The organism is Acinetobacter rudis (assembly GCF_000829675.1).
GTDB classification, from domain to species: Bacteria; Pseudomonadota; Gammaproteobacteria; order Pseudomonadales; family Moraxellaceae; genus Acinetobacter; species Acinetobacter rudis.
The window spans coordinates 1-57,671 of sequence record NZ_BBRX01000033.1 but is presented as its reverse complement, the minus strand read 5'-3'; the positions used below and the strand labels follow the sequence as shown (position 1 = coordinate 57,671).

Here is a 57,671-nt window from a genome sequence, read left to right as displayed (position 1 = left end):
CAATTTTGTTCATTATAACTCCTTAACGTGAACTTATTACTGTTGTGATGATTTCCCATTATAAAGATTGCAATCACATAAGCAATTGTATTGATTTTACTCTATGGTAATTTTACTCCATGATTCATACATTTTTACTGCTGCTGAAAAATCACTATTTGCTTCAGATGTTGCATAAGCTGCTTGAATTAAGCTTTGAGTAACGGCAGTGACTGGAGCAGAAAGTTTAGCTTCATGAACCAAATCAATGGCTATACCAGTATCTTTGGCAAGCAAACCCAGAGCAAAGGTCAGTGGAAAGCTACGGTTTAAAATGCGATCGGGTAAAGCGGACTCGGTTACACCGCTTTTTCCACTCGATGCATTAATACAATCAAGCGCCTGCTGTAAATTTACGCCATGTGCTTTTAATGTGGTAAATCCTTCTGCTGCTGCACATAGATGTACAGCCATCATCATATTATTCACTGCCTTTACAGCAAAGCCTGAACCAGATTGACCGACATGACGAATTAGATGACCCATCGCTTGCATGGCAGGTACAGCACGTTCGAAGGCATCAGCTTCACCACCCACCATAAATGTTAGACTGGCTTTTTCAGCACCAATTGTCTGGCCACTGACAGGAGCATCTAAAAAAGAAACTCCTTGTTGTTTGAGTAATGCAGCTTGACGCTGTGCTGCTTCAGGCACACCACTGGTGCAGTCAATCCATATACTGCCTGCTTGACATTGAACTTGGGCTAAGATGGTATCGATATCTGCACTGGTGGGTAGGCATGAAAAAATTAAGTCTGCTTGAGCAGCTTGCTGTAGTTCAACAGCAAGTGTTGCGTATTGAGCTGCATGCTGTTGCGCTTTGGCAAAGTTTCGATTCCACACCATAACTGTATCAAAGTGCTGTGGAAGATGTGCTGCCATGCGATAACCCATAGCGCCTAAGCCAATAAAGGCAACAGTTGGTTTCATGATATTTCCCGTAAAGTAGATCTAAAGCTGAGCCTGATCCTGTACAGGCTCAAGTCGAGTTGAGCGTTGCGATAGCCAAATGTATAACTTAGGCCAAAATATTTCAGCGCTTTTTTGACTAGACATTAGCCCTAAATGTCCTCCAGGAATCATCTGAAAACTGACATCTTGGCTGCTGGTTAATTTTGTGAGAGGCTTAATGGCATTCTCAGTGACGATCTGGTCGCGTTCACCAGCACCAACAAGTAAAGAACAATCAATATTCTTAAGCTCGATATGTTGTTGGTGTAAGGTGATTTCACCTAAAGCTAATGGGTTACGTAGCCAAATATGAAATAACATGTCTTGGTTAATACCGCCGGGGTAGTCAATCATATTATTTAAGAAACGACCTAAGGTGGCATGTTCTTGTAGGGCCTGTTGATTATGTAGATTAAGCAGCAACTGTTTATGACCTTCATACCAGCCTTTAGGATCTAAAATTTTAAATCCTAAACTATTAAGTATGCCAGGTGAATGAATAAGGCTTTTAGGTAACTTGGCTTGATACAGCAATTGTTCAATTCGATCACTACGTTGAACCAACTGATTTATTTTTTTGTAGAGTTGTCCAATTGCTCCTGAGGCATAACTATCTATTGGGCTTCCCAATACAATTAAGTTTTTTACAGCATTCGGTTGTTGTGAAGCGGTATAGAGGGCAACAAAAAGTCCAGCCATACTCCAGCCATGTAGGGAAATCTGTTTACACTGAGCATGTTGTTGAATTTGTGCAATGCAATTGGGAATAAAACGATGAGTGAAATCAATAAAATTAAGGTGTCGATGTTGAAAGTGTAGTTTACCCCAGTCGATCAGATAAACATCGAATCCTTGATTTACAAAATAACCAATAAGCGAACGGTAGGGATAGAGGTCATAAATAGACATATCTATTGCAAGTGGTGCGACAAAGACTAAAGGTTCCTGATATTTTTTTTCAACAGCAGCATAGTAACGGATTTGGCTTGGGCCAAATTTAAAGATACTTTCATAGTTCATTTGTTCAGAGATGACTAGGCTAGACGTATTGAAAATACGCTGAGATAGATTCTGTAATTGTAAGCTGGTGTGCTTTAATTTGTGTTTGAGATCCATCATCGCTTGCTAAAGTCCTTTCGCATGAATTAAGTCGCATAGTCTAAGCGATATTTTTTTGATTTGCCTTGACCTGAATTACCCTAGACGCTCACAATGTTGCCTACCTTATACCAATAAATGGCTTGGACGGTACATTTCAATGAGTCAATTCGACGATAAACAATATCAACTTGAAACACTTGCCTTACGTACAGGGCATACACGTAGTTTCGAAGGGGAACATGCAGAACCTATTTTTCTCACGTCCTCTTTTGTGTATGCCAATGCTGCTGAAGCTGCAGCAAAGTTTTCTGGACAAGAAGACGGCAATATTTATTCAAGATTCACCAACCCAACAGTTGCTACTTTTGAGAAGCGTATTGCTGCACTTGAAGGTGCAGACCGTGCAGTAGCAACCGGTTCTGGGATGGCTGCGATAATGTCTATCGTAATGACCTTTTTAAAAGCTGGTGACCATGTCCTATGCTCACGCTCTGTATTTGGTTCAACAGTAGCTTTATTTGAAAAGTATGTCAGTAAGTTTGGTATAGATGTTGAATTTGTAGATTTAACAGATGTTGGTGCATGGGAAGCTGCGATACGCCCTGAAACGAAGCTTCTCTTTGTTGAGTCGCCATCAAATCCTTTAGGTGATGTTGCTGATATTCGTGCCTTGTCTGATTTGGCGCATCGTCATGCTGCATTATTAGCCGTGGACAACACTATTTGTACACCAATTTTACAAAAACCTCTGAGCTTAGGTGCTGACCTTGTTGTGTATTCTGCAACTAAGTTTATTGATGGGCAGGGGCGTACTTTAGGTGGAGTAGTTCTTGGAAATCAACAGTTGATGGAAGAACTACATGTTTATGTACGTACCTCTGGTCCTTCACTGAGCCCGTTTAATGCATGGGTACTATTAAAAGGATTAGAAACGCTTAAATTACGTATGCGTGAGCATAGCGCCAATGCACAAAAATTGGCAGAGTGGTTGCAAAAACACCCTAAAGTAAAACAAGTTTATTATCCAGGCCTGACTGATCATCCAAGTCATGCGATGGCTGTTCAGCAGCAACAAGGGTTTAGTGGTATTGTCTCATTTGAGGTTGTTGGAGAACGTGAACAGGCATGGACAGTGATCGATAAAACACAATTTATTTCGATTACAGGTAATCTTGGTGATGCAAAAACCACCATTACTCATCCTGCAACAACCACGCACGGTAAATTATCGCCTGAAGCCAAAGAAAAAGTGGGTATTAGTGAAGGATTAATACGAATTTCAGTAGGTTTAGAAGATATTGATGATATTATTTGCGACCTTGCTCGTGGTTTAGATTTGATTTAATACTCGCTTATTTGGAGAAAATTATGAATATCAATATGTTGATGCAACAAGCACAACGCATGCAAAAAGACATGGAAGTAAATGTCAAAAAAGCTAAAGAAGAGCTTGCTCAAACTGAGGTGCATGCAGAAGCTGGCGGTGGTCTGGTTAAAGTAACTATGACTTGTCGTCATGTAGTTAAACGCATTGAAATCAATCCAGAGCTTTTGCAAGATGATGCAGACATGATCGAAGATTTGATTGCTGCTGCAATGAATGATGCATCGCGTCAAGCTGAAGCGGTGAGTGAAGAGAGAATGAAGTCTGCAAACTCTGGTATGGGCTTACCACCAGGTCTTTCTGGTTTGTTCTAAGGAATAATAGCGTGTTTAGTGATCGTTTTGATCAACTGGTACAAGCGCTAAGAATACTTCCAAGTGTTGGGCCGAAATCGGCTCAACGCATGGCCTTACACCTGATCATGAAAAATCGTGAAGGTGCTAATGCCTTATCGGTAGCCTTAAGTGAAGCAACCAGTTATATCCATCAATGCCAAATATGTAACTCACTGACTGAAGATGAAGTCTGTGAAATTTGTTTATCTACAGAGCGAGATTCAGCATTACTATGTGTGGTGGAGTCTCCAGCAGATGTATTAGCAATTGAGCATAGTGGCAGTTTTCGCGGTAAATATCATGTATTAGGTGGGCATTTGTCTCCTTTAGATGGTGTTGGACCAGAAGAAATTGGCATTCCTTATTTAGTACAACGACTCACAGATCAACAGATTAAAGAAGTTATTCTTGCTACAAATGCTACAGTTGAAGGTCAGGCCACAGCGCATTATCTTGTGGAAGTGACGAAACATTTACCCCTACAAATGACACGTATTGCACAAGGTGTACCTCAAGGCGGGGAACTTGAATATGTGGACAGTCATACCTTGAGCCAAGCGGTTCATAATCGATTGACAATGAAATAAGCACGAGTGCTGCTTATTTCTACTAATATCGTGAATCCCTTTACAATTATTCTATAAATCCTTTTATTTGAATCGCTTATTTTGTGACACTATGATTTGAATATCGTATTCATTGGATGACGAATTGAAATCTGTGTTGCATCTTATAGATTTTATTGAAGCATCCTTTGTGAATTTCATAGAAATGGGTCTCTAGGCAGACCTGATACTTTTCAGACATTTAAAATGGGTTTTATGCTAAAAGCTTGAAATTAATGTAAAATGTCGTTTAATTCCAATATATTAATTTGACCCAAACTCACATGTTTCAATTTATCCAACAACAAGCTGAACTTGAAAATGTACTTCATCTCATGAATCAGCATTCAATATACGGTTTGGACACTGAATTTATTAAAGTCGATACGTTTTGGCCAAAATTAGGTGTTTTTCAAATCAATATCGATCGACAAGTTTTTCTTTTAGATGGAACTACACTCGATCTCAGTTTATTTTGGGACAGAATCTTCCAAGCGCAACAAAATATTTTTCATGCATGTAGTGAAGATATCGATCTGATTTATCATTATTCTCAGAAAAAGAGTTTAAAAAATGTCTTTGATACACAGGTGGCGATGTCATTTTTAGGGCATGGTCTACAGTTAAGTTATCAAAATGCATTAAAACAACAGCTTGATATTGATATAGATAAAGATCAAACCCGCTCAGATTGGTTAGCAAGACCTTTAAGTCCACAGCAAATGCAATATGCTGCCAATGATGTTTGTTATATTGTGCAGTTGGCTGAGACAATTCAACAGCAATTACAGCAAAAGCGGCTATATGATTTTGTCCTTGAAGACTGTCAGCATCTTTGTCTAGAGATTGCACAAGAAACAGCAAAAGATAAGTTGTTTAGTGAGGTTGGTAATTATCGTCATTCCAGCAAACAATTAATGCAACTACAACAGCTTTGTGTTTGGCGTGAGGAAATGGTTAAGGCCTTAAATCAGCCTAAAAGTTTTGTTTTAAAAAATTCTACACTGAATGATCTTGTTGAAAAAAATCCTAAGAACACATTAGAACTTTCTAAGTGTAAAGATATTCGTGCATCAGTGGTACGTGAGCATGGCAAGATTATTTTAGATTTACTTAGATTTTTACCAGATCCTTCACAGTGGCCACTGCGAATGTCTCGGCCTATTAAACACTCTTCGAAGGGGATTACCCAAGTCGTAGATCAGTTAATTGAGCGTGTGGCTGAAGAGACACAGGTGCCTAAAGAAGTATTGATGCGTAAAAAATGGCTGAATATGCTTTATCAGCATGTGGTATTTCATGGCGATGAGCAAGATTTACCCGCGTATCTGCTTGGGTGGCGTTATGACCTTATGACCCGTCCTTTGATTGAGTTGCTCAAAAAAGATATTGATTATTTGACAACGCAGATGAAAGTTAACCCTTAGATTCTATTGTTAAGGGGGGATTGAGAAAATTGCGACTAATCCGACTAAAATCGCTAATGTATCAAAAGCACTTTTAATGTATGCTGTTGCTTAAGTTGATTTTAAGCTATATGAACACGCATGTTTTGTGATATTTATAAATCGAGCAAGAAAGACGAAATGTATCTTTACGTTGCTCGTACTCGCCAGTCTACCGAAGATGATCAGCAAGATCCGCTTGAAGTGATTCCTGAAACGATTCGTCAAGCCTTTGGTCGGGCGACCTTTGTAATGAATTTGGAGTTGAGTCAATCGCGTAAGTTGGCCCGTGTAAATGTGTTACACGTGATTGATTCATTGCAAACCAAAGGATTTTTCCTACAAATGCCGCCAGAGGGATTGATTAACCCGAATGCGGTAGAACCAGAGGGATTACGTGGTGCCTGAGCAATTAACGGTATTTTGGAATAATTTTTTAGATCTATTTGATGTTCTGCCAGAAGATAGTCTTGCAATCACAGTGTATATAGTGGGTGCGATTATTATCATGTGGTGTTGGACCTCAATCATGCGTAGATTGCCTGCAACTCTAGGCTGTATTCTATGGATGGTTGTGTTTGCTTTAATTGCAACACCGACGATCTCTGAAGGTCCAAATTCTGAACTTGCTCCTGCAACATTTGGTTTGCTATTTGGTGTACTGACCAAGGATTCGGTATTAATTTGGTCTAATTTATCGCTGATATTATTTGTGATTGGCTTGGGTTTAATCATTAGTCATTGGGCGAATAAATATAGAGCAATCAGGAAGAAAGCTACAGTGGTGGAAGGCACAGAGCAGTCACCACTTTAAAGAATTAAAAAGGTTAAAAGATTATGTCTGTTGATCATCAACAATTTATAGGCACAGATCAGTATATTGCAACAGATAGTCTAAAATTGGCTGTCAAAGCTGCTCGTGCATTGCAAAAACCACTTTTAGTCAAAGGTGAACCTGGTACAGGTAAAACTTTGTTGGCTGAACAAGTTGCTGAAAGTCTGGGAATGAAGTTGATTACTTGGCATATCAAGTCAACAACAAAGGCTCAGCAAGGTCTCTACGAATATGACGCCGTGTCACGTTTACGTGATAGTCAATTGGGCGATGACCGTGTTTATGATATTAAAAACTATATTAAACCTGGTAAATTATGGGAAGCTTTTCATAGTGAAGAGCGCTGTGTTTTGTTAATCGATGAGATTGACAAAGCAGATATCGAGTTTCCAAATGACCTGTTGCATGAACTTGATAAGATGTCATTCTTTGTTTATGAAACAGGTGAAACGATTACTGCGACACAACGTCCTATCGTGATTATCACTTCCAATAATGAAAAAGAACTCCCTGATGCATTTTTGCGTCGTTGCTTCTTTCATTATATTGACTTTCCAAATGAAGAAACCATGCGCGATATCATTGCCGTGCATTTTCCAAAAATTTCAGTGCGTTTAGTCAATGAAGCTTTAGAAGTATTTTTTAAACTGCGTAAAGTACCGGGCTTGAAAAAACCACCTTCAACTTCAGAGTTGATTGATTGGTTAAGTCTGTTAATGGCTGATGATATCCCTGAAGATATTTTATCGCAGCAAGATAAGTCTAAAGCGATCCCACCATTATATGGGGCACTCATTAAAAATGAGCAAGATGTTCAGCTACTTGAACGCTTAGCATTTATGTCTCGTCGTTAATCGTTGAAGCCTCATGTTTGTACGTCTGTTTTATTTGCTTAGAAAGTATGGCATTCCGGTCAGTACGCGAGAGCTGATTGACCTGAACCGTGCTGTTGATCAATCCATCGTTTTTGCGGATTTGGATGAGTTCTATCATTTGGTCAAAATTATAATGATCAAAGATGAGCGATATTTCGACAAGTTTGATCGTGCGATGAAAGCCTATTTTGATGGCATACAGAGCGTTGATTTAGATGAGGTCTTTGAAAAAATCCAACAGATTCCTAAAGAGTGGTTGGATTTGGAATTGCTGGAAAAGCATCTCAGTGCAGAACAAAGAGCAGAGCTGAGTAAGGCTGGATCTCTAGAAGAACTGATGAAAATGTTGGAAGAACGTTTACGTGAACAACATAAAAAACATCAGGGTGGTAACCGTATGATTGGTACGGGTGGAACGTCACCATTTGGTGCATTTGGTGATCATCCAGAAGGTGTGCGTATTGGTGGACCAGGACGAAAGCGTTCTGCTGTGAAAGTGTGGGAGCAAAGACAATATCAAAATCTTGATGATGAGCAGATTTTAGGAACTCGTCATATGCAGATGGTGATGCGCCGTTTACGTAAGTTTGCTCGTCAAGGTGCAGCAGAGGAGCTAGATATTCAAGGGACGATCAGTGAGACAGCCAAGCAAGGGATCTTGAATGTCCAATTGGTTCCTGAACGTCGTAATAGAGTAAAAGTGTTGATGTTGTTTGATGTTGGTGGCTCAATGGACGCCCATATCGCACAATGTGAAAAATTATTTAGTGCTGCTAAAAGCGAATTTAAAACGCTAGAATATTTTTACTTTCATAATTGTCTTTATGATTATGTCTGGAAGGACAACTATCGGCGTTCTGCAACACGTATGAGTACTTTTGATTTGTTTAACACCTATGCAAAAGATTATCGTGTGATTGTGGTGGGTGATGCTAGCATGGCACCTTATGAGTTAATGTCTGTAGGTGGTTCTGTTGAATACATGAATGATGAATCTGGTGAAGTGTGGTTAAGACGCTTACGTCAGCACTTCGATAAGACCGCATGGCTCAACCCTGAGCAAGTGAACTATTGGCAATATACTCAAACCATTACTGCGATTCAGCAGATCTTTGAGCAGCATATGTATCCAATGACTTTAAAAGGCTTGGAAGATATGATTAATTATTTAGCAAGATAGCTTTAATGCACATTGCAAAAAAGCACCGGTATGGTGCTTTTTTTAGATTGCTGAGTTAGCCTGAGATATATTGTTGCAATTGCTGAATAAGCACTTTTTGATCTTCCATCGTTGCTTTTACCAAGTCACCAATTGAAATTAAGCCTTTGAGTTGGCTGTTTTCAACGACTGGAAGGTGGCGTAAATGCTTATCGGTCATAAGCTCAAGACACTGTTCAACAGTGTAACTCCCTGGAACGGTAATGACCTTGGATGTCATGATTTCAGCAACAGTAGTGTCATCTGAGCGACGCTCAAGTAGCGCAATTTTGCGTGTATAGTCACGTTCTGAAATTATGCCCACTACATTTTGATCTTCAACGACAACAACTGCACCGATCCCTTTATTGGCCATTAATGAAATTGCGGCCAATACAGTTTCATATGGGCTAATAGTCGCTACTTCGTTGCTACCTTTATTTTTTAAGACTTGATTTACTGTTGTCATTTCTTTGCTACCTTGTTTGTTATGAATGTATTAAAGTCCCACAATTAAATACTACAAGTCATCTCGAAAATAAGCCACTAATTTTGTGATATTTAGAGGCTTAAATAGCACAAATTTCATTCAGTTGTTCGGCAAAAAATTAAGCCATTTGATAATTGTTTTTGCTGAAAAAGAAGTGCTTCATTTGTGAGGATGAGAGCTTGAACATAACAGCAGAAGAACCATATAAAGTGGGTTTAACATGAAAACGATTTAAGGTAGGTAACAAGGAGTTTTCAAAATCTTGTAAACTAATTTTACGTGGGTGGTAGTTTGGCCAGTTATTTTGTGCATAACGATAGGCTTGGGTTGGATTCAGCCAAAAAGGGAAGACCTTTTCGTTACTATTCGGGTCTGTTTTGATGGCCCAACCTTCATGGTAAAGGCCCCACAACACACCACAATACATCATACTTTTAAGGATAGAGATTCGAAGAATAAATTGCTTAGAAACGGGGTGTAGTTTTAAATAGTTTTTCATGATCCTAACCGCTCTGTATAAAGTGGTTCTATTGTACTTGAACGTAATGATAATAAAGTTATGACGTTATGCTTTATGGTAATCAAATATTAAATTTACGTAGAGTGGCAAAAAAAAGCGCCACCTAAGTGACGCAGTCTTATGCTTGCATGGTGGCTAATTTCTGCCAATATTGTGCTTTAAGTGAATCACGCTCTACGCGGAAACCTTGGTAATAAAGTTCAGCTAAAAACATCGCAGAACGACTATGTCCTGCACGAGCTACGTGCTCAAGTTGTTGAACTGCATCTGAAAAGTTCATTTCAGATTGGATCGTGTTTACTGCAACTTCGTAGATACCTTCTAAGTCACGGTGTGAAATTTTCTGAATCATATATAACTCCTTATTGTAATTATGATTGCTATTGAGTTTTACTCATCTATTCGCCGCTGATTGAGTTTGGCAAAGTTATATTAAACTAATATTACAAAGCTGCGATTTTGTCAATATAGTGACAGATGCAATTAGACATTTTATGTTTATACGATTAAACTTTATACGAAAACAACAGTAATAAAATCATTGTCAGCACGACAAATAAGGAGAACAACATGACCAACAGTATAGACGGTTTTAGTTTTGATCAACCCTTAAGAGAAACACAAATTATAGCCTTAGCGCAGTATCATCGAAAACAACTTCATGATGCAGTATTTCATCAAGAGGTACATTTAGGTAATTTCTGCATCGCACAGCGAAATAGAGTGTACGATTATACACAGCATTTAGATCCAATGCAAAAAAAAGATTTTTACCGGATTTATGATGGTGAATTAAAGCGCTTAGACACAGATGATTTACACCCAGTTGCTGAGGAAAGTGCCCTCAGTATTTTTACTGTGGTGCTGGTATTGGTCCTCATCGCAGCCATGCTTTATTTTGCTGTTCTACATATTATGTTTAAAAGTTAGTGATTTGTAGCTATCGCTATGATCTTATTGAAGTCAACTTGATAAGATCGTAGCGTTTAGCTTAATCCCCAATATAAAGTTTTGCTTTATATTTATCCATACGCGTGATGATCCCTGTATTTTTTGTTTGAGCATGATTACACTAGTGCAAGCTAGAGGTCATGCATGTTTATTGTTAAAGAAAATTTAGAAAAAATTAAAAAACGGTTAAATCTGGATCGAATATCTTATATCGCTATTGCACTATTACTTGTAATTATTGCTTGGCAGGCTAAAAGGTTGTGCGCTCAGCCGATTAATCAAACTCAATATCAATATGTTGTTGTGTTGGCAACCCAAGCAGAATTTCCAAATACCCAACGTGCAGCACGTGATTTGCTCTTGAAAGGTCAAATGAACCGTATTCACTATTTAAAACTTTTACGCGCTCAACAATTTGAAGCAGCTAAAGTCAGACAACAACCCGCCATGCAGCTTGAAGAAAATTATCCGCATAATGTACAGCAAGGCAGCTGATTATACTGCTATAAATGATTGCTTGCTGAATATTGCTCAAATTAGCGCTGAGGCGCGTTCAAATAGGGCATGAAATTATGTTAGACTCAGCCTTTTAACGCGATGTTTTTCAAGGAATCAGGAATGCAACAACACGAAAATAAATTTTTGATTGATGCAGATATTGGGGACGATGATGTCACTTTGGCGAGTTTACCTGCTGTAGATGTTCCTATTATTGAAAATCATCCAGCGCAAACAGCTGATGCAACAGTAAGCACTGAATCAGAAGAAGCAGCAAAAGGTGGCTTTTTTAGTCGTATGAAAGCGGGTCTGACCAAGACACGTAGAAATCTTGCTGATGGCATGGTTAATATTCTGATCGGTGGTAAAGAAATTGACGATGAATTGCTTGAGGAAGTTGAAGAGCAATTGTTAGTGGCCGATATCGGTGTTGAGGCGACGAAAACCATTATTGCCAATCTTACAGAGCGTACAGCACGTGGTGATTTGATCTATTCACATGCACTTTATAAAGCTTTGCAAGAAGAATTGGTGAGTTTATTGGCACCAAGAGTAAAGCCATTACATATTGACCCGAATAAAAATCCCTATGTGATCTTGGTGGTGGGTGTTAATGGGGTAGGTAAAACAACAACTATCGGTAAGCTTGCTAAACGTCTACAAGGTGAAGGCAAAAAAGTCATGTTAGCTGCTGGTGATACCTTCCGTGCTGCAGCCACTGAGCAATTACAAATATGGGGTGATCGAAACAATATTAGTGTTGTTTCTCAAGGGCATGGCGCAGACAGTGCATCAGTAATTTTTGATGCTTTTGAAAGTGCTCGAGCGAAGGGTATTGATGTCCTGATTGCTGATACAGCAGGGCGTTTACATAATAAAAGCAACTTAATGGAAGAGTTAAAAAAAGTTAAACGCGTAATGCAAAAAATTGATGCAACTGCACCACATGAAATTATGTTGGTTGTTGATGCAGGTACTGGGCAGAATGCTGTGAACCAAGTTGAGTTATTTGACGAGGCAGTTGGATTAACAGGTTTAACCATTACTAAGCTCGATGGTACAGCTAAAGGTGGTGTATTGTTCAATATCGCAAGTAGAACACATGTTCCTATTCGATTTATTGGGGTGGGTGAGCAAATTGATGACTTACGTCCATTCTCAGCTAAAAGTTTTGTAGCAGCTTTGTTTGAAACTGATAAATAAAAATAACGATCTGATTAAATTCACTTAGCCAATTTTTACAACAGAAATTGGCTAAGTTATTAGTGTTCTGTAGTTAGAACACTATGTTATGTACATTCGCATGATTGTGTCATAAATCATCTTTAATATAGCCATATCGAATATTACGAACTAACACTTAGAAAAGGATCTGTTTTATGTCATTTTTAGATAAAATCACTCAACGCCGTACTATTTATGCTATTGGTAAAAATGTAAATATTGATAATGCTGTGATTGAAACGCTCATTAAAGATGCAGTGAAGCACAGCCCATCAGCTTTTAACTCACAGTCTTCACGTGCAGTTATTTTATTTGGTGATTCACATACGCAGTTTTGGACGATTGTACTCAACACGCTAGAAAAACTTGTACCTGCACAAGCATTTGAAGCGACTAAAGCAAAAATGAATAGTTTTATTGCAGGTCATGGTACAGTTTTGTTCTATGAAGACCAAGATGTTGTGAAAGGGCTACAAGAACAATTTGCGGCGTATGCAGATAATTTCCCAGTTTGGTCAGAACACTCAACTGCTATTGCACAATTTGCAGTATGGACTGCACTTTCTGAGCATGGTGTGGGTGCATCACTACAACATTATAATCCAATCGTAGATGATCAAGTTGCTGAGCAATTCAATATTCCAGCTTCTTGGAAGTTGCGTGCACAGCTTGTGTTTGGTTCAATTGAAGCACCAGCTGGTGAAAAAGAATTTATTGACGATACAGCTCGTTTTAAAACATTTAACTAAGTGTGTGAAATTTCCTACTTATAATCTTTGATTTGAGTGGGGATGGATCTATTGTTAATAGTATTTAATAAAAGAACGCTGCGGCGTTCTTTTTGTTTTAGGGTGCTGCTTTAATTTTTCAAAGCTGTCATATAACTGTCATGTTGAAATTGCATAGTGCATTAAGTTTTACAGTTTTTTGACAATGAGTGAGAGTGGTGGTACCGATGGCGTTAAATAAATTAAGCATGATCGCACTGGCATGTATGATGAGTAGTTCTGTATTTGCAGCAGTCACTATCACCAGTCCAGAAGATATCGCATTGATTGCCATCAATGACCAAGAGGTCAATACCGGTTTATTTCGTACTGAAAAAAATAGCTATAAAGTAGATGCTGGAAATACTGCATTAAGTGTGCGCTATCAGCAGTTCTTTAAGCATGCCAGTGGTGAACACGATATTGCAAAGTCTGGTGTTGTTACTATTCAGGCACCGAATTTGGTTGATGGTCAAACTTATCGATTGGCAGTAGTTAATCAACCGAATAATTATGATGATGCAGTTAAATATGCAGAGCAACCCACCATTGCATTGTATGATGCTAAAAACCAATTAGTGGTACAGCAAACGGGTGCTAACAACGAAGCTAAACCATGGTTCAAATCAGGTTTATTTAGCCGTGCCTTTGACTACACCTCTGGTAAATCTTCTGCTGCTCAGCCTGCACCTGTGTATGCAAATAATACAGCAGCGACTCCAGTTGTAGTTACAACACCCGTGAATAATGCAGCTGCCATGACAAGTGGTAAAGACCAACAAATGATTCAGCTATGGAAAGGAATGACCAAAGCAGAACGTCAAAAATTTATGAATTGGTTGGCTGAACAATAGTTAAAAGCTCATCGAGCTGTCAATGCAATCTAGCCAATATTTTGATTATATCTATAAGAAATAAAAAAAGTAGAAGCGTAAGAACGTCAAGCTTGGACCACCTACGAAATACTCCATTTGTAGGTGGTTTTTATTTTTGCGAATAAATATGAATAATTAGAGTTTGATATTTTGATATTGCGGCATCCACGGCTGTGCTTGTTCAAGCTGTGTGGCGAGTTGTAAAAGTAATCCTTCGGCTCCAAAGGGTGCGATAAATTGAGAACCTATAGGTAGATGTTCTTTATTCCAATAAAGCGGAACAGACATTGCAGGTAGTCCTGTAATGTTTGCTAATTGTGTGAAAGGTACCCACTTTAAATTATTTTTAACAATAAATTCAAATAAATGACTATGGGCAAGACGGTGAGCTTGATCAAACTTTAATAAACTATGCATCAGTGGGACTTGCCATTTTGGGGTCTTAACTTCTCCATTTTTAGGTGCAACAGATGCAGTAGCAGGAAGGAGGTAAAGATCATAGTGTTGAAAGAACTGATTCATCTGTGCGCTATAATGGCCCCAGTTGTTTAACGTTTCAATATAGTCTATGGCACTAACTTTGGCACCCATAGCAGCGATTACACGCGTATCTATTTCAAAATCTCGGTCAGAAGCACCATGTTGTTTTTTAATTTGTTGCACGGTATGTGCGCATTGACTAAACCATGTGCGTAAAAAATCTTTGGCTAAGGCCAGTCCATCAATTTTAGGCTGATCTTCTACAACATCGTGGCCCAATGATTCCAATAGCTTAGCGCTATGCAGCACAGCAGCAACGGCATCTTTAGAGACTTTGGTGGTAATTGGGGATTGGGTACTAAATGCAATTCTTAATGGTCTGGGCGCTTGTGTAATTTGATCAAGATAAGACTGTTCAGGTGCTGCGATGTTAAAGGTTGAAAAAGGGCCTGAACCATGACTTGCATCCAGCATAGCAGCACTATCACGTACTGATTTGGCTAAGACATGCTGCATTGCAGCGCCGTGCATAGCTTCACTAAAATGAGGGCCCCACGGTGTACGTCCTCGACTCGGTTTTAAGCCGAATAGACCACAGTAAGATGCAGGTATACGAATAGAGCCACCACCATCGCTAGCACCGGCTAATGGAACAATTCCAGCAGCAACAGCAGAGGCAGCCCCACCTGAAGAACCACCAGTATTGTGTTGAAGATTCCATGGGTTATGACAACTTCCCCAAGCATCAGGCTCAGTAATCCCTTTAATACCAAACTCAGGACTATTGGTGAGTCCCAAAATACTGACTCCTGTGTTCTCCCACCGTTTTACAATTTCTGCAGTTTGCTCTGCAACGTAAGGTTTTCGCTTTAAGCTATTAGAACCATAGCTACTGACAATACCAGCATAGTCTTGATGTAAGTCTTTTAGTAAGAAGGGAACCCCAGAAAAAGGGCCTGCAGTGGGGTTGTCGAGTTTAGCCTTAGCTTGTTCAAAGGTTTTAATGGTAATTGCATTAAGTTTTGGATTGACAGCCTCACTACGTGCAATAGCAAGCTCTAAAAGCTCATGTGCTTGCACTTGTTTTTGTTGTACGAGTTGAGCTAATCCTAAGCCATCATATTGAATATATTCTGAAAATTTCATTATCAGTGGACCCATATAAAATTTGAAAAATTGTTTGTCATCCGATGTATTGTTACTAGCATAACCGACATATTGTTCAACAATGGTTATTTTTGATCGCTATTGCAGGAAATTATGATAAGTTATTTCAATGAATTAAGAACCAAGTTGAAATATGAACAAAGTCTCTTTACTGATTGTCTTGTCAGTTTTAGTCGCACCGACGGTTTTTGCAAATAAAACAGCCACTCAGGCTACAGCCACTGCAAAAAATGAAAATATGATTCGTGTCATTTCACGTCCTGAAATTATGGGATTGTGGGGTATGCAATTGCCAAATAATAATACCTGTATTGAATATTATAATTTCAAAGGGGGTAATGAATTGGTCGTAAATAGCGGTAAAGAATGGTCTACAGGCATTTATGAATACCAACCCGCACCTGATAATACGATGAGTCGGTTGCCTGTTATGGCAATGCAAATTAAATATGATAATGACGAAATAGACTGTTCTGGATTACAACAAGATCAGTCAGGTGAAGTCTCACAATTTTTTGTGAAATGGAATAATCCAAACAGTATTAGTTTTTGTGGTACGGCCACAGGCGAACAGTGTGTAGTCGACTTACATCGTGTTTTACCTTAGTTTAAATTGGGCACTGGCTATAATTTAAATCAAGCCAATAAACTTAAATAATCAGCCTATGCAATAAAAAAACCACCTTAAGGTGGTTTTTTTATTGTGTTGAGTTTAGCTAGACTTAAGACGTTTTCTTAAGAATTTGCCAAACGTTGTAACGATTTTGTTTTTCGATTTCAAGGATTAAGCGATCTGCAACTTCTGCTTCCTCAGGGTATTTTACTTTATAGTTTTTCAAAGTCTGAATGGCATTTTTCTTTTGTTCCATACCAATGAAGTTGTTTGCAGAAGAAAGGTAAGCTTCTTGTACACCCGCTTTCATTGCACGGTCTAAATAAGGGATAGCTTCACGTTGGCCACCACCTTCAGAAAGAGAGAAACCAAACCACAGGTTCGCTTCAGCGTCATCTTTGTTAATTTTTAAGATACGTTGAGCGTATTTAAGAGATTTAGTGGTGTATGCAGAACCAAGATCGAGGTTACGTCCCATCACGCTGGCTTTAAATGCACGAATCAAAATATCGAATGAAGCTTTGTCGTTTGCAGCTAAAGTATCAAGTTGTGTAGAGACTTCTTTTAATTTACTTTCAAAACCTTTACGTTCCATACGGTCAGTAAATTGAGGTGGGTAATGACGCGCTTTACCTTCAACCATTTGTAAGAAATCATCGATATTGGTGATGTCAATTTCATTGTCACCAGCAAGTACGGCATATTTCATTGCGCGATCTTTTGAGTTTACCGTTGGAATAATGAGTTTATTCGTGTCTAAAACCAATTTTTGGCTAGGATTTTCTGGACGGCTTACTTCCATTTTTGCTACAGGCTGTGCAGCAGCCTTTTTTAAATCCAGTTCAAATACTGGTGGTTCTGCGTAATTAAAAGGGTTAAGCGCATAAAATGGAGGGGTTAGATCTGGTTCTGTGAAAACAATTTGACTACTGTTAGATTGTTGATGCTTTACTGGTCCTGAACTACATGCAGTAAGTAACAAGGCAGCAATCAGGCTGTATGCCAAGGGCTTAAGGGTCATAAGATTCATCCAGATAGTTTTTTTAGATCAAAATTGTTGATGTCGCTCAGTCTATGAAAAGAACCTAAAACATGCAACTTCTAAAGCGAAACATTATTAAAAAACATACATTAGCTTGTAATTTTCACTAAAAAATTTACCATTTGTTGATATAAGTGTTCAGGTAAAAAAAAGCAGTTCAACATTGTTGCTGAACTGCTTTTTATGACAAGGTGAGATTGTGAGACGATTAACTTTTGTCAGTTTGTGATTCACATTCTCTACGGATGTCTTCAAGAACTTTTAATTCTTTATCACTAAGTTCGTGTTCATGCTCATGTTCAACATGTTTGAAACTTGGATCGATTTTAGATAGGCGTGCACAAAGTGCATTCATTCGCTGTTCTGTATATGACAGTCGATCGAGTAATACGCGCATACCTTCAAATACTGGATCTGCTAGGTTAGGTGTTGCTGCATAGGCTTGGAACTTGTCTTTGGCAGCATTTTGTGCCAAATCATGTTGTTCTTCAGGTGAAGCATTGGGTTGATCTTTAAACTGCTCTTTATAGATAAAGCGCGCAGGACTACCTACAGCAGTTACACCCGCAGGTACAGCTTTTGTGACCACGGTATTTGAGCCTACTTTGGCATTTTTACCTACAGTAAATGGTCCCAAAATCTTAGCGCCTGCACCGACAACCACACCATCTTCAAGTGTAGGATGGCGTTTGCCTTTGTTCCAAGTTGTACCACCTAAGGTCACCCCATGATACAAGGTGACATCATCGCCGATTTCAGCTGTTTCACCAATGACGACTCCCATACCATGGTCGATAAAAAAACGGCGACCAATTTTAGCACCAGGATGGATTTCGATTCCTGTTACAAATCGACTAAATGAAGACAAAACACGCGCAGAGGTTTTACACTCTTTTTTCCACAGCTCATGTGCGACACGATGCATCATTAATGCATGAATCCCCGGGTAAGTGGTCAATACTTCTAGACGGTTACGTGCGGCTGGATCTCGCGCGAAGACAGCTTGAACGTCTTCTTTGAGCTGTTTAAGCATTAGTTTTGATCCTCTCGATGAGTTGATTTTTTCCATGTGCCATTACTGAGGGCTTGTACGCGGGTAAAAACCCCTCGAAGTAAATGATATTCCATACGATCTAATTGTATACGTCCAAAAAGACGACGCAAGCGTAAAGGTAATAATCTTGGGTTTTCTGGGTCAAAAAATTCAATATCGGCTAACATTTGCTGCATATGTGGGTAAAATTGCTGCATTTGCTGTTGCGTTACCAGCGGCTCATCCCACTGCATCTGCTCTTCAGCAGTGACCGGCATGGCTTGTTCTTGTTGAGCTGAAGCCGTTGTGCTGTGTTCAAGGATAGCCATACGCATCTCATAGCAGACGATTTGAATCGCTTGAGCTACATTGAGTACGCCGTAGTCTGTATTGACTGGAATGGTTAAGTGATAATTGGCAAGAGCAAGTTCTTCATTGGTGAGACCACGATCTTCTCGGCCAAAAACAATTGCTACTTCTTGATTTTTTTCACTGATTGCCTGCATGGCCAAGTTGGCAGCAGGTCGAACATCAAGTAAAGGCCAAGGAATCGTGCGGCTTCGGGCACTGGTACCAAAGACCAAATGGCAGTCTGCGATGGCTTCTTCAAGGCTAGACACGATTTCAATTTGTTCAATCAGATCGGTTGCACCTGCTGCGAGCGCATCAATATCTGGATGCGGATAAGTCTTGGGGGCAACCAAGACGAGTTTAGAAAGGCCCATCGTTTTCATTGCACGCAAAGCACTACCAATATTGGCAGGTAGGGTGGTGTTGACCATGACGATACGGACATGTGCCAACTGTGTAGACACAGCGGCATTGTCAAAATTTTGCATATTTATTCCAAATAACTCTTTTTTTAGATCACACATCTTGGGATTAAGAATACTGTGAGATTTCTGCTTGGTAGAGATCCATTGCTTCATCCATGCTCATATCACTCGGCGGTGGCGTAAAGCTTTGAGTCATTGCCGGTTCTGCAACTTTGGCAGCTTTGGATTTGACCTGATATTCAACATGAATTGCTTCTTTACCAAAGTAGTCACGTAATTTGCTGAGTAGTTCATCGGTTGGGGTGATTAACCAGTCACTGGCCAAATGGACTTGGGCCGATGCATAGCTATACTCTAGCTGTAATTGCAATGGAATGTGTTGACAGGAATCAACATGACAGAAGGGTTGGATCATCTGTTTAAGATCTTGGGCTAAGTTTTTACCACATTGGCTTGGATCAAGCTGAATCTGGATCGAGTTTGCCCGTTTTTGTCGAATTTCATTGAGTGAGAATGCCTTAGTTAAGCGGCCCATAGGGCGATCAAAACCTTCACGCTCATATATTTCACCTTCAATGACTACAACTTTTTCGCTTTGTACAATATCTTTAAAGCGTTGGAAACGTTCATGGTTCGCAGAGACTTCGATACGGGCTGTACCATCATCAAGGGTAATCATCATGCGGTTTGGAAAGTTCGCAACATCGATCACGAGGCCAGCAAAAACAGTCGTCACACCACGACGTGTCGGGGTGAGTTCATTAATTTTATTGGGAATAAATGCTTTTAATTCAGTTTTATAGACGTCAATAGGATGCCCAGTTAAATACAAGCCTAGCGTGTCTTTTTCACCTTTTAAACGAACCTCATCGCTCCATGGCTTAAGTGGTTTAGCTGGTTTACGTTGAACTTCTTCAACTTCACCAAATAAATCCATCATGCCTGTTTCACGATTACTTCGTGCCTGATCTGCTGCTTGTACAGCTTCTGGTAACTGTGCCATTAGGCTTGAACGTTCAAGTCCAAGACAATCAAGCGCACCTGCACGAATCAGCGCTTCTAAGGTACGCTTGTTGATTTTCTTTAGGTCAATACGGTGACAGAAATCGAACAGGTCTTTGAAGTTACCGTCGCGTTGGCGTGATTCGATCACAGATTGCATGGCTTGTTCACCCACACCTTTAATCGCACCAAGACCGTAGACAATGGTCGATGAATCACTGGCATGAAAACGATAAAGTGACATATTCACAGAGGGAGGCAGCACCTCTAAACCATTTTCACGACAGTCATCGATTAAGAAAACTACACTGTCTGTGTTTTGCATTTCAGAAGACATGACTGCCGACATAAATTCGGCAGGGTAATGCGCTTTTAACCAAGCCGTTTGATATGCAACGAGTGCATAGGCAGCAGCATGTGATTTGTTAAAACCATAGCCAGCAAATTTTTCCATATAGTCAAAGATATGGTTTGCAGTGGCTTCATCGATATCTTTTTTCGCAGCACCTTCAATAAAGATTTGTCGTTGCTTGACCATTTCTTCAGGTTTTTTCTTACCCATAGCACGGCGTAATAAATCCGCGCCACCTAAGGTATAGCCTGCGCAGTACTGAGCAGCCTGCATCACCTGTTCTTGGTAAACCATAATGCCGTAAGTTGGTTCAAGTACACCTTCAAGCAGAGGATGTAAATATTCAAACTCACCACCATGCATACGGTGGATGAAGTCAGGAATAAGATCCATCGGACCTGGGCGATATAACGATACGAAGGCAATAATCTCTTCAAATTTACTTGGGCGCGCTTCTTTTAACATGCGCTTCATGCCCACGGATTCAAACTGGAATACCGCCGTGGTATTGGCATCAGCAAAAATATTGTAGGCCTGAGTATCATCCAGTGGAATTTTTTCAATCACCACAGGTGAGGTGACATCACTACGTTTATTGATATTTTGTAGTGCATCCTCAATAACCGTTAAGTTACGCAGACCTAAAAAGTCAAATTTTACCAGACCCGCTGATTCGACATCGTCTTTATCGAATTGGGCAACTCGGTTGGTTCCATCTTCATCACACAGTACAGCTGAGAAGTCGGTAATTTTGGTGGGTGCGATCACTACACCACCAGCATGTTTACCTGTGTTACGTGTAATTCCTTCGAGTTTTAATGCCATCTCCCAGATTTCGGCAGCATCATCATTGTCTGGGTTTGAGGGATTGGTCACGATATCGTGGAGCTGTGGTTCCATCTCAATCGCACCACGCAGGTCAATGCCAAGCGGTTTGGTTGGCACCATTTTTGAGATTCGGTCAGCTAGGCCATATGACTTGCCAAGAACTCGAGCGACATCTCGAATCGCACCTTTTGCAGCCATCGTACCAAAAGTGGCGATCTGTGAAACAGCATCTCGACCATAATGTCTTGATACATAGTCAATGACTTTATCACGACCCGCGATACAGAAGTCGACGTCAAAGTCGGGCATAGAGACACGTTCAGGATTTAAGAAACGTTCGAAGAGTAGATCATAGCGTAGAGGATCGAGGTCGGTAATTTTGAGACTATACGCAACCAAAGACCCCGCACCTGAACCACGCCCAGGACCTACAGGAACACCATTGCCTTTGGACCATTGAATAAAGTCCATCACGATAAGGAAGTAGCCTGGGAATCCCATGTTATTAATAATATTAATTTCATAGGCTAGACGTTCATCATAAGGTTTACGTATCTCAGGCCAATCTTCATCACGTTGTTCAACTGGATACAGTACAGCCAAACGCTCTTCCAAACCTTCTTGAGAGATATGCTCAAAGAAAGTATTAATGGTATGACCTTCAGGAATCGGATAGTCCGGTAGATGATAAGTCCCTAGTTTAAGTGAGACATTACAACGTTTAGCAATGTTGACGGTATTGCTGATCGCACTTGGAATATCTGCAAATAGCGCGCACATCTGCGCACTGGTTTTAAGGTATTGTTCGGTACTGTATAAGCGTGGGCGACGGCTATCTCCAAGCACATAACCATCCGCGATACATACACGGGCTTCATGTGCTTCGTAATCTTCAGGCGTTACGAAGTGCACGTCATTATCTGCGACAACACCAATTTGATATTTGTGCGCTAATAAAAGCGCTTGTTGAATAAATTCTTCTTCTTGTGGGCGTTCGGTGCGGGTTAAAGAAAAATAAACGCGATCACCAAATTTTTCAATCCAAGCTTCTAGCAACGGCTCAGCTTTTTGTGGGTTGGATGAGCAAAGCATTTTTCCAACATCACTATGTTGGCCTAATAAAACGATCAGATCTTGGGATTGATCTAAAATCCATTGTTTGTCGATGCAAGGAATACTAAGCTGTTGACCTTCAATAAAACCACGTGAGACTAATTCGGTTAAACTGCGCCAACCGATATTGGTCATAGCCAATAAACGAATCCTATGTTCCGCATCGTTGAGACGAACTGTACTGCCTAAAATTGGCTTGATACCTTTTGATAGGCAGCCTCGATAGAACTTCACTGCCGCATGTAAATTGGACAAGTCAGTCATGGCTAAGGCAGGCATGTTATCAGCTGCAGTTGCTTTAATAAGCTCAGGTATACGCACTATCGACTCTGTAATCGAAAACTCCGTATGCGTACCAAGATGAACAAACTGCATAGATAAATCCTTCATAAAAACCGCAGGCATTTTAGCACGCTCTGAAACATGAATGCAGTTTGCTAATCACTTTTCCCTCACTGTTATGATGTAAATGATGATTATTTGTTGGCAAGCTAAAAAAAATTCAATAAGATAATTCTACTTTGGACAGTTGTATACCAATTAATATTAGGACATTCATGAAGATTAAAACTTTAGCACTGGCAGTATTACTCGCATGTTCAAGTGCAACGACTGTATATGCTGCAGAACAAGTGGACTACAGCCCTAAACTTGTACAGTTAGCCACAAAAGGTGATGCCCAAGCACAATATGATCTAGGTGAAGCATATTACCAAGGCTATGGTGTCGAGGAAAACGAAGAACAAGCATTTAAATGGTATCAAAAGGCTGCTGCTAAAGGCCAACTTGATGCGATTTATTCAATCGGCTATATGTACGACGAAGGTCAATACGTGAATGAAAATAACGTAGAAGCTGTGAAGTGGTACACTAAGGCTGCTGAAAAAGGTCATTTATTGGCTCAGTACGCTTTAGGTTATATCCTTGAAGATGGTGAAGACGGCGTAAAAGCTGATCCGAAAAAATCAATGTATTGGTTACAAAAAGCAGCTGACGCAGGTCAGGCTGATGCCCAGTTCCATGTGGGTTATAACTATGAAAACGCTGTTTCTGTAAAAGAAGATTTGCCAAAAGCAATTCGTTATTACCAAAAAGCCATTCAGCAAGATCACAATAAGGCGATGAATAATCTCGGCTTAATGTATCAAGAAGGTCGTGGTGTACAGCAGAACTATGCTGAAGCATTACGTCTTTATAAACAAGCTGCAGATAACTATGACAATGAAGTTGCAATGTCAAACTTAGCTGAGCTCTATGAAAAAGGTTTAGGCACGAAAAAGGATTATCGTTTAGCTGCTGAATACTATGAAAAAGCTTATGAAAACGGTGACGTTGAGTCCCTAGATAAACTATCTAAACTTTACGAAACTGGTGGTTTTGGTTTGAAGAAAAATCTACGTAAAGCTAAAGAATACGCTGAATCTTATGCAGAGCATGCAGATGCATATGCAGAAGCAGCTGAAGCACAATAAGTTTGTTTATCTGTAACTGATTCGACTTATTTAAAAATGCCGTAGTATGATCTCATACTACGGTTTTTTTATGCCCTATCAGTTAAAACTTTTAAGCTGAAATTGACTACATAGCTAAAGTGGCTAGGGTGTGGTGTTAATAAAAGGAAATCTATATGAATAATAAGCGTTATATCATTATCTTGACGCTATCTTGTAGCACGCTTTTTGCTGTACAGAGTCAAGCTAGAGATACGGCAATTAGCATAAATAAAAATTTAAAAATTGATATAAATCCAGCAAGTTGTATGGACCATAGTCAGCAACAAGCTCAGCAGCAACAAGTTCAAAATGCAGTAACCGATAACACTTTTCCTGAGCCCGCTTCTGGATATCGGGCGGGGTTGCAGCCGCAATATGCCAGTCGATATATGGCTGTTGCAAATAGCCCCTTGGCAACTCAGGCAGGCTGCGAAATTTTGGCAGCAGGTGGTTCGGCGATTGATGCTGTAATTGCAGTACAAGCAGTACTGGGTTTGGTTGAGCCACAATCGAGTAGTATCGCTGGTAGTGCATTTATGTTGTATTACGATGCTAAAACAAAAAAAGTAAGTAGCTATGATGGGCGTGAGACAGCACCTGCCGCCGCTACGCCTTATTATTTGATCAGACAGGATCAGGCTGACCCGCATGCTGCTGCCCCTTTACCTTCTGCACGGCGTAGTGGTCGTTCAATCGGCGTACCTGGGGTCATGAAAATGTTAGAAATGGCGCATGATGAGCACGGTCAGTTGCCATGGCGAGGATTATTTAATCGAGCCATCTTTTTGTCTAAAAAAGGTTTTGTCGTACCGAATCGGCTGGCCGATGCCATTGTGACCAATAGCAAAGAATTACAACTCGATCAAAATGCGGTACAAACTTATTTTAAGCCTAGTGGTCAACCTTATCGCGTTGGTGAGATCATGACCAATCGTCCATATGCAAGCTCTCTAACACAGATTGCAAAAAAGGGCGCTCAGGCGATGTATAGTGGTGCAATGGCGGCCAATATCATTGCTAAAGCGGGGCAAACCATAGGTGATGATTCCGCGCGTACACCCATTACTCCAAGTTTGATGACTTTAAATGATTTATCAAATTATAAAGCGATTAAACGTGAGGCCATCTGTGCCACTTATCGTGAGCAGTATTATGTTTGCACCATGCCTCCACCATCTTCAGGAGGGATTGCTGTTTTACAAACGCTGGGGATATTAGAAAACTTTGATTTAAAAGCCTATCCACCTAAAGAGCGTGAAAACGAAGGGGGAATCCCGCATGTGATGGCGGTGCATTTGATCTCAGAGGCTGAACGTTTGGCTTATGCCGATCGTGATAAATATGTTGCAGATCCAGATTTTGTGCCATTACCGGGTCAAGGTAGTCAAAGTTTGCTCGATAAAAACTATTTAAAACAGCGCGCTGGGCTAATTAATCTTGATCGCTCTATGGGCGTGGCTAAAGCAGGAGAGTTCAAAACAGCTCAAGCTTTGGGACAAGATCTGACTCCAGAACGGGGCACCACACAAATTACTGTAGTGGATACGTATGGTAATGTCTCATCGGTAACCAGTACAGTAGAGTCAAGTATGGGATCTTTTCATATGGTTGATGGTTTCTTTTTAAGTAATCAATTAACTGATTTTTCTGCTCATCCTGTTGATGAACAGGGCGTGATGTTGGCCAATCGTATTGAAGCGAATAAACGCCCACGCAGTACGATGGCACCGACGATAGTTTTTAAAGGCACAGTACCTGATGATTTTTATATTGCAACAGGTTCACCAGGTGGTGGAACCATTATTCAATTTGTTGTAAAAAATTTGGTCGGGATGTTGGACTGGGGACTTGACCCGCAGCAGGCCAACGCCTTAATTAATTTTGGTGCGATGAATAGTGCAGTCACCAATGTTGATCATTCCAATGAAAAACTATCTTTGATTGATTTAATTAAAGCTTTGGAAGAAAAAGGCCATGTGGTCAATAAAAATGCTCAAACCAGTGGGGTTTCAACAATTATGCGTAGCCACGATTATTCAAAAGGTCAATTGAAGCAGAAACTTGTTGGTGGGGTGGACCCACGCCGTGAGGGGCTCGCTTTGGGTGATGCGGTTAATTAAGACATGAATTAACATGGCTTGTTGAATCAACTGTATTAGGCGAGAGGGAGTGTTGAAACACTCCTTTTTTCTTTGTCTTTATTTGGCCAACATCAATGAATAAATCCTGAGTGGGTTTTGGCCATGGCTTCGAGCCCTTCGACTAAGTGGTCTATAAGTTTAGCCATTAGCAAACGTTGTTCTTTGCGTGATGCATAAACCATTTGTACGGTACCAATATTTGAATACCACTCTGGAAATAAATGTATTAATTTTCCACTTTGAATATCTGCCTCAGCAATCAGATACGGTAAGTCCGCAATACCTAGACCATCTTTAGCTGCATAATATACCCCCAGAATATCACTACTTTTGATTCGTGGTTGAAGTGGGATGATGGTGCTTTCTTGGCTATGGGCATGGGTTAAGTGCCACTGGTATTCATGTGTTTGTGTGCCCAGTGCAATACTGGGGAAATTCTGTAAGTCAGTGAGCGATTGTAAGGTTTGATCGCGCAGTAAATCTGGGCTCGCGACTAAGCAGTGTGTAGTTTGAATCACATCTCGAACAATCAAGTTGCTGTCCTTAGTTGAACTAAAGTTGGTTCGAATGGCTAAATCCACATTGTCTTTGATAATATCAATCCGCTCGCTACTAATTTCGAACTCTATTTCTACCTTCGGATAACGGTTTAAAAATTGAGTGAACAGGTGACGTAGTTGAAAGCTTAACATCATGGGTGGGCAACTCACTTTTATGAGGCCTTCTAGTTCATTTTTTTGATTTAATAAAATGTGATCGGCATGTTCAGCATGTTGAATGATTCGGCAGCATTGTTCGTAAAACTGTTGGCCTAATGCAGTGATATTAAATTGGCGTGTAGAGCGATGAATGAGTTTAATCTTATAGTGATTTTCAAGGGCGATGACACGACGACTTAACTTTGATTTACTGATATTACTCGCTTCACTTGCAGCGCTAAAACCGGCATATTTTACGACCAGATAAAAGTATAAATAATCATCGAAATTCGGCATTTAATTTCCAAAAATTAGCATGATACTGAGTTTATCCATTATAGATTGCAAAACTGCGAAAGCCTAAAAGCAATTCAATAATCACTTTTAGGCTTTGCTGTGAAGCTAGTCGTTATTGGTTATTGTTTTGGTTGTAGCTGTTAATTAAGTTGCGATAATCAGGAATATGGTTGCCAAATAATGCACCTAGACCTTCAACATCATTACGCCAATCGCGATGCAACTCACATGCAGCACCAAACCAAGTCATTAACTGTGCGCCAGCACTTGACATACGGTCCCACGCAGAATCACGTGTGAGGTGGTTAAATGTTCCTGAAGCATCTGTAATCACAAATACATCGAAGTCTTCAGCAAGCGCTGAAAGTGTTGGGAAAGCGACACAAACCTCAGTTACTACACCTGCAATAATGAGTTGTTTCTTACCAGTTGCTTTAACTGCTTTGACAAAGTCTTCATTGTCCCATGCATTGATTTGTCCAGGACGGGCAATATAAGGTGCGTCTGGAAACATTTCTTTGAGTTCAGGAACCAGTGGGCCATTAGGACCTTGTTCAAAGCTGGTGGTTAAGATGGTTGGTAAATTAAAATATTTTGCGGCTGCAGCTAAAGCCAAGACATTATTCTTAAATTTATCAGGATCAATATCACGAACCAATGAGAGTAAACCAGTTTGGTGGTCAACTAAAAGTACAGCTGCGTTGTCTTTGTCTAAACGAACATAATTTTTAGCCATGTAGATATTCCTTAAAATGAGTTTTTAGATAAAAGTAGTGACTGCTTAAACTCAATATAGGCATCATGTTGTACAAGATAAAGACAATAAACTGAGAAGGATAATCCTGTTAATAGGATAATAGCTGTGATGCTTGGCAAGGTCGTGTGTTGCTGTTATTGGATTTATAGTGAGGAGCTGATTTTTAACTAAAAAAGCACTGCTTTTAGGCAGTGCTTTTCAATGAGATCCAAACTTAAGTTGAATCAAATTACATTAACGCATTTTTGCCAAGAAACGGCCAAGGCGTGTAATCGCTTCACGTAGTTCATTTTCAGCAGGTAAAAATACTAAACGGAAATGGTCCGGCGTTGGCCAGTTAAAACCTGTACCTTGTACCAGCAATACTTTTTCTGCTTTGAGGAAATCGAGCATGAGTTTCTCATCATCTTCAATCGGATAGATTTTTGGATCTAATTGCGGGAAACAATACATCGCACCTTCTGGTTTGACACAGCTTACCCCAGGAATTTCATTGAGCATCTCCCAAGCAATGTTACGTTGCTCATAGAGACGACCACCTGGGCGAATTAAGTCATTAATGGATTGATAGCCACCCAGTGCAGTTTGAATGGCATATTGTGCTTGGTGGTTCGCACAAAGTCGCATTGAAGCGAGCATGTCCAAGCCTTCGATATAATCTGATGCACGTGATTTATCACCTGTGATTGCCATCCAACCTGAACGATAGCCAGCAATACGGTGCGATTTTGATAAACCGTTAAAGGTAATACAAAGATGATCACCTGCTAGCTCAGCAACAGACACGTGTTCAATACCATCATAAATGATGCGGTCGTAGATTTCGTCAGCAAACAAGAGCAGATCATGCTTTTTAGCCAGTGCCACAATTTGTTCAAGAACATGGCGTGGATAAACAGAACCTGTAGGATTGTTCGGGTTGATAATCACAATACCGCGGGTATTGGCTGTGATTTTAGCTTCCATATCGGCAATATCTGGATACCAACTATTTTCTTCATCACATTTATAGTGAATTGCTGTTCCACCAGACAAATTAATTGCTGCGGTCCAGAGTGGATAATCTGGCATAGGTACCAGCATTTCATCTCCATCATCGAGTAGGCCTTGCATAGCCATAACGATAAGCTCTGAAACACCATTTCCGATATAAACATCTTTAACATTTAGATCGTGAATATTTTTTTGTTGGTAATACTGACAAACTGCTTTACGTGCAGGAAAAATACCTTTGGAATCGGTATAACCAATCGCATTCGGTAAATTTAAAGCGACATCATTAATAATTTCTTGTGGTGCTTCAAAACCGAATGGTGCGGGGTTACCAATATTGAGCTTGATGATCTTATGTCCGGCTTCTTCCATTTCATTGGCGGCTCGTAACACAGGTCCACGGATGTCGTAGCAAACATGCTCGAGCTTTGATGACTTTTTGATTTCTCGTGGCGTTGTGTAACCTAAAACGGACATAATTCAATCCAATATAATCAGGGTTAGAAAAATAGATTACTGAAATATCACAATCTATGTTGAAATTTAACTAGAAATATATAAAGTTCTAGCGTAAATATGGATGCATCGAAGCATGACATTGAATGCTAAATAATTAAAGGAGTTAGTCATGGGAAAACTCAATAAAACAGACCGAGAATGGCAAAGAGAGTTATCACCTGAAGAGTTTAGGATTACTCGCCAAAAAGGCACTGAACCAGCATTCACAGGTCAATACTGGAATAGCAAGAGTGCAGGGGTTTACCGCTGCCGTTGTTGTGGTGAAGAGCTATTTTCATCTGAAAGTAAATATGACAGTGGTAGTGGTTGGCCAAGTTTCTTTAGACCGATCAGTGCTGCTGCGATTGATGAGCATACTGACCATAGTCATGGCATGCGTCGTGTAGAAATTACCTGCCATCATTGCGATGCGCATTTAGGACATGTTTTTGAAGACGGGCCGCAACCGACAGGTCTTCGTTACTGTGTCAATTCGGCTTCATTAGAACTTAAAACAAAAGAAAAAAATGATGAGGATACCTATCCATGAGCAATATTTACCAGTTTGATGCTGAGCTATTAGATGGACAAAATAAGAGCTTAGCTGATTATCAAGGCAAAGTTCTTTTGATCGTTAACACAGCAAGTAAATGTGGGTTTACGCCGCAATTTGCTGGCCTTGAGAAGCTTTATCATAAATATCGTGAGCAAGGTTTAGAAATACTCGGTTTTCCATGTAATCAATTTGGGGGGCAAGATCCGGGGAGCAATGAGCAAATTGGCGAATTCTGTAGTAAGAACTATGGGGTAAGTTTTCCTATGTTTAGTAAGGTCAATGTCAAAGGGCCTGAAGCACATGTTATTTTTCGCTATTTGACCAATCAAAGCAAAGGTATATTAGGCAGTGGTATTAAGTGGAACTTCACTAAATTTTTAGTGAATCGACAAGGTGAGGTGATTAATCGTTATGCACCGACCACTAAACCTGAAAGTTTAGAACAAGACATTGAACAAGCTTTGGCACAAGCTGCAGTCAGTGCTTAATTTGACTTTAGTAAATTTATGACAGAAGCAACCAGTAATTTTTGGCGTGATTCACGCATGCCCTATGTGGAGACACGGCGGGCATGTGCGAGTCGAATCTGTTATCAAGCACATAGCCATCCCACCTTTTCTATAGGCGCCGTAGATCAGGGCCATAGCTGCTTTCATAGTCATCAAACAGGCGAGCAAATCATCACAGCTAAAACCTTAGTGCTTATGCCTGCTGATGTGGTACATCGCTGTAATCCTGTACCAGAACAGTCATGGAGTTATCAAATGCTACATCTTGATGCTGCATGGTTAAACACATTATTACAAGAATATCGGATGAATCATCCAACATTGGCCACACCGTATATGGCGCCATTACAGGCGCAAGTGATTCAAGATGTAGCGCTTTATCAAAATTTCACTGAGCTTAATGACAGTTTATTTAATCCTGAACTGACCATTGTAGAAAAAGAGCAGCGCTTGGTGGATATGTTAATCCAACTTTTAGAACCTACGAGTGTTCAGACACATTCACTGGTCATGCCTGAAATAGAACAGCAGCAGTTTGTGGACGTGTTGAATTGGCTGGCTCAAAGTGAGGATTTTATCTCTCTACAAGATTTAGCTACACATTTACAGATCAGTCGTTTTGCATTGATTCGCCTATTTAAACAACAGCTCGGCTTGGCCCCACATGCATATCAAATCAATTTAAGAATCAATCAGGCACGGGAGTTATTACGTGCTGGACAAGCTCTGGCAGATGTAGCTTTTGCCTTGGGTTTTTGTGATCAAAGTCATTTTCATCGTAGTTTTAAGGCTTATACAGGCATTACACCAAAACAATATCAAAATGTACTTTAGCCTAATTTAAACTTTAATCTATTAACGTTAGCCTTCTGCAATTTTATACAAGAATTAGATGTGCTATGACGATTACAGTCTGATCCGTTTGAAGGAGAGACTCAATGTCGTTATTTTTTTTACTTGCATTCACTCATTTTATTGCCTTGTTATCACCTGGGCCTGATTTCTTTTTAATTGTGACGACATTATTGGGGCAGGGACGCCGTGCCGCTCATGTCGTATGTATAGGCATTGCAGTGGGTAATGCGGTCATTTTACTGTTGATTTTATATGCCTTACATCAATTGGGGGGACTAGACCCTGATATATTACAACTGGTGAAATATGCTGCGGCCACGTATTTACTTTATTTAGCATTGCGCTGTGTTATGGCATTGCGGACACTCACGCCGCTGAGCTTAAAACAATCAACAGATCAAGCAAAGTTCTCAAGTACTCAATATTTTTATTTGGGTTTACAATCGAGTTTATTGAACCCTAAAAATATCATCTTTTATAGCAGTGTATTATTACTTGTTCATAGTCAGTATAACGGGTTGCAACAATTGGGTTTAGCAAGCTGGATGGTGATCGTGGTTTATCTGTGGAATTGCTTATTACTGCGCTTACTGAGTCGAGAGGCCTATCTTAAATGGTTACAACAAAAAATTGTTTGGATTTATAGCATTTCAGCGCTGTGTTTTTTGAGCTTTGCACTCAGTGCGATTTATCTGACCTAAGTAAATTTGACAATGATTCACGGTTTGGGTAGATTATTTGGAATGATTGTTCCAGTATGAAATGATGCGTATTAAAGAATTCGATCCAGATCAAGTCACTGATGCTGTTATGCAGGTCTTTTGGCATAAGGGCTTTGCTGCAACTTCTGTACAAGATTTGGTTGCAGCGACAGGGTTATCACGAAGCAGTTTATATAGCACTTTTAAAAATAAAGAAGCGTTATATCAGCGGGCTTTATACCGCTATCATATTAATACCCAAAAAAATATTGATTTACTATCAAGTGATGGTCCTGTAAAAGCGATCATTAGCCAACTATTTTCCCGCATTATTGCAGATGAAATTTCTGATCTACAGCATCGTGGCTGCTTTATGGCCAATGCCAGCTTGGAGTTGGCTGGGCATGATGAAAAAATTGCGCAATCAGTTCGGGATAACTTTCAACGATTACAAATTGCATTTGAGCGTTTAATTCAGCGTGGACAGCAAAGTGGTGAACTCAGTAGCCAACACTCAGCCAGAGCGCTGGCCCTTTTTTTTGTGAATACTATACAAGGTATAAGGGTACTCAGTAAGGCGTGTACTGAACAAAATCGTCAGGAATCTCTACAGAATGTGGTAGATATAGCATTAAATAGCCTCTAAATCCCACCGTTAAGTCCTAAGTTGAGCTTTGCTGACTTAGGATTTTATTTTCTTTGATTTGGAATGATCGTTCCAGTTAAGCAGGATCAAATAAAATGATTGATAAAAATGTATTTGTAGTTTGGAAACGAACACGGACTCATCAGTGGAATGTGCGAGCTGAGCATGTGAGACAACCCATATGAATCCTCAGCATGAACAAAAATTGCCTATTGATAAGTTACTGGCTTTTTCTTTGGCAGGATTTTTAAGTATTATGACCGAAACCATACCAGCGGGCTTGTTGCCTTTAATCAGCCAAGATTTAAATATTTCGCAGGCTTTAGCTGGACAGTTTATTTCCATTTATGCTTTAGGCTCTGTGATTGCTGCGATACCTGTCGTATATGCAACTCAAAATTGTCCTCGGAAGCAATTACTTTTATTTGCGGTCACAGGTTTATTTATTTTTAATAGCCTAACAGCAGTATTATCTAACTATTATTGGATTTTCATCGCACGCTTTATTGCGGGTATGGCAGCAGGGGTAATCTGGGGAATTTTAGCGGGTTATGCGCGAAATATTGTATCGAGTCATTTGCAAGGTCGAGCACTAGCGATAGTCGGCATTGGTCAACCCTTGGCTTTGTGTATGGGATTGCCATTAGGCACATGGTTAGGACAGCTATTCGGTTGGAGAGAAGTGTTTGGCATTCTTTCTGTTCTTGCCTTAATGTTAATGATCTGGGTCGCGATCAGCCTTCCTCAAGTCGAGGGGCAACAGGCCAATAAACAACGATCGATTTTGGATGTTTTTTTGCAGCCTGGAATACGTTCAATTTTAGCCGTAATTTTTATTTGGATATTTGCACATAACTTACTCTACACCTTTCTTTCCCCTTATTTAGCCTCAGTACACCTTGATCAACATCTAGATTTGATTTTATTAATTTTCGGTCTATCGGCCTTAGTTGGGATTTGGATCACAGGAGTTTGGGTGGATCGAGCATTGCGCAAACTCACCTTGATTTCTTTAGCTGGTTTTGCTTGTGCTGCTATCTTCATGGGCTTAATGAGTCAGCAAGCATGGGGGGTGATTTTAGGTATTATCGTATGGGGGATGACATTTGGTGGCGCACCTACTTTATTACAAACAGCGATCGCAGATGTTGCAGGAAATCATGTTGATCTTGCTCAATCAATGTTAGTGACTGTATTTAATCTCGCTATTGCAAGTGGAGCAATTATGGGTGGTGTTTTATTGCAGTATTGCGGTATAGCATCGTTTTTTATGCTCATGACTTTACTGGCAGTCACTGGATTATGGTTGGTATTTCGTGCAAAAAAATATAGCTTTAAGTCTGGTCATCGTTTGAGCATTGAATAGGGTTTACACCTTTCATGATGCTTTGTGTACTTGAGGTGGATGAGCTTGAGCCCATCTACCTCATTGATAATTTTTTAAGTGTTATACCACTATTAATTTGAGATAAGCTGAGTTCGCTGTGTATTTATTTGCATAAAAATATAAACGCCAAATTGTAAGACAGCCCAATAGCCAAAATTTCTGATGAAGGCGCTCAATAAGTTTGTAGATCCAAAAGTGAGATCTGTAATCAGCAAAAAAGTCACCAGTGTTATGTGTAAATAAAAAGTCTGTTTTGTTTTATTTACAGCCGCACCTGAAGCGTTAGCATAGCCAATGAGTAATAGGCCTACGATCATCATCAGTACGCCCAATGTTATGAAACTTCCTTCATAAGGCTGTACACCATACATGAAGATTATTTTTACAATCCCTGTTAATGCACATAAACCAATAAATGAGCCTACCAGATGGTTTATAAAATATTTTATTTTCATAAGGGTACTTTCGAGATTTTACTGTCTATATATTACAATTATTGAATCACATGACTCTATTGTTTTTTATCGAAAAATAATACAGTGAGTGGGCCTAAGCCCATTCACTGTGCTGAATTTACAAAATTGCTTTTAGGCGTTGAACGACTTCTTCGCACTGTTGAAGACTTGCCACCAAGGCCATACGCACATGACCCGCACCTGGATTCCCTTGTGCTGTATCTCGTGATAAATAGCGTCCGGGTAATACCTTAATATGTGCTTTTTCCATAAGCATTTGAGCAAAAGTCTCATCATTATCGACTTTCAGCCAATAGTAAAAGCCTGCATCTGGTTTTTTGAGTGGCAGAATATGGCCAAGCTCAGATTGGAACAAATCAAATTTGGCACGATATTGTTGACGGTTTTCTTTTACATGTGTTTCATCATCCCAAGCTTCAATAGAAGCAATTTGATGCTGTACTGGCATTGCTGCACCATGATAAGTGCGGAATTTTAAGTAAGGTTTGAGCAGTGCTGCATCTCCTGCTACAAAGCCCGAGCGCATACCCGGTAGGTTTGAACGCTTAGATAAAGAATGAAATACAATGCAATTTTTATAGTCGTGACGGCCAAGCTCGGCACAGACTTCAAGCAGGCCACAAGGTGCTTGATCAAACCAAAGTTCTGAATAGCATTCATCCGAAGCAATAATAAAACCGTATTGGTCAGAGAGTTCAATTAACTTTTTAAATTGTGCTTTGCTATAGACAGCACCAGTAGGGTTCCCCGGTGTACAGATGAAAACGATTGCTGTGTTTTGCCATACTTCAGCGGGTACAGCATCAAAGTCACCGATGTAGTTGTTATCTTCAGTACAGTTAACAAAATAAGGTTTCGCTCCTGCTAGAAGTGCTGCACCTTCATAAATTTGGTAGAACGGGTTGGGCATGACCACATAAGGTGCACGCTCACGTTCAACAGCAGCTTGAACAAAAGAGAAGATCCCTTCACGGGTTCCAGATACTGGCAAGACTTGTTCTTCGGCACAAATGTGTTGCAGCTGAAAGCGATGTTGTAGCCAATTCGCGATACTTTGTCTGAGTTGTAGTAGACCTTTACTATTTGGATAAGTCGAAAGATGTTGGTATTGTTCCGACAATGCCTGAATCACAAATTCAGGTGCAGGATGCTTGGGTTCACCAATTGAAAGTGGAATCAGAGGCATGTCTGCAGTTTGAATGTTTTGAAACAGCTGATTGAGCTTTTCAAATGGATAAGGGTGAAGTAAATCTAAGCTACTATTCATGAAACAAGGACCGCTTAAGCTAGGTGTGGTAATTTAAAATAAAATCAATGGGGCTGTGCAATTTGACTCGATACTTCGTCTAGTGCATTTTTCAGCTGATCGGCAAAAATACGAGCTTCCTCTTTATTCATCGGAATGGCATTTTTTTTGGTGACAAAGAAAATATCTTCGGCACGTTCACCCAATGTGGCAATACGTGCTGAGTGAATATCTAAACCTTGAATCATAAATAACCCGCCAATTTTTGCCAACAAACCTGGGTGATCTAGGGTCGAAATTTCGACCATATTTTGCTGTAGGGCAGCATTGAGCGTGATATCAACTGTATTTTCAATGTCAAAGTGACGCAATTGGCGTGGGATACGGCGTTGCAACAAACCAGGGTATTGATCAGAACTGCTTAAAGCACGAACCAGCGTGTTTTTGACCAGTTCTTCACGTTCAAGATCTGTGAGTAAGGACCCTAAACGGTCAAGTACCATGTAAGTGTCTAGACTAAATGCTTTTTCAGCAGTGATAATTCGTGCATCTTGTACATCAAGATTCATACGATCAAGTACGGCTACCGTGGTCGCAAATAAGTTGGGTTGATCTTGGGTATAAATAAAGATTTGAATCGCATCTTGCGCAGTGACTTGTCCACTTCGACGATGCGCACGAATCATGACCAATGGTTCAGGGTTGTCACCATGTTCTAAGATGGCACGGGTATGCCAAGCAATTTCTTCAGCAGACTCTTTTAGAAAGTATTCATCGCCAAGCTCTTGCCAGACTTTCTCCACTTGATCGAGTGAAAAATCTGTGACCAAAAGTTCACTTGCGGCAAATTTGTTTTCTTCAATATGCATTTGATAGTCGACAGGACGGTCTAAACCAATCCGAATAATATCCCGAGCATGGGTATACAGTTGGCGCATTAAAGATGAACGCCATGAATTCCAAAGTTTTGGATTGGTAGCATTAATATCTGCCACCGTTAAAGTATATAGATAGTTTAAATGTTCCATATCGCCAAGTTTTTCAGCGAAGTCTTTGACCACATCAAGATCAGAAATATCTTTCTTTTGTGCTGTTAATGACATGAGCAGGTGATTTTGAATCAACCATGCAACCAGATTACATTCACGCTCACTAAATCCGTGTTTACGACAGAATTCGATCGCATCATAAGCACCTAGCTCACTGTGGTCACCACCACGACCTTTGGCAATGTCATGAAATAACGCGGCCAACATGACAATATCACGGCGCAATAGGCGTTGATAAACCGAACTGACAACAGGGAAGTCTTTGGTATGTTTAGGATCTTTAAAACGATTTAGATTACGGATTAACAGTAAGGTATGCGCATCTACGGTATAGATATGAAAGAGGTCGTACTGCATAAGCCCCATAATCTGGCCAAAGGCAGGAATATATGTGCCGAGTACGCCATAACGTTTCATTGCTAAGAGCGTTTCATAAAGTCGATGATTTGCGCCTCGAATAATCGACATAAATAGGGCTTGATGCTCTGGATTATCTCTAAAGTTTTGATCTATTCGTTTACCCGCTAAGATCAGTAAACGTAAGGTGCGTGCACGAATCCCTTCGATTTCAGGGCGACTTGCAAGTAAATAGAAGATTTCTAAAATTGCGCTTGGTTTTTCTGAAAATATTTTATGGTGCTGTACTGCTAATTTTCCATCAACTAATTTAAAGCGATCATTGATCTGCTCAATGCGACGTTCATAGTTGGGCAAGCGCGGGGTGATTACTGATTCATCAAAATAAGACAATAACATCTCATTTAATGTCGAGACTTGTTGTGCGGTGCGATAGTAGCGTCGCATAAACTGCTCGATTGGGTAATTGATGTGTTGATCATCTTTTTTGACATAACCAAATTTTCCCGCAATTTCACGCTGATAATCAAACAATAAGCGGTTTTCATCACGTTTAGTAATACGGTGTAAATGGTGGCGAATTTCCCAGAGAAAGTTTTCAGCCTCTTCAAGTACGCCTAATTCAAATTCGGAAATAAAGCCAAGATGAACTAAATCATAAATACGATTGACACGAAAATGACGTTTCGCGATCCAGCCAATTTGATTGATATCTCGAATACCTCCTGGGGCATTTTTGATATCTGGTTCTAAATTACTTTCCGTGTTGTTGTGCTGCGCATGACGCTGCGCTTGTTCTTGGACTTTTGCATCAAAGAAGGTGCGATCTGTCCAAGTTTGAGAAACTACACGACGTGGCCACTTACGTAAAAAGCTATTACCACAAATCAACCGCGCCTCAATCAGAGTAGTGGCAATACTGAGGTCTGCTGTTGCTTGTTCGAAACATGACTGAATGGTACGGACACTGACCCCTGGCTTGAGTTGACCAACATCCCAAAGAGAAGAGATAAAAGTCGTCACCATAGCCTCTTGCTCTGGTGTCAAATCCTGTTCCGATAACACCATGATGTCGACATCAGAACAAGGAAGCATTTCGCGTCTGCCATAACCACCAACTGCAAATAATGCAAGGTTGCTTTGGTCTAAACCAGCATGTTGCCAGAGTAAATTAAGAATACTATCAATTGAATCAGCACGTGCTTTGAGTGTATCGCGAATAGGGTGACCAGATTCAAAATATTGCTCTAATTCTGTCTCAACCGTATCACGCCATTGATTAATCGCTTGAATATCTTCGGGAAAACGGAGACCATCTTTTAAGAGCGTAGTTTGAATCATAGAAATGCTTCCTTGAAAGGGCACATACATTCGCTGCTGTGCCTGATGATATTTATACGGCTGTCACGATTACAATTAACCGATTTAACCCAATGATGAATTGGCCTCTTGATGGGTTTGTACTTGAACAAGGTCAGCTGCTTGCTTAGCCAGTGTACGTGCTTGTTCAGTATTTTCAGCACGTGCAGTGACTACACCCATACGACGACGTTTAAAGCCTTCGGGTTTACCAAATAAACGTAAATCGGTATCTGGATGCTGTAGGGCCATATTTAAATTTGCATAACTTAAATTGTTGGCATCGACACCTGCATAAATCACAGCACTTGCAGCTTGACTATGGCGTGAGGTATTGACGTTTAATCCTAAAATAGCGCGAGCATGTAGTTCAAATTCACTTTGGAACTGGGAGGCTAAGGTCACTAAACCAGTGTCATGTGGGCGCGGAGAGACCTCACTGAACCAAACTTGATCACCTTTAATAAAGAGTTCAACACCAAACACACCACATCCACCGAGTGCTGTAGTTACTTTATCTGCGATACGTTTTGCCTCAGTCAGTGCTGTTGCTGACATTTGTTGCGGTTGCCAGCTTTCCACATAATCACCATCCACTTGACGGTGTCCAATTGGATCACAGAAATGTGTTTCAATAATTGCCGTCTCAGGATTTTTTGCACGTACAGTTAAGAGCGTAATTTCAAAGTCAAAATCAATCTGCGCTTCAACGATGACTTTGGTTTGTTTTACACGACCACCCGTTTGGGCATATTGCCAAGCTGCTTCAACTTCCGCAAAGGCTTTCACACGTGATTGCCCTTTACCCGAAGAAGACATTACTGGTTTAACAAAGTTTGGATAACCAATATCGTCACAAGCTGCTTTAAAACTTTCTAAGGAGTCAGCAAAGCGATAGGCTGAAGTGGGTAGACCAAGCTCTTCAGCTGCAAGTACACGAATACCTTCACGGTTCATAGTCAAGTTAACGGCTTTAGCAGAAGGGATGACGGTTGCAATATTTTGTTTTTCGATATCAATTAAAACTTCAGTCGCAATCGCTTCAATTTCAGGAATGATTAATTGGGGTTGGACGTCTTGTATGAGTTGTTGTAATTGCGTCTTATCCGTCATATCAATGCAGTAGGCAAAATGGGCAACTTGCATTGCAGGGGCTTGTGGGTAACGATCCGCAGCGTGGACTTCAACGCCTAGACGTTGTAAAGAAATCACCACTTCTTTGCCGAGTTCACCCGATCCAAGCAATAAAACTTTGAATGCAGAAGATTGGAGAGGAGTGCCTAAAATAACGCTCATGTAAAAGATCCATGCAATGCTTGATAGGCTTTTAGCATAGCAGAACTCTGTGCTGTGTAACGCCTTGATTGTGAGTTTTTGCAAATTTCCTGCAAGTAACTGGAGAAATCATGATGAAACACAGCTAGACAGATAAATAACGCTAGTATTTTATTAAAAACATGGTCTGAAATGTATTTTAAACATCATGTTTGAGCTGCATCAATAATTCAAAACTATCAAGACGTTTTTCTGGGTCATAAACGTCACAGGTAAAAATAAACTCATCGACATCATAGTCTTGTAAGAGTTTTTCTAAACCTGCTTTGACTGTTTGAGTGGAACCAATTTGGGCCATGGCATAAAAATTATTGACAGCCATTTGCTCACCCGGACTACATAGTCCATCGATACTGTCCACAGGGGGCTGTAGTTTTAGACTTTGACCGCGGATTAAACCTAAAACGCGTTGATAAGCGCTACTGGCAAGATATTCAGCTTCAGCATCAGTGTGCGCAACGACAGTTGGCACGCCCATAGATACATAGGGGCGATCTAAGTAGATTGAGGGCTGAAAGTTTTCACGATAGAGCGTGATCGCATCTTTTAACATACGAGGGGCAAAGTGTGAAGCAAAGGAATAAGGTAGACCTAAATGTGCCGCGAGCTGTGCGCTAAATAGACTTGAACCGAGTAGCCAAACAGGGACGTGGGTGCCTTGACCAGGGGTTGCGGTAATTTTTTGTCCTGCCTGTGCTTCATTAAAATAACTGAGGATTTCAATAACATCCTGAGGGAACTGATCCTCTGTTTCTTGACGACCTCGACGTAAAGCACGCATGGTCACTTGATCTGTCCCTGGCGCACGGCCAAGACCCAATTCGATTCGATCAGGGTAGAGCGTAGCGAGTGTGCCAAACTGTTCTGCAACAACTAAAGGAGCATGATTAGGCAACATGATGCCACCTGAACCTAAACGAATTTTTTGGGTGTTGGCAAGTAAGTGTCCCAATAAAACAGCGGTAGCCGAGCTGGCTATACCATCCATATTGTGATGTTCTGCTAACCATAAACGATCATAGCCTAATTTTTCTGCATGCTGTGCTAGACGGCAAGCATGCTGTAGCGCTTGTGCAACGCTATGGCCATGACGCACGGGTGCTAACTCTAAAATGGAAAACTTAGTATTTGGGAGTGATCGCATAACAAGCTCTTAAATCGGTATTTTTCTGAGCATACGTGATAAATCAAATGCTGTATATCGTTTTTTTTCGATATAAGTTTTGTGGATGATTATCGTTGTTGTATGCCCTTGATCAAGGGAAATATTGCATGAAACTTACCCACAAAAAAAAGCTTCAAATGCTACTGACATTTGAAGCAAAGTATTCTATTGAGTGTGCCAGATTTTAATTAACGATGACGACGGTGTTTATGACGGTTATGGTAGTTATTGCCATAATAGTTTGAACGATTATCTTGAGAAATCTTGTTGCCTAGCGCAGCACCTCCTGCAGCACCTAAAGCAGAGCCAACATAGCCTCCAGTTGTTCCACCCATGTTTTTACCCGCAGCATAACCCCCTACGCCACCTAAACCACCACCAATGGCTGCGGCAGTACGGTCACGTCGATTACTTGCAACGGCGGCCCCACCAGCCCCACCAATCGCTGAACCAATCATGGCACCACTATGTCCGCCCATCTCTTTACCGAGTGCTGTCCCCACGACACTACCGAGGGCAGAAGTAGCTGCAACACGTGTTGTATTTCCTGCTTGAGCAGCAGTTGCAAACACGGTAGACAATGACAACATTGCACCTAAAAATAACACTTTAGTATTCATTCTGTTCTCCATGCCCTCTGATGTGGGGCTTGCCTAAATCGTTGGAAGTAATTTAACAAGCATCTGCGGGATAAATATGGAGAACTTTGGCTGTCCTACAGCGCTTTGGTATCTGCTTGTAACTGAAAATTCTAAATCGATGAAATAAGCGGCAGAAATGGGGGAATTATGCAGAAAATGTGTGGATGCATAGATTTGATGTCAGAGTGAGATGGAGAAAATAAAGTAAAACAGCCAAAGAAACACATCTAGCAGTGTCTTTTAAAAGCGACTATCTGTAAACTAAACGAAATTTTTTACAATAGTTTTGCTTTGAATAACAACCTACGTTGCTATTTGACTTAAACCGTGTTTGAGAACTTACTTAAATGAAAGAATCGTTACGTCTACGTTTGGATCAACTCTGCGATCGAGAAGAAGAATTAACTGCGCTATTGGCAGATATTGAAGTGATTTCAGACAACAAGCGATTTCGTAATTTATCGCGTGAACATAATGATCTAACAGAAATTACTACTGTTTGGATCAAATATAAACAGGCTGAGGAAGATATAGAAACAGCCGAAATGATGGCTTCTGATCCAGATTTTAAAGAAATGGCCCAAGAGGAAATTAAAGCCAATAAAGCTTTAATTGAACAATTGGAAGCTGATTTAAATATTCTCATGATCCCTAAAGATCCTAACGATGCGAACTCAGCTTATTTAGAGGTTCGTGCGGGTACGGGTGGAGATGAAGCAGCGATCTTCTCTGGTGACTTGTTCCGTATGTATAGTAAATATGCCGAGACCCAAGGCTGGCGTATTGAAATCTTGTCTGAAAACGAAGGCGAGCACGGCGGTTATAAGGAAGTGATTTGTTTGATTAATGGTGAAGGGGTTTATGGTCGACTGAAGTTTGAAAGTGGTGCACATCGTGTGCAACGCGTTCCTGCTACTGAGTCTCAAGGTCGTGTACATACCTCTGCGTGTACAGTGGCTATTTTGCCTGAAGTTGATGTTGATACCACGGTTGAAATTAACCCAGCAGATTTGCGGATCGATACTTATCGCGCATCTGGTGCGGGTGGTCAGCACATTAACAAAACAGATTCAGCCGTTCGTATTACCCATATCCCAACGGGGACTGTAGTTGAATGTCAAGATGAACGTTCACAGCATAAGAACAAAGCTAAAGCAATGGCTTTGCTGGTCTCTCGTCTTGAAAATGCTAAGCGTGCAGCCCAAGAGTCTGCGACTTCAGAAATGCGCCGTGATTTAGTTGGTTCAGGTGATCGTTCTGAACGTATTAGAACGTACAACTATCCACAAGGTCGTATGACTGATCATCGTATTAACTTAACACTGTATAAGTTGGATGCTGTAATGGAAGGTGATTTGAATGAATTACTGGACAGTTTGCATCGTGAATATCAAGCCGACCAATTGGCTTTACTTGCACAGCAAAACGGTGGCTAATGAATATTGGCGAGGCTGTGGCGTTACGTGGCGAATTAGATAGTTATGAGCGTCAGGAAAATCTTTGGATTTTAGAGCACATTCTTAATCGAAATGCGCTTGAATTAAAACTATTGGGTGATCTTGAACTCAGTTCAAAGCAGCAGCAGGATTATATTCGTGCCTTAGCACGGATTGAGGCTGGCGAGCCTTTGGCTTATATCACTGGCTCACAACCATTTTGGACCCTTGATTTGATCGTGACTCCTGATACTTTGGTGCCTCGTCCAGATACCGAAGTTTTGGTGGAAACAGTTTTAAAGCTCGATCTGGCTCTAGATGCAAATATTGTGGATTTAGGGACAGGAACGGGTGCAGTAGCTTTGGCCTTAGCCAGTGAACGTCCGTCTTGGCAGGTCTTGGCAACCGATATTTATGCGCCAACATTGGCTGTAGCAAAGCGTAATGCGCTCAAACATGGTTTGCAGCATGTCGAGTTTGCTTGTGGGGCATGGTATGCAGCTTTTTCTGCAAGTCATGATCAAATACGTTTTGATGTTATCGTGTCGAATCCACCCTATATTGATGCCGTAGATCCGCATATGCAAGGTTTGGGCGCTGAACCTGAGCGGGCGTTGGTTGCGGATAAACAAGGGATGGCTGATCTTGAATTGATTATTACTCAAGCCCAACATTGGTTAAAAGCACAAGGTTGGGTGGTATTAGAGCATGGTTATGATCAGGGGTTGGCTGTGCGTAATGTGTTTAAACAAGCAGGTTTTAAGCAAGTAAAAACCATTCAAGACTATGCTGGACAAGACCGTGTGAGTTTGGGGCAGTATTGCCCTGACTAAATACGCATATGCAATAAAAAAACGATACGCCGTGGCGTATCGTTTTTTTTAAGCGTATTTGCTATTAGTGGTCGTGTTTTAAGTATTCTGGTTCTTTTGGAAGTTTCATACTGCAGAATAAGCAGATGATTAACATGACAATCACATAGATAAAGAACATGTTTTCATAACCTGAACTCTTAAACTGTAAAGCAACAGCCGGCGCTGATCCACCAAAGATGGCGTTACCTACGGCATATGCAAATCCGACCCCGAGGGCACGAATATGAGCAGGGAACATTTCTGCTTTGACGAGTCCACTAATAGAGGTATAGAAGCTGAGTAACATCAGTAAGAAAATCAAAAGCAAGGTAACAATCACAGCAGAGTCACTAAAGTAACGCATCGCGATGACCATGACCGGGTAGACAAAGATTGCACAAGAAATACTAAAGCAAATCATAGAAGCGCGGCGGCCAATACGGTCTGAAAGTATACCAAAGAGGGGTTGAGCGAGCATAAAGACAAATAATGCCGTGGTCATCATATAACCCACGATTCTTTCATCAAATCCAAGACTAGTAATATATGTTTTTGAATAAACTGTTAGAACATAAAATGTTAATGAACCCGCAGAAGTATAACCCACTACCAGTAAGAATGTAGTCCAGTTATTTTTAAACAGTTCAGAAAGGCTACCACCGCCTTCTTTCTTCTTATCTTCTGTAAGTGTTTCTTCAAGATTACGACGTGCAAAGTATGACAAGATTGCCACGACACCACCAATGATAAACGGAATTCTCCAGCCACCGTCCATCATTTGTTCTTTGGTCATAAGCATCAACATGATCACGCCCAAAAGGCTAGCGAGAAGCTGTCCACCAGAGAGCGTTACATATTGAAATGATGAATAAAAGCCACGTTGACCTTTGAGGGCAACTTCACTCATATAGGTTGCTACAGTACCGTATTCACCCCCTACAGACAGACCCTGTAATAAGCGCACAGCAAGTAATAAAAATGGTGCTGCCATACCTACCTGATCATAAGTAGGTAATGCCGCAAATAAAAATGAACTAATCGCCATTAATGTTATGGAAATAGTCATGGACTGCTTACGACCGTAGGTATCACCAATCCAACCAAACAGCCAACTACCAATAGGGCGCATAAAAAAGCTTGCAGCAAATACCCCCCAAACATAGATTGCTTTGGTTGAATCACTCATGTCTGGTGTAGAAAAAGCATGTTGGAAATACACAGCAAAAGCTGCGTATATGTAGAAATCAAACCATTCAACTAAGTTACCTGATGCCGCCCCAACAATAGCCTTGACTCGCTTTGCTTTTTCATGGGGCTGGTAAACTGGTGTTGCGCTCATGAGCATGTCCTTATGTTTGAATTTTTAGGATAGAAATAAATTAAAATAATCAGCTAAAGCATATATTTCAAGATATTGAATAGAAAAACTTATAAATATACGGGGTTGTAGTATAAATTATTTAAATATCATTCAGTTCATCTAATGAGATGAAATTAATTATTATATAAAAGTATCTGTTTTTGGTTGCGTTTTTACTAAAATTCCACATTTAAATTAGGTTTTTTTGTGTTGAGTAGATTAATGATCAAATCGAGTGCTTGGCATCTTAGGGGGGAATGAGTATTGATCTGGCTTTACTACATTACTCAGCGTTGAATTTAAATACAGCACTGAAAAAAATAACTTAGTGAAATTTATAACCTATGGTTAATTTATTTCTGTCTGGTTGATAAATTTCATGAAAAACATGAGCTGTCACTGTATAGGACTGCCTTGTTAAAATGCATCATGTTAAGATAGTTGTCGATATGATTTAAACTTAAAGCAATCCTCATGTTTCAACAGACGATCTCCCAACTTGATTTAAAAAAACTAAAACCCGGTGAAAAAAGATGGATCGGAACACTCTTTGGTTCTGCTGGGGCTTTATTCATTAAAGAAATCGCAGATCAGGCTGAACAGTTACTGGTCTTGGTTGCAAGGAATGGACAACATCTATCGCAGCTTGAAGGCGAATTAGAGTTCTATGGGATTAAACCCACGATTTTTCCTGATTGGGAAATTTTGCCTTATGACCGTTTATCACCGCATCAGGATATCATTTCTGAGCGGTTGTCTATATTGTCCAATATGCCACGCAAGGGTGTTTTGCTCATTAGCGCGAGTACTCTTGCACAACGTGTCGCCCCAAGTAGTTGGTTATTAGGTGAACATTTTGATATTCGCGTTGGTCAGACTTTTGATTTAGAACAACAAAAACTTAAATTGGTCCAAGCTGGCTATCACCTTGTTGATACCGTGTATGATCACGGTGAATTTGCCGTACGCGGTAGTATCATGGATATCTTCGCCAGTGGTCAATTGGCACCTATTCGTATTGATTTATTTGATGATGAAATCGAAAGTCTGAAATTCTTTGATCCAGAAACGCAGCGAACCACAGATCAATTACAGAAATTTACGGTATTACCTGCACGTGAATTTCCACTCAAAGAAGGGCGTGCAACGTTTAGAGAGCGTTATGCAGAGGCATTTCCGAGTGCAAATCCGAAGAAGAACCCTATTTATCAAGATGCATTAGAAGGTATAGCATCACCTGGGCTTGAGTTTTATTTTCCACTATTTTTTAGTGAAAAGCAGATGCTAGAGCAGAGTAGCATTACAACGTACTTACCAAGTAATGCTATTGTCATTACAGAAAAAGAATTGGGTGATGATTTAAACCGTTTTTGGGCTGAAGCTGTACGACGTTTTGAAGACCGTCGCCATAATATGGATCAGCCTATTCTGGCTCCAGATCAACTGTTTATGCAGACTCAGCAATTGTCTGAGCAGTTGAATCAATTTCCACGCCTGATTGTTTCAGTTGAAGCAGTTGATCAGCGCGCAGGTGCAGTAAACTTAGACAGTGAAACTCCACCAATTTTGTCGATTGATCATAAACAACCACAGCCTTTTGAGCGGGTAAAAAACTATATACAGGATGCGAGTTTTCCTGTGCTTTTGGTTGCTGAAAGCGCGGGTCGTCGAGAGAGTTTAAAGGATGCATTACGACCTAGCCTTGGTGAAATCCCTGCTGTAGAAAGTTTTGCAGAGTTTCTTAAAGCTCAGTATTCAATAGCGATTACTCATGCGGGGCTTGATCGTGGTTTGATGGTTCATGATCGGCTTTCAGTGATTTCTGAAAACCAGTTGTATGAACATCGTGTGGTACAACGACGTCGTAAACGCCAACATGAGGTTTCAGAAGAGTTTCTGATTCGAAGTCTGACTGAACTCAGTATCGGTGCACCTGTGGTTCATATCGATCATGGTGTAGGGCGTTATGCAGGTTTGGTCATGTTAACCATAGATGAACAAGACTATGAGTTTTTACAACTTGATTATGCCGATGAAGCGAAGGTCTATGTCCCTGTAACGCATTTGCAGTTGATTAGCCGTTATAGTGGTGGTGATCCTGAATTAGCACCGTTACATAAGCTAGGCACTGATGCATGGAATAAAGCCAAGCGTAAAGCTTTAGAGCAGATTCATGATGTGGCAGCAGAACTATTGCATATTCAAGCACGCAGGAAGGCCAAGCCTGGAATGAGTTTTGAACTTGAGCAAAGTGCATATATGCAGTTTGCTGCGGGCTTTGCGTATGAAGAAACGCTGGATCAAGCCAATGCAATTGAAGCAACATTACATGATATGCAGTTGGCTAAACCAATGGATCGTTTGGTCTGTGGTGATGTTGGCTTTGGTAAAACAGAAGTGGCTATGCGCGCAGCTTTTGTTGCAGTACAAAACAATAAACAAGTTGCAGTTTTAGTGCCAACAACATTGTTGGCGCAGCAGCATTATGAGTCTTTTAAAGATCGTTTTGCGGATTGGCCGATTAGAGTAGAAGTGCTATCACGTTTTGGCTCGTCGAAAGCGCATAGTAAAATCATTGATGATTTGGCTGAAGGTAAAGTCGATATCGTCATTGGTACACACAAGATTTTGCAAGAAAATGTTCAGTTTAAAAATCTTGGACTGATGATTGTCGATGAAGAGCATCGTTTTGGCGTGCGAGACAAAGAGCGGATTAAAGCCCTACGAGCAGATGTGGATATGTTGACGCTTACGGCAACACCGATTCCTCGTACTTTAAACATGGCGTTCTCTGGCATGCGTGATTTATCGATCATTGCAACACCACCAGCACGACGTTTAGCGGTGAAAACTTTTGTACTTGAACAAACTGATGCAACATTAAAAGAAGCGATATTGCGTGAATTATTGCGTGGTGGCCAAGTATACATATTGCATAACGAAGTCGACACGATTGAGCGTGCAGCTGAAAATATACGTCAATTGGTCCCTGAAGCGCGTGTTGCAGTGGCCCACGGACAAATGCGTGAGCGTGAACTTGAGCAAGTCATGCAGCAGTTTTACCATAAACAAGAAAATGTATTGGTCTGTTCAACGATTATTGAAACAGGAATCGATGTACCCAATGCAAATACGATTATTATAGAGCGTGCAGACAAATTAGGTTTAGCTCAGTTGCATCAGCTACGGGGGCGAGTTGGACGTTCTCACCATCAAGCATATGCTTATTTAATGGTGCCTTCGATCAAGGGGCTTAAAGGAGATGCTGAGAAACGTTTAGATGCAATTCAGCGCGCTTCGACTTTAGGTGCTGGATTTATTTTAGCGACCGAAGATTTAGAAATTCGCGGTGCTGGTGAATTGTTGGGGGAACAACAAAGTGGCTCAATGCAAGCAATTGGTTATAGCTTGTATATGGAAATGCTTGAAAAGGCGACTAAAGCTATTCAACAAGGTAAAACGCCAAACTTTGATACACCATTGTCACTTACCGCTGAAATTAACTTGCATATGCCAGCGTTAATTCCTGATGACTATTTAGGTGATGTACACCAACGATTACTGTTTTACAAACGTATTAGTAATACAGATCATCAAGATAAACTCGATCATATCCGTATTGAATTAATTGATCGTTTCGGGAATTTACCACAGCCCGTAAAGCAATTATTTAGTGTGCATCAAATCCGTATTAAGGCGGAGCAGTTGGGTATGACAAAAATTGATTTGGGTGCCAATGGCGGTGTAATTGAGTTTTCTCCAGATACACCAGTACAAGCTATTAGCATTATTCAAATGATGCAGCGTAATCCAACCCATTATCGAATGGATGGAGGGCAACGTTTAAAAGTGATGCGTATGCTGGCTGAATATGATAAGCGTATTGAGTTTATTCAAGATCTGTTAGATCAATTATTAAAGGAAATCAGAATAAATTAACACTTAATACTTGTTTGAAAACAACAGTGAACTGTTGAGTATACTGCTTTCGCCATTTAACTCGTATTTATTTGTACGAAAACATGGCGGGAACAATACTCACAGTAAATCTGTTGTGTTAGTATGAAGCATCTATTTTTTTCGATATCATTTATAAAGATATGTTTAGTTTGCACCCCCAACTTGCCCAAGATACTTTTTTTGTCGGCGATTTTCCGCTTTCGACATGTCGTTTAATGAATGATATGCAATTTCCATGGTTAATTTTGATTCCACGTGTGCCTGGTATCAGCGAACTTTATGAGTTGAGCCAAGCTGATCAAGAGCAATTTTTACGTGAATCAAGCTGGTTATCTAGTCAGTTATCACGTGTTTTTCGTGCAGACAAAATGAACGTTGCTGCATTGGGTAATGTTGTGCCGCAATTGCATTTCCATCATGTAGTGCGTTATCAAAATGATGTTGCATGGCCTAAGCCTGTTTGGGGTGGTACAGCCGTTCCTTATTCGAATGAAGTGCTTGCACATATGCGTCAAACTTTAATGTTGGCTTTACGTGGCCAAGGTGATATGCCTTTTGATTGGCGTATGGATTGAGTTTTAATCCAAAATAAAGCACGCGTCGGGATGGAGAAATATAATAAGTGTCATCAATCGATCGGATGCTGAAAAAGGGGTCTAAACAATTTGAGATATTCCAGCGTACAGTGGGATATCTCTTTCTTGCTTTGATCATTGTGGTCTACAGTTTTACCACACCGCTTGCAGAGAATCAGGTTTACGTACCTGTTTTTTTGCTATTTATTTTATTGTTTAGTCCGCGTCTGTCGAGCTGGATTCAATACCATTACAATAACGAAATTCGTAAAAATGTTTTTTTTGTCATTGATATTATCGTCTTTGCAACGGTATTGGCTGCTGTACACCTTAGTTTGGTTATTACATTTGGCTTAGTATTTGTCATATTTTACTCGATTATTAATAATAAAATTCCGACGATGGTGGCGGCTCTATCGACCTTAATCGCTATTATTGTATTTTATTTTAATATTATATTTTTCTTTGGTTTTGGTGACTATTTTGAGCAAACTGGTGTAGAAGTTACCGCCATATCATTTGTTGCTTTAATTCTGTTCAGCGCTATAGGTGGCTACTTTATCCGTGAAAGCGTTAAACGACTTGAACAACAAAAGAAAAATTACTTTACTGAAATGAATCGTTATATTGAGCTTTCAAATCAGTTGAGTCGTTATGCACCGCTGCAGTTGTGGCAGGCCATTATGCGTGGAGAAACTGAGGCAAAACTTGAGTACAAACGTAAAAAAATCACCGTATTTTTTTCAGATATTCAGGGTTTTACCAATATGTCTGAAACGCTTATACCCGATGATTTAGCATTTTTATTAAATGATTATTTAAGTCAGATGACCGATATCGCCAAACAATATGGTGCAACCATTGATAAATTCATGGGCGATGCGATTTTAATTTTCTTCGGTGATCCTGATTCGCAAGGTGTTGAACAAGATGCAAAAAATTGTCTAGATATGGCAATTGCGATGCGTCAACAGATGAAGTTTTTGCGAGAGCGTTGGGTGAAAATGGGTTATCCTGCCTTGCATATCCGAATGGGGATCAGTACGGGTTATTGTCACGTGGGTAACTATGGGGCGGTACATCGTATGGCGTATACGATTGTTGGTCGAGATGCTAATCTTGCAGCACGTCTGCAAAGTAATGCTGAAATTGATGAAATTCTTATTTCGCAAGATACATATAATTTAGTAAAAAATAATTACTTATGTACACCTAAACAACCGATTGCTTTAAAAGGTATTCAGGGTTTAGTGAACACTTGGCAAGTGGTTGAAAAATACTCAGCAACCAATAGTGATTATCAACAGTGGTTTGATTACGAGTACAAAGGTTTTCATTTGCTACTGAATTTTGAACAAGTTCAAAATTATGAGTACGAAGAGTTAGTTCAAGTGCTTGAAAAAATGATTGGACGAATCCAGTTACAACAAGAGTTGATCGATGAGAATGGCGTTGCTCGACTGAGACTAGAAGATGAAGTTAAAGTACAGCAAACATTAAATGAAGAGCAATCCTCATAAAAAAGACCATCATATTGATGGTCTTTTTTATGATTAATCAGTTGCTTAGTGATTTTCAGAAGCATGATTGATCGTATATTTAGGGATTTCAATTTCTAGATCTTCATCGACAACTTCAACCTGACATGAAAGGCGTGAATCAGCTTCTAAGCCCCAAGCACGGTCAAGTAGGTCAGCTTCTACATCATCCATTTCTTCTAGGCTGTTGAAGCCTTTACGAACGACAATGTGGCAAGTTGTACATGCACGTGACATATCACAGGCGTGTTCAATCTTAATATTATGATCTAAAAGGCTTTGGCAAAGATTGGCATTTGCTTCAACTTCAAACTCTGCACCTTCAGGACAATATTGAGCATGGGGTAATACTTTAATACGTGGCATCGTTGCACCTATGGGTTAGTTCGAGTTTGACCAGTCATCAAGCTTTGTCCCTTTCAATGCCTGATCAATGTGTTGATTCATACGTGATGCTGCAAAAGCATCACTGTGAACTTTAAGCGCTTGTACAGCATCTTCAATCGCTTTGATATCGTTGCTTTGCAGTTGGGTTTTTAAAGCCGCTTCTGCTTGCTGTAGATCTGAGAGTTGCTCTGTACTCAATAATGTTGCATCAAGTTTAAGGGCTTGTTCGAGTGCCTCGATTTCACGCTGTGCCTCTACTTTGGTTTCATTGAGGTGACGAAGATTTTTATCTTCTTCAGCAAAAGTAAAGCCTTCAAGCAATAAGCGTTCAGTATCCTGTTCAGAAAGACCATAAGAAGGCTTAATGTCAATTTGTGCTTGTACACCAGAAGTAGTTTCGCGTGCACTCACAGTCAATAAACCATCAGCATCGACTTGGAAGGTCACTTCAATACGGGCTTGGCCTGCAACCATGGGTGGGATGCCACTTAATACAAAACGACCTAAGCTGCGGCAATGTTCAACTAAATCACGCTCACCTTGCACCACATGAATCAACATAGCCGTTTGACCATCTTGATAAGTAGTAAATTCTTGACGGCGAGCGACAGGAATTGCGGTATTACGTGAGATTAAGCGTTCAACCAAACCGCCCATAGTTTCTAAACCGAGTGATAAAGGTGTAACGTCAAGCAATAATGAGCCATCAACTTGATTACCAATTAATTGGTTTGCAGTGATTGAAGCCCCAATTGCAACAACTTCATCAGGGTTAATGGTACAAAGAGGTTCACGCTGAAAAACTTCAGCTACACATTTTTGTACTGCATAAGAGCGAGTAGAGCCACCCACTAAAACAACTTCATGGATGTCATCAAGGCTTAGATGTGCATCACGAAGAACTCGTTTTGCTACACTGATTGTTTTGTCGAGTGCGACAGCAATAATACTTTCAAACGTTGCACGATCTAAAGTAAGCGTATTTTCAAGTACTTGCAGTTGAACACTTTCTTCTTGAGTTAACTGTTCTTTAGCTTGACGTGCATTGAGAATGAGTTGTGCGTATTCAAAGTCATTTAATTGATCAAGCTGTAATTGTTTACGTGCCCATTTTACAATTAAACGGTCTAGGTCATCACCACCAAGCGCTGTGTGACCACCTGTTGCAAGAACTTCAAAAACACCCTGGCTAAAGCGCAAAATTGAAACGTCAAAAGTACCGCCACCTAGATCATAAATTACATAATTGCGATCATGATCTAGCGCGTTTTCTTGATCAAGACCATATGCAACCGCAGCAGCAGTAGGCTCATTGAGTAGGCGTAGTACATTCAGGCCAGCAAGTTGAGCTGCATCACGAGTCGCTTGACGTTGAGCTTCATCAAAATAGGCAGGTACTGTGATGACAGCACCTTGTATTGGATGTTGCAAACTTGATTCAGCACGAAGTTTTAATTGATTTAATATGGCTGCAGAGATTTCAACAGGAGTTTTATGTCCTTGCTCTGTCGCTAATGCTGGCATTTGTTGCTCATCGCCAACGAGTACATATGGGTGCTGAAACTTAATATCAGCTTTTGAGCGACCCATGAAACGTTTAATGGATGCAACTGTATTTTTAGGATCTGTTGTTAAATAAGCTTTAGCATCATCACCGTAGCTTATTGAATCCTTTGAGTAATGTACAATTGAAGGCAGTAAAACACGGCCTTGTTCATCAGCTAGAACTTTGGCTTGGCCAGAAAGTACAGTCGCAACTAAAGAGTGCGTTGTGCCTAAATCAATGCCAATGGCAATTCGATGTTCATGCGGAGCACTGGATTGTCCCGGTTCTGCAATTTGCAGGAGTGCCATGTTGTAAATCCTATTTGAATAAACCAGTCAATATGGGTTAAAACTATTTGATGGAATTAACCAATAAATTAGAAATCGTCATCTAAGTCAAAGTCTTCATCATCTAAAAGACGATCTTCGGCTTTATCGATATCATTCATGACTTTTTGGAAAAAACGTAATTTGCGGACAGTATCGCGTGCCTCAGCCCAGTCTTCTTCATCATAATCGAGTTTAAATTCGCGCACCAAACCATCAATCCATTGCTGTACTTCACGTTTGAGTGAAAGAAGCTGGGCTGCATCATGGGCTTCATCTAATTGTTCACGGATTTCTAAAGCAGACTGTAAAAACTCAAAATCATTAATTGACTGATCAAGATGATAATCTTGTTTTTTTAAGGAGAGGAGGTAGCCAGCACGACTATCAACATGCAATAAAGTTTTGTAGGCCTGATTAATTTCACTTGATTTAATCAATGCTTGTTCTTTATCAGTAGCACGGTCAGGATGGTGTTGCTGCTGCAAGTTGAGAAAGTTTGCTTTGAGGGTCGCTAAATCAATGTCGAGCGAAGTAGGGAGTGTAAATAACTCAAAATGATTCATGAGGTGGAATCCACAATTGTAACGCGTTAAAACAGTGTAACACACTGTTCTAACGTGAGAAGGCGAAGCATAGAGGAAGAATTAAACAGTGAAGGACTCACCACAACCACATTCGCCTTTTTTATTGGGGTTAATAAACTCAAAACCTTCATTCAGTCCATTTTTAACATAGTCCATTTGCATACCATCTAAATAGACTAAGCTTTTAGGATCAACAAAGACTTTCACACCAAATTGCTCGAATACTTGATCATGAGTATCAACGTCATCAACAAATTCAAGCACATAGGCCAAACCTGAACATCCTGAAGTTTTCACTCCAACGCGAATTCCTTCACCCTTACCGCGATTTTTTAAATAATTGCTGATATGAGTTGCAGCACTCTCTGTTAAATTGATCATGAAAACTCCATTCACCAACGTCAAACGAATTAGGCTTTTGCCTTTTTGCTACGATAATCATCTACAGCAGCTTTGATTGCATCTTCAGCAAGTACTGAGCAGTGAACTTTAACTGGAGGTAGTGCAAGTTCAGTTGCAATATCGATATTTTTAATGGCTTGAGCTTGGTCTAGAGTTTTACCTTTAAGCCATTCAGTCACCAAAGAGCTAGATGCAATTGCAGAACCACAGCCGTAAGTCTTAAAACGAGCTTCTTCAATTACGCCTGCGTCATTGACTTGAATCTGTAGACGCATCACATCACCACATGCTGGTGCACCAACCATGCCAGTACCGACATTGTCTGCATTTTTATCCAACACACCTACATTACGAGGGTTTTCGTAATGATCAATTACTTTTTCACTATAAGCCATGATGCTTCTCCAAACCTCGGGGTCAGCCTTGATAATATGATTAATGGGGGGTATGTCGTTGATTTACAATCTTGTTTGACGAATAAACAACATACCTAGGTTAAATTAGTGTTCAGCCCATTCGACTTTAGATAAATCGATTCCTTCTTTGAACATATCCCAAAGAGGAGAGAGTTCGCGAAGTTTGTCTACAGCAGTTTTAGTAATCTCAAGTACATGATCGATATCTTCTTCAGTGGTGTATTTACCGAAGCTAAAACGTATAGAGCTGTGTGCAAGTTCATCTGATAAACCTAATGCACGTAGAACGTATGATGGTTCTAATGTTGCAGAAGTACATGCCGAACCAGATGATACAGCAACATCTTTAAGTGCCATCATCAACGATTCGCCTTCAACAAAATTGAAGCTTACATTGAGGTAGTTTGAAACATGGTAAGTTGGGTGGCCGTTTAAGAACACTTGTTCTAAAGACTGTAGACCTGTCCAAAGCTTGTTACGTAACTGTGCTAAACGTTCTTGCTCTGCTTGCATGTTTTTACCAGCGAGTTCAAATGCTTCACCCATACCTACAATTTGGTGTGTCGCTAAAGTGCCTGAACGCATACCACGCTCATGACCGCCACCATGCATTTGTGCTTTTAGGCGTACACGTGGGCTACGACGTACATAAAGTGCACCAATTCCTTTAGGACCGTAAACTTTGTGACCAGAGAAGCTCATCAAGTCAACTTTCATAGCTTCCATATCGATTTCAACTTTACCTGCAGCTTGTGCAGCATCGACATGAAGGAAAGTTTTGTTTGCACGTGTCAATTCACCAATCGCAGCAACATCAGTTACTGTACCGATTTCATTGTTGACCATCATGAGTGAAACTAAAATTGTATCTGGACGTAGTGCAGCTTGTACTGCCTCAGGTGTAATAAGACCTGTTTGAGCTTCTGGCTCTAAGTAGGTAATTTCAAAACCTTCAGCTTCTAATTCGCGACAAGTATCTAAAATTGCCTTATGTTCAATTTTACTTGTGATGATGTGTTTACCACGAGATTGGTAAAACTGAGCAATACCTTTAAGTGCTAGGTTATCTGACTCAGTTGCACCCGAAGTCCAAACGATCTCACGTGGATCTGCTTTAATTAGGTTTGCGACTTGTTCACGTGCATATTCAACTTTTTCTTCTGCTTGCCAACCGTAAGCGTGCGAACGAGAAGCAGCATTACCATAAATGCCATCAACAGTTAAACATTCCATCATGCGCTCTGCGACTTGAGGGTCAACAGGAGTTGTTGCAGCATAATCGAGATAAATAGGGCGTTTCATGTCAAATACCTGTAGCCGAAAGAGGGGCTGAATCTAAAGATAATGGATTTTGGCGTAAGGCAACGGTTTGTACGTTGTCTCGTGCTATCAGGTCTGCGAGGGTGATTTTTTCTAAATAATCAGCGATATGCACTGATAGTTCATGCCAGAGGTCATGAGTTAAACACATTGCACCATTTTGGCAGTTGCCTTTATGGTCACAACGCGTTGCATCAACAGTTTCGTTGACAGCTTCGATGATTTCAAGAACAGTAATTTGCTCTGCTTGGCGAGCGAGATGGTAACCACCATTGGCACCACGAACACTAGAAACAAGGCCATGACGTTTTAACTTGGCAAAGAGCTGTTCAAGATATGCAACAGAAATTGTTTGTCGAGTTGCAATCTCAGCAAGTGTGATGGTTTGTTCAGGTGGCTGCAATGCTAGGTCGAGTAGGGCAGTCACTGCGTAGCGACCGCGAGTTGTTAAGCGCATGATCTGATACACAATAAAAACTAGATGGTTAAAGTTTATGAATCCCTACTAAATTAGTCAAGTTTTTTTCTTAAAACCGAGTAAAATAGTTGGAATTCAATTTTATTATTGTGAATAACTGAGTTTACTGGATTTGTATTTAAAAAATACGCAGCAAATTATACACAAGAACGATGATAAATAGCAAAGAAATCGTTGTAACTGCTAATTTAAAATATTTGATCTGTGTCTTAAGTTGGCGCTGATATTGTTTATGTTGTTTTACTTCATCTTTTAGCGATTGAATTTCAGTACGTTGGTCTTCAATAGTCTTTAGCAGAGGTGCTATACGTTTTTTTGAGGCTGTACTTAATTCGGCATCATCAGACTGTTTAAACCATTTTTGCCAGTCTGATAAAAGCTTTGGCAAAGAAAGTTGTAAAAATAAATCACGGATGGGGGCCTTAAGGCTCAGATCACCTTCAAAACGTAATTTACGAATTGCACGCGTATTCCCCATGAGAAAAATACGGATTAATTCGATCATTGTACTATTAATAGTTAAATCGATTGGTTGTTCAGGAGCATGTTCATCAAAGAGCACTCCTTTATCAGTAAATTGCACATAAAAGTCAAAATAAGGTAAGTAACTATTAATTTTTAGAGTGAGTTGCCTATCAATAAATGGCTGGGATTGTAGCCTGACCAAACGATCATGTTTAAGTATAAATGAAAATACTGTTTCCAATACAATCATTAAAATGTTTGGCAACCAACGAGTTTGACTCTGTTGATGTTGCGACTCATTCATATAAAGCATCCTTCACAACAAGCTAGCAAGGTTGGTAAATCTGTTTAAACAAAAAAATG

The 57,671-nt window shown here is 40.3% G+C and carries 55 protein-coding genes; 27 read left to right on the top strand and 28 right to left on the bottom strand.

Going from position 1 to position 57,671, the window contains the following annotated elements; all coding sequences use genetic code 11:
* Nucleotides 1–96: 96 nt before the first annotated feature.
* Together Aru01_RS10035 and Aru01_RS10030 are read right to left on the bottom strand one after the other, a co-directional pair.
* Nucleotides 97–969 (bottom strand): NAD(P)-dependent oxidoreductase, encoded by an 873-nt coding sequence (locus Aru01_RS10035; RefSeq protein ID WP_016656767.1) that lies wholly within the window; start codon nt 967–969, stop codon nt 97–99.
* A 21-nt stretch (nt 970–990) separates the two neighbouring features.
* Entirely contained in the window at nt 991–2,109 is a 1,119-nt protein-coding gene (locus Aru01_RS10030) for an alpha/beta fold hydrolase (protein WP_016656766.1), read from the bottom strand.
* Nucleotides 2,110–2,248: 139 nt separating this feature from the next.
* Here Aru01_RS10030 and Aru01_RS10025 point away from each other — a divergent pair, with 139 nt between their 5' ends.
* From Aru01_RS10025 to Aru01_RS09990, 8 genes are all read left to right on the top strand, one after another.
* Complete coding sequence (locus Aru01_RS10025; RefSeq protein WP_016656765.1) at nt 2,249–3,436, top strand: O-succinylhomoserine sulfhydrylase; 1,188 nt, start codon at nt 2,249–2,251, stop codon at nt 3,434–3,436.
* A gap of 23 nt (nt 3,437–3,459) precedes the next feature.
* Complete coding sequence (locus Aru01_RS10020; RefSeq protein ID WP_016656764.1) at nt 3,460–3,789, top strand: YbaB/EbfC family nucleoid-associated protein; 330 nt, start codon at nt 3,460–3,462, stop codon at nt 3,787–3,789.
* A gap of 11 nt (nt 3,790–3,800) precedes the next feature.
* Nucleotides 3,801–4,397: a recombination mediator RecR gene (gene recR / locus Aru01_RS10015; RefSeq protein WP_016656763.1), complete on the top strand. Its 597-nt coding sequence runs from the start codon at nt 3,801–3,803 to the stop codon at nt 4,395–4,397.
* Nucleotides 4,398–4,699: 302 nt separating this feature from the next.
* The gene (locus Aru01_RS10010; RefSeq protein ID WP_016656762.1) at nt 4,700–5,842 is read left to right on the top strand and encodes a ribonuclease D; all 1,143 of its coding nucleotides are present in this window, start codon (nt 4,700–4,702) and stop codon (nt 5,840–5,842) included.
* A 120-nt stretch (nt 5,843–5,962) separates the two neighbouring features.
* The gene (locus Aru01_RS10005) at nt 5,963–6,268 is read left to right on the top strand and encodes a YcgL domain-containing protein (protein ID WP_016656761.1); all 306 of its coding nucleotides are present in this window, start codon (nt 5,963–5,965) and stop codon (nt 6,266–6,268) included.
* On the top strand, nt 6,261–6,674 hold the full coding sequence (locus tag Aru01_RS10000; RefSeq protein ID WP_040331236.1) for a hypothetical protein: 414 nt from the start codon (nt 6,261–6,263) through the stop codon (nt 6,672–6,674). Before Aru01_RS10005 ends, Aru01_RS10000 begins: the two co-directional genes overlap by 8 nt.
* A 23-nt stretch (nt 6,675–6,697) precedes the next feature.
* Nucleotides 6,698–7,549: an AAA family ATPase gene (locus tag Aru01_RS09995; RefSeq protein WP_016656759.1), complete on the top strand. Its 852-nt coding sequence runs from the start codon at nt 6,698–6,700 to the stop codon at nt 7,547–7,549.
* A 13-nt stretch (nt 7,550–7,562) separates the two neighbouring features.
* On the top strand, nt 7,563–8,750 hold the full coding sequence (locus tag Aru01_RS09990) for a vWA domain-containing protein (protein WP_016656758.1): 1,188 nt from the start codon (nt 7,563–7,565) through the stop codon (nt 8,748–8,750).
* A 55-nt stretch (nt 8,751–8,805) separates the two neighbouring features.
* Here the strand turns inward: Aru01_RS09990 and Aru01_RS09985 are convergent, their stop codons facing one another.
* The 3 genes from Aru01_RS09985 to Aru01_RS09975 form a co-directional block, all read right to left on the bottom strand.
* Nucleotides 8,806–9,237 carry a CBS domain-containing protein gene (locus Aru01_RS09985; protein ID WP_016656757.1) on the bottom strand — a complete coding sequence of 144 codons (432 nt, stop codon included), beginning with the start codon at nt 9,235–9,237 and terminating at the stop codon, nt 8,806–8,808.
* A 139-nt stretch (nt 9,238–9,376) separates the two neighbouring features.
* Nucleotides 9,377–9,757, bottom strand: coding sequence for a DUF2750 domain-containing protein (locus tag Aru01_RS09980; RefSeq protein ID WP_016656756.1), 381 nt, complete (start codon nt 9,755–9,757; stop codon nt 9,377–9,379).
* Nucleotides 9,758–9,896: 139 nt separating this feature from the next.
* Complete coding sequence (locus tag Aru01_RS09975; RefSeq protein WP_016656755.1) at nt 9,897–10,130, bottom strand: SEL1-like repeat protein; 234 nt, start codon at nt 10,128–10,130, stop codon at nt 9,897–9,899.
* Nucleotides 10,131–10,348: 218 nt separating this feature from the next.
* Between Aru01_RS09975 and Aru01_RS09970 the strand changes: the two genes are divergently transcribed.
* The 5 genes from Aru01_RS09970 (at nt 10,349) to Aru01_RS09950 (ending at nt 14,072) form a co-directional block, all read left to right on the top strand.
* Nucleotides 10,349–10,708, top strand: a complete 360-nt coding sequence (locus Aru01_RS09970; protein ID WP_016656754.1) for a hypothetical protein — start codon at nt 10,349–10,351, stop codon at nt 10,706–10,708.
* Between the two features lie 165 nt (nt 10,709–10,873).
* Nucleotides 10,874–11,224: a hypothetical protein gene (locus Aru01_RS09965; RefSeq protein WP_016656753.1), complete on the top strand. Its 351-nt coding sequence runs from the start codon at nt 10,874–10,876 to the stop codon at nt 11,222–11,224.
* A 123-nt stretch (nt 11,225–11,347) separates the two neighbouring features.
* Nucleotides 11,348–12,430 carry a signal recognition particle-docking protein FtsY gene (gene ftsY, locus Aru01_RS09960; RefSeq protein ID WP_016656752.1) on the top strand — a complete coding sequence of 361 codons (1,083 nt, stop codon included), beginning with the start codon at nt 11,348–11,350 and terminating at the stop codon, nt 12,428–12,430.
* 176 nt (nt 12,431–12,606) lie between these two features.
* The gene (locus Aru01_RS09955) at nt 12,607–13,200 is read left to right on the top strand and encodes a nitroreductase family protein (RefSeq protein WP_016656751.1); all 594 of its coding nucleotides are present in this window, start codon (nt 12,607–12,609) and stop codon (nt 13,198–13,200) included.
* 206 nt (nt 13,201–13,406) lie between these two features.
* Nucleotides 13,407–14,072 carry a DUF2057 family protein gene (locus Aru01_RS09950; protein WP_016656750.1) on the top strand — a complete coding sequence of 222 codons (666 nt, stop codon included), beginning with the start codon at nt 13,407–13,409 and terminating at the stop codon, nt 14,070–14,072.
* Between the two features lie 156 nt (nt 14,073–14,228).
* On the opposite strand, the gene Aru01_RS09945 is transcribed toward Aru01_RS09950, so the two are convergent.
* Nucleotides 14,229–15,719: an amidase gene (locus Aru01_RS09945; RefSeq protein ID WP_016656749.1), complete on the bottom strand. Its 1,491-nt coding sequence runs from the start codon at nt 15,717–15,719 to the stop codon at nt 14,229–14,231.
* 154 nt (nt 15,720–15,873) lie between these two features.
* On the opposite strand from Aru01_RS09945, the gene Aru01_RS09940 reads away from it, so the two are divergent.
* Complete coding sequence (locus Aru01_RS09940) at nt 15,874–16,347, top strand: hypothetical protein (RefSeq protein WP_016656748.1); 474 nt, start codon at nt 15,874–15,876, stop codon at nt 16,345–16,347.
* A 115-nt stretch (nt 16,348–16,462) separates the two neighbouring features.
* On the opposite strand, the gene Aru01_RS09935 is transcribed toward Aru01_RS09940, so the two are convergent.
* The 4 genes from Aru01_RS09935 to dnaE all read right to left on the bottom strand — a co-directional run bounded on the left by Aru01_RS09935 (nt 16,463) and on the right by dnaE (nt 22,874).
* Nucleotides 16,463–17,374: an ABUW_2363 family tetratricopeptide repeat lipoprotein gene (locus Aru01_RS09935; RefSeq protein WP_016656747.1), complete on the bottom strand. Its 912-nt coding sequence runs from the start codon at nt 17,372–17,374 to the stop codon at nt 16,463–16,465.
* Nucleotides 17,375–17,603: 229 nt separating this feature from the next.
* Nucleotides 17,604–18,428, bottom strand: a complete 825-nt coding sequence (gene cysE / locus Aru01_RS09930) for a serine O-acetyltransferase (RefSeq protein ID WP_016656746.1) — start codon at nt 18,426–18,428, stop codon at nt 17,604–17,606.
* Nucleotides 18,428–19,267 (bottom strand): RNA methyltransferase, encoded by an 840-nt coding sequence (locus Aru01_RS09925; RefSeq protein ID WP_016656745.1) that lies wholly within the window; start codon nt 19,265–19,267, stop codon nt 18,428–18,430. Before Aru01_RS09925 ends, cysE begins: the two co-directional genes overlap by 1 nt.
* A 43-nt stretch (nt 19,268–19,310) precedes the next feature.
* Complete coding sequence (gene dnaE / locus Aru01_RS09920; protein WP_040331235.1) at nt 19,311–22,874, bottom strand: DNA polymerase III subunit alpha; 3,564 nt, start codon at nt 22,872–22,874, stop codon at nt 19,311–19,313.
* Between the two features lie 182 nt (nt 22,875–23,056).
* On the opposite strand from dnaE, the gene Aru01_RS09915 reads away from it, so the two are divergent.
* Both Aru01_RS09915 and Aru01_RS09910 read left to right on the top strand, forming a co-directional pair.
* Nucleotides 23,057–23,971 carry a tetratricopeptide repeat protein gene (locus tag Aru01_RS09915; protein ID WP_016656743.1) on the top strand — a complete coding sequence of 305 codons (915 nt, stop codon included), beginning with the start codon at nt 23,057–23,059 and terminating at the stop codon, nt 23,969–23,971.
* Between the two features lie 155 nt (nt 23,972–24,126).
* The gene (locus Aru01_RS09910) at nt 24,127–26,112 is read left to right on the top strand and encodes a gamma-glutamyltransferase family protein (protein WP_016656742.1); all 1,986 of its coding nucleotides are present in this window, start codon (nt 24,127–24,129) and stop codon (nt 26,110–26,112) included.
* 92 nt (nt 26,113–26,204) lie between these two features.
* On the opposite strand, the gene Aru01_RS09905 is transcribed toward Aru01_RS09910, so the two are convergent.
* The 3 genes from Aru01_RS09905 to Aru01_RS09895 form a co-directional block, all read right to left on the bottom strand.
* Complete coding sequence (locus Aru01_RS09905; RefSeq protein ID WP_016656741.1) at nt 26,205–27,128, bottom strand: LysR substrate-binding domain-containing protein; 924 nt, start codon at nt 27,126–27,128, stop codon at nt 26,205–26,207.
* Nucleotides 27,129–27,240: 112 nt separating this feature from the next.
* Nucleotides 27,241–27,864 (bottom strand): isochorismate family cysteine hydrolase YcaC, encoded by a 624-nt coding sequence (ycaC, locus tag Aru01_RS09900; protein ID WP_016656740.1) that lies wholly within the window; start codon nt 27,862–27,864, stop codon nt 27,241–27,243.
* Nucleotides 27,865–28,119: 255 nt separating this feature from the next.
* Entirely contained in the window at nt 28,120–29,355 is a 1,236-nt protein-coding gene (locus Aru01_RS09895) for a pyridoxal phosphate-dependent aminotransferase (RefSeq protein WP_016656739.1), read from the bottom strand.
* Nucleotides 29,356–29,506: 151 nt separating this feature from the next.
* On the opposite strand from Aru01_RS09895, the gene msrB reads away from it, so the two are divergent.
* From msrB to Aru01_RS09865, 6 genes are all read left to right on the top strand, one after another.
* The gene (gene msrB, locus Aru01_RS09890; RefSeq protein WP_016656738.1) at nt 29,507–29,926 is read left to right on the top strand and encodes a peptide-methionine (R)-S-oxide reductase MsrB; all 420 of its coding nucleotides are present in this window, start codon (nt 29,507–29,509) and stop codon (nt 29,924–29,926) included.
* Nucleotides 29,923–30,420: a glutathione peroxidase gene (locus Aru01_RS09885; RefSeq protein WP_016656737.1), complete on the top strand. Its 498-nt coding sequence runs from the start codon at nt 29,923–29,925 to the stop codon at nt 30,418–30,420. Before msrB ends, Aru01_RS09885 begins: the two co-directional genes overlap by 4 nt.
* A gap of 18 nt (nt 30,421–30,438) precedes the next feature.
* Nucleotides 30,439–31,275: an AraC family transcriptional regulator gene (locus Aru01_RS09880; protein WP_016656736.1), complete on the top strand. Its 837-nt coding sequence runs from the start codon at nt 30,439–30,441 to the stop codon at nt 31,273–31,275.
* A 104-nt stretch (nt 31,276–31,379) separates the two neighbouring features.
* Complete coding sequence (locus Aru01_RS09875) at nt 31,380–31,997, top strand: LysE family translocator (protein WP_016656735.1); 618 nt, start codon at nt 31,380–31,382, stop codon at nt 31,995–31,997.
* Nucleotides 31,998–32,061: 64 nt separating this feature from the next.
* A complete protein-coding gene (locus Aru01_RS09870; protein WP_040331329.1) occupies nt 32,062–32,643 on the top strand; it encodes a TetR/AcrR family transcriptional regulator in 582 nt (193 codons plus the stop codon).
* 181 nt (nt 32,644–32,824) lie between these two features.
* Entirely contained in the window at nt 32,825–34,009 is a 1,185-nt protein-coding gene (locus tag Aru01_RS09865; protein WP_016656733.1) for an MFS transporter, read from the top strand.
* 92 nt (nt 34,010–34,101) lie between these two features.
* Here Aru01_RS09865 and Aru01_RS09860 read toward each other — a convergent pair whose 3' ends face one another.
* The 6 genes from Aru01_RS09860 to Aru01_RS09835 form a co-directional block, all read right to left on the bottom strand.
* Nucleotides 34,102–34,485: a hypothetical protein gene (locus Aru01_RS09860; RefSeq protein WP_016656732.1), complete on the bottom strand. Its 384-nt coding sequence runs from the start codon at nt 34,483–34,485 to the stop codon at nt 34,102–34,104.
* A 118-nt stretch (nt 34,486–34,603) separates the two neighbouring features.
* Nucleotides 34,604–35,773 carry a succinyldiaminopimelate transaminase gene (gene dapC / locus Aru01_RS09855; protein WP_016656731.1) on the bottom strand — a complete coding sequence of 390 codons (1,170 nt, stop codon included), beginning with the start codon at nt 35,771–35,773 and terminating at the stop codon, nt 34,604–34,606.
* Between the two features lie 44 nt (nt 35,774–35,817).
* Complete coding sequence (gene glnD / locus Aru01_RS09850) at nt 35,818–38,499, bottom strand: [protein-PII] uridylyltransferase (protein WP_016656730.1); 2,682 nt, start codon at nt 38,497–38,499, stop codon at nt 35,818–35,820.
* Nucleotides 38,500–38,583: 84 nt separating this feature from the next.
* The gene (purT, locus tag Aru01_RS09845) at nt 38,584–39,822 is read right to left on the bottom strand and encodes a formate-dependent phosphoribosylglycinamide formyltransferase (RefSeq protein WP_171068171.1); all 1,239 of its coding nucleotides are present in this window, start codon (nt 39,820–39,822) and stop codon (nt 38,584–38,586) included.
* A gap of 169 nt (nt 39,823–39,991) precedes the next feature.
* Nucleotides 39,992–40,996 (bottom strand): LLM class flavin-dependent oxidoreductase, encoded by a 1,005-nt coding sequence (locus Aru01_RS09840; RefSeq protein WP_016656728.1) that lies wholly within the window; start codon nt 40,994–40,996, stop codon nt 39,992–39,994.
* A 209-nt stretch (nt 40,997–41,205) separates the two neighbouring features.
* Complete coding sequence (locus tag Aru01_RS09835) at nt 41,206–41,637, bottom strand: hypothetical protein (RefSeq protein ID WP_016656727.1); 432 nt, start codon at nt 41,635–41,637, stop codon at nt 41,206–41,208.
* Nucleotides 41,638–42,005: 368 nt separating this feature from the next.
* On the opposite strand from Aru01_RS09835, the gene prfA reads away from it, so the two are divergent.
* Nucleotides 42,006–43,094, top strand: coding sequence for a peptide chain release factor 1 (gene prfA, locus Aru01_RS09830; protein ID WP_016656726.1), 1,089 nt, complete (start codon nt 42,006–42,008; stop codon nt 43,092–43,094).
* Entirely contained in the window at nt 43,094–43,927 is an 834-nt protein-coding gene (prmC, locus tag Aru01_RS09825; RefSeq protein ID WP_016656725.1) for a peptide chain release factor N(5)-glutamine methyltransferase, read from the top strand. The genes prfA and prmC overlap by 1 nt, the downstream gene beginning before the upstream one ends.
* A gap of 64 nt (nt 43,928–43,991) precedes the next feature.
* On the opposite strand, the gene Aru01_RS09820 is transcribed toward prmC, so the two are convergent.
* Entirely contained in the window at nt 43,992–45,287 is a 1,296-nt protein-coding gene (locus tag Aru01_RS09820; protein ID WP_016656724.1) for an MFS transporter, read from the bottom strand.
* A 495-nt stretch (nt 45,288–45,782) separates the two neighbouring features.
* Here Aru01_RS09820 and mfd point away from each other — a divergent pair, with 495 nt between their 5' ends.
* From mfd to Aru01_RS09805, 3 genes are all read left to right on the top strand, one after another.
* Nucleotides 45,783–49,247, top strand: coding sequence for a transcription-repair coupling factor (gene mfd, locus Aru01_RS09815; RefSeq protein ID WP_016656723.1), 3,465 nt, complete (start codon nt 45,783–45,785; stop codon nt 49,245–49,247).
* Between the two features lie 161 nt (nt 49,248–49,408).
* Nucleotides 49,409–49,843, top strand: a complete 435-nt coding sequence (locus Aru01_RS09810; protein ID WP_016656722.1) for an HIT domain-containing protein — start codon at nt 49,409–49,411, stop codon at nt 49,841–49,843.
* A 65-nt stretch (nt 49,844–49,908) separates the two neighbouring features.
* Nucleotides 49,909–51,363, top strand: a complete 1,455-nt coding sequence (locus Aru01_RS09805; RefSeq protein WP_040331234.1) for an adenylate/guanylate cyclase domain-containing protein — start codon at nt 49,909–49,911, stop codon at nt 51,361–51,363.
* Nucleotides 51,364–51,408: 45 nt separating this feature from the next.
* Here Aru01_RS09805 and fdx read toward each other — a convergent pair whose 3' ends face one another.
* From fdx to Aru01_RS09765, 8 genes are all read right to left on the bottom strand, one after another.
* Nucleotides 51,409–51,747, bottom strand: a complete 339-nt coding sequence (gene fdx / locus Aru01_RS09800) for an ISC system 2Fe-2S type ferredoxin (RefSeq protein WP_016656720.1) — start codon at nt 51,745–51,747, stop codon at nt 51,409–51,411.
* Between the two features lie 15 nt (nt 51,748–51,762).
* On the bottom strand, nt 51,763–53,622 hold the full coding sequence (hscA, locus tag Aru01_RS09795) for a Fe-S protein assembly chaperone HscA (RefSeq protein WP_016656719.1): 1,860 nt from the start codon (nt 53,620–53,622) through the stop codon (nt 51,763–51,765).
* Between the two features lie 68 nt (nt 53,623–53,690).
* Nucleotides 53,691–54,206, bottom strand: coding sequence for a Fe-S protein assembly co-chaperone HscB (gene hscB / locus Aru01_RS09790; RefSeq protein ID WP_016656718.1), 516 nt, complete (start codon nt 54,204–54,206; stop codon nt 53,691–53,693).
* Nucleotides 54,207–54,287: 81 nt separating this feature from the next.
* On the bottom strand, nt 54,288–54,608 hold the full coding sequence (iscA, locus tag Aru01_RS09785; RefSeq protein ID WP_016656717.1) for an iron-sulfur cluster assembly protein IscA: 321 nt from the start codon (nt 54,606–54,608) through the stop codon (nt 54,288–54,290).
* Nucleotides 54,609–54,637: 29 nt separating this feature from the next.
* Complete coding sequence (gene iscU / locus Aru01_RS09780) at nt 54,638–55,024, bottom strand: Fe-S cluster assembly scaffold IscU (protein ID WP_016656716.1); 387 nt, start codon at nt 55,022–55,024, stop codon at nt 54,638–54,640.
* Between the two features lie 105 nt (nt 55,025–55,129).
* Complete coding sequence (locus tag Aru01_RS09775) at nt 55,130–56,347, bottom strand: IscS subfamily cysteine desulfurase (RefSeq protein WP_016656715.1); 1,218 nt, start codon at nt 56,345–56,347, stop codon at nt 55,130–55,132.
* A gap of 1 nt (nt 56,348) precedes the next feature.
* Nucleotides 56,349–56,822 carry an Rrf2 family transcriptional regulator gene (locus Aru01_RS09770; protein ID WP_016656714.1) on the bottom strand — a complete coding sequence of 158 codons (474 nt, stop codon included), beginning with the start codon at nt 56,820–56,822 and terminating at the stop codon, nt 56,349–56,351.
* 139 nt (nt 56,823–56,961) lie between these two features.
* Nucleotides 56,962–57,612 (bottom strand): hypothetical protein, encoded by a 651-nt coding sequence (locus tag Aru01_RS09765; protein ID WP_016656713.1) that lies wholly within the window; start codon nt 57,610–57,612, stop codon nt 56,962–56,964.
* Nucleotides 57,613–57,671 lie beyond the last annotated feature (59 nt).

What these genes read in the sequence shown, in the direction of transcription:
- prmC (WP_016656725.1), top strand. Translation starts at nt 43,094, where the DNA reads ATGAATATTGGCGAGGCTGTGGCGTTACGTGGCGAATTAGATAGTTAT.
- msrB (WP_016656738.1), top strand. Translation starts at nt 29,507, where the DNA reads ATGGGAAAACTCAATAAAACAGACCGAGAATGGCAAAGAGAGTTATCA.
- Aru01_RS09915 (WP_016656743.1), top strand. Translation starts at nt 23,057, where the DNA reads ATGAAGATTAAAACTTTAGCACTGGCAGTATTACTCGCATGTTCAAGT.
- Aru01_RS09805 (WP_040331234.1), top strand. Translation starts at nt 49,909, where the DNA reads ATGCTGAAAAAGGGGTCTAAACAATTTGAGATATTCCAGCGTACAGTG.
- ftsY (WP_016656752.1), top strand. Translation starts at nt 11,348, where the DNA reads ATGCAACAACACGAAAATAAATTTTTGATTGATGCAGATATTGGGGAC.
- Aru01_RS09880 (WP_016656736.1), top strand. Translation starts at nt 30,439, where the DNA reads ATGACAGAAGCAACCAGTAATTTTTGGCGTGATTCACGCATGCCCTAT.
- Aru01_RS09835 (WP_016656727.1), bottom strand. Translation starts at nt 41,637, where the DNA reads ATGAATACTAAAGTGTTATTTTTAGGTGCAATGTTGTCATTGTCTACC.
- ycaC (WP_016656740.1), bottom strand. Translation starts at nt 27,864, where the DNA reads ATGGCTAAAAATTATGTTCGTTTAGACAAAGACAACGCAGCTGTACTT.
- Aru01_RS09970 (WP_016656754.1), top strand. Translation starts at nt 10,349, where the DNA reads ATGACCAACAGTATAGACGGTTTTAGTTTTGATCAACCCTTAAGAGAA.
- mfd (WP_016656723.1), top strand. Translation starts at nt 45,783, where the DNA reads ATGTTTCAACAGACGATCTCCCAACTTGATTTAAAAAAACTAAAACCC.
- Aru01_RS09770 (WP_016656714.1), bottom strand. Translation starts at nt 56,822, where the DNA reads ATGCGCTTAACAACTCGCGGTCGCTACGCAGTGACTGCCCTACTCGAC.
- Aru01_RS09990 (WP_016656758.1), top strand. Translation starts at nt 7,563, where the DNA reads ATGTTTGTACGTCTGTTTTATTTGCTTAGAAAGTATGGCATTCCGGTC.
- Aru01_RS09820 (WP_016656724.1), bottom strand. Translation starts at nt 45,287, where the DNA reads ATGAGCGCAACACCAGTTTACCAGCCCCATGAAAAAGCAAAGCGAGTC.
- Aru01_RS09975 (WP_016656755.1), bottom strand. Translation starts at nt 10,130, where the DNA reads ATGATTCAGAAAATTTCACACCGTGACTTAGAAGGTATCTACGAAGTT.
- Aru01_RS09965 (WP_016656753.1), top strand. Translation starts at nt 10,874, where the DNA reads ATGTTTATTGTTAAAGAAAATTTAGAAAAAATTAAAAAACGGTTAAAT.
- Aru01_RS09940 (WP_016656748.1), top strand. Translation starts at nt 15,874, where the DNA reads ATGAACAAAGTCTCTTTACTGATTGTCTTGTCAGTTTTAGTCGCACCG.
- fdx (WP_016656720.1), bottom strand. Translation starts at nt 51,747, where the DNA reads ATGCCACGTATTAAAGTATTACCCCATGCTCAATATTGTCCTGAAGGT.
- cysE (WP_016656746.1), bottom strand. Translation starts at nt 18,428, where the DNA reads ATGCTTAAACAGCTCAAAGAAGACGTTCAAGCTGTCTTCGCGCGAGAT.
- Aru01_RS10025 (WP_016656765.1), top strand. Translation starts at nt 2,249, where the DNA reads ATGAGTCAATTCGACGATAAACAATATCAACTTGAAACACTTGCCTTA.
- Aru01_RS09765 (WP_016656713.1), bottom strand. Translation starts at nt 57,612, where the DNA reads ATGAATGAGTCGCAACATCAACAGAGTCAAACTCGTTGGTTGCCAAAC.
- prfA (WP_016656726.1), top strand. Translation starts at nt 42,006, where the DNA reads ATGAAAGAATCGTTACGTCTACGTTTGGATCAACTCTGCGATCGAGAA.
- dapC (WP_016656731.1), bottom strand. Translation starts at nt 35,773, where the DNA reads ATGAATAGTAGCTTAGATTTACTTCACCCTTATCCATTTGAAAAGCTC.
- Aru01_RS09875 (WP_016656735.1), top strand. Translation starts at nt 31,380, where the DNA reads ATGTCGTTATTTTTTTTACTTGCATTCACTCATTTTATTGCCTTGTTA.
- Aru01_RS10035 (WP_016656767.1), bottom strand. Translation starts at nt 969, where the DNA reads ATGAAACCAACTGTTGCCTTTATTGGCTTAGGCGCTATGGGTTATCGC.
- Aru01_RS10005 (WP_016656761.1), top strand. Translation starts at nt 5,963, where the DNA reads ATGTTTTGTGATATTTATAAATCGAGCAAGAAAGACGAAATGTATCTT.
- Aru01_RS09955 (WP_016656751.1), top strand. Translation starts at nt 12,607, where the DNA reads ATGTCATTTTTAGATAAAATCACTCAACGCCGTACTATTTATGCTATT.
- Aru01_RS10010 (WP_016656762.1), top strand. Translation starts at nt 4,700, where the DNA reads ATGTTTCAATTTATCCAACAACAAGCTGAACTTGAAAATGTACTTCAT.
- Aru01_RS09910 (WP_016656742.1), top strand. Translation starts at nt 24,127, where the DNA reads ATGAATAATAAGCGTTATATCATTATCTTGACGCTATCTTGTAGCACG.
- Aru01_RS09980 (WP_016656756.1), bottom strand. Translation starts at nt 9,757, where the DNA reads ATGAAAAACTATTTAAAACTACACCCCGTTTCTAAGCAATTTATTCTT.
- glnD (WP_016656730.1), bottom strand. Translation starts at nt 38,499, where the DNA reads ATGATTCAAACTACGCTCTTAAAAGATGGTCTCCGTTTTCCCGAAGAT.
- Aru01_RS09810 (WP_016656722.1), top strand. Translation starts at nt 49,409, where the DNA reads ATGTTTAGTTTGCACCCCCAACTTGCCCAAGATACTTTTTTTGTCGGC.
- Aru01_RS10020 (WP_016656764.1), top strand. Translation starts at nt 3,460, where the DNA reads ATGAATATCAATATGTTGATGCAACAAGCACAACGCATGCAAAAAGAC.
- dnaE (WP_040331235.1), bottom strand. Translation starts at nt 22,874, where the DNA reads ATGCAGTTTGTTCATCTTGGTACGCATACGGAGTTTTCGATTACAGAG.
- Aru01_RS09950 (WP_016656750.1), top strand. Translation starts at nt 13,407, where the DNA reads ATGGCGTTAAATAAATTAAGCATGATCGCACTGGCATGTATGATGAGT.
- Aru01_RS09870 (WP_040331329.1), top strand. Translation starts at nt 32,062, where the DNA reads ATGCGTATTAAAGAATTCGATCCAGATCAAGTCACTGATGCTGTTATG.
- Aru01_RS09840 (WP_016656728.1), bottom strand. Translation starts at nt 40,996, where the DNA reads ATGCGATCACTCCCAAATACTAAGTTTTCCATTTTAGAGTTAGCACCC.
- Aru01_RS09885 (WP_016656737.1), top strand. Translation starts at nt 29,923, where the DNA reads ATGAGCAATATTTACCAGTTTGATGCTGAGCTATTAGATGGACAAAAT.
- iscA (WP_016656717.1), bottom strand. Translation starts at nt 54,608, where the DNA reads ATGATCAATTTAACAGAGAGTGCTGCAACTCATATCAGCAATTATTTA.
- iscU (WP_016656716.1), bottom strand. Translation starts at nt 55,024, where the DNA reads ATGGCTTATAGTGAAAAAGTAATTGATCATTACGAAAACCCTCGTAAT.
- hscA (WP_016656719.1), bottom strand. Translation starts at nt 53,622, where the DNA reads ATGGCACTCCTGCAAATTGCAGAACCGGGACAATCCAGTGCTCCGCAT.
- Aru01_RS09905 (WP_016656741.1), bottom strand. Translation starts at nt 27,128, where the DNA reads ATGCCGAATTTCGATGATTATTTATACTTTTATCTGGTCGTAAAATAT.
- Aru01_RS09860 (WP_016656732.1), bottom strand. Translation starts at nt 34,485, where the DNA reads ATGAAAATAAAATATTTTATAAACCATCTGGTAGGCTCATTTATTGGT.
- Aru01_RS09935 (WP_016656747.1), bottom strand. Translation starts at nt 17,374, where the DNA reads ATGACCCTTAAGCCCTTGGCATACAGCCTGATTGCTGCCTTGTTACTT.
- Aru01_RS09895 (WP_016656739.1), bottom strand. Translation starts at nt 29,355, where the DNA reads ATGTCCGTTTTAGGTTACACAACGCCACGAGAAATCAAAAAGTCATCA.
- Aru01_RS09945 (WP_016656749.1), bottom strand. Translation starts at nt 15,719, where the DNA reads ATGAAATTTTCAGAATATATTCAATATGATGGCTTAGGATTAGCTCAA.
- Aru01_RS09985 (WP_016656757.1), bottom strand. Translation starts at nt 9,237, where the DNA reads ATGACAACAGTAAATCAAGTCTTAAAAAATAAAGGTAGCAACGAAGTA.
- Aru01_RS09775 (WP_016656715.1), bottom strand. Translation starts at nt 56,347, where the DNA reads ATGAAACGCCCTATTTATCTCGATTATGCTGCAACAACTCCTGTTGAC.
- Aru01_RS09925 (WP_016656745.1), bottom strand. Translation starts at nt 19,267, where the DNA reads ATGCAAAATTTTGACAATGCCGCTGTGTCTACACAGTTGGCACATGTC.
- Aru01_RS09865 (WP_016656733.1), top strand. Translation starts at nt 32,825, where the DNA reads ATGAATCCTCAGCATGAACAAAAATTGCCTATTGATAAGTTACTGGCT.
- Aru01_RS09995 (WP_016656759.1), top strand. Translation starts at nt 6,698, where the DNA reads ATGTCTGTTGATCATCAACAATTTATAGGCACAGATCAGTATATTGCA.
- hscB (WP_016656718.1), bottom strand. Translation starts at nt 54,206, where the DNA reads ATGAATCATTTTGAGTTATTTACACTCCCTACTTCGCTCGACATTGAT.
- Aru01_RS10030 (WP_016656766.1), bottom strand. Translation starts at nt 2,109, where the DNA reads ATGATGGATCTCAAACACAAATTAAAGCACACCAGCTTACAATTACAG.